This window comes from Acidobacteriota bacterium, from assembly GCA_034211275.1.
In the GTDB taxonomy this organism is placed as follows: Bacteria; Acidobacteriota; Thermoanaerobaculia; order Multivoradales; family JAHZIX01; genus JAGQSE01.
Window position 1 is genome coordinate 1 of the sequence record JAXHTF010000021.1, and the last position, 57,671, is coordinate 57,671.

Consider the following 57,671-nt stretch of genomic DNA (forward strand, 5'->3'; position numbering starts at 1 on the left):
GCCAAAACCTCTTTGCGGCTCAGCACTTCTGGCAGCCGTCTTTGCCGGGGCCGCGGCGGTAAATAAAAATCGGCGTTATGCTTGAGAAAGCCGCGGAGGCCGGTAGTGCGGCGCGGCGCCCCGACGGGTTATGACACCGACACCTGGGAGAACCTCATCGGCGTGACCAAGGCCTGGGGCCAGGTGCAGGTTTCCGCTCTGGGATCCGACGGCTGTCAGGCTTCGTTCTCTGCCGAGTTCACGTCGGGCGCCGCTTTCCCCTTCGTAGTGGAGCCGCCCAATGCGGAACCCACTGTCGTCAAGACCTGCTTCACCAAGGAGGATTGCGAGTGTCGTCAAGGAGACGACACCAAGTCCAACAAGATGGAGTGCGGTCAGGTCTCCCAGTCCTACAGCGTTATCGGTCGAATCGGAACCCAATGGTTCGGGGCCGACATCACGAGCTATGGCGGCGTGGTCAAGGCTTGGGCTTGCGCTGACGGTCAGACCGGCTCGGGCAATTGGTGATTCTCAGCTCACCGATGCCGCCACCGGTCGGCTTGGGAATGCTCTAGGCGTTTCTTCAGCTAGATGATCGGTTATGCGCCCGCCGGGGTCCGAGGGACTTTCCTTTGACTCCGGCGGGCGTTGTTGCGTTGCGCAAGATTCCTCAGACCAGGAAAGGCTCGCCTTCGCTGGCCACCCGCCGCTGGAAGAGCTCCTGGAGCCGGCGGGTTATGGAGCCGGGAGAGCCGTCGCCGATCTCCCGGTCGTCGATTTCCAGCACCGGCGAGAGCTCCCCCATGGTGCCGGTGGTGAAGACCTCGTCGGCGGTGTAGAGCTCGCTGGGGGTGATGTGGCGCTCGAAGGTGGGGATGCCGTCGGCGCGGGCCAGCTCGAGGACCACCCGGCGGGTGATTCCCGGCAGGCAGCTCTCGGCGGCGGGGGTGTGGAGCTCGTCCTGGCGGATGAGGAAGAGGTTGGTGGCGTTGGTTTCGGAGACGAATCCGTGGAGGTCGAGCATCACAGCGTCGTCGACTCCGGCGGCGTTGGCCTCGATCTTCGCCAGGATGTTGTTGAGTAGATTGTTGTGATGGATCTTCGAGTCCAGGCATTGGGGCGAGTTGCGGCGTACCGACGAGGTGATGAGGCGGATGCCTTCGGCGTCGTAGACCGGCGGCTTCCACTCCGCCAGCACGATCAAACAGCACCCCGCCCGGTTGAACCGCGGGCTCATGCCGGAGGTGACCTTGGGGCCGCGGGTGAGGGTCAGGCGCACGTGAGCGCCGTTGTCCATGCCGTTGGCCTTGAGGGTGGTGAAGAGGGCGCGGACGACTTGCTCGCGGCTGGGCACGCCGGCGAAGGCGAGGGCGTGGGCGGAGGCGAAGAGGCGGTCCAGGTGGGCGTCGAGCTGGAAAATGCGTCCCGAGTACACCCGCAGCCCCTCCCACACCGCGTCGCCGCCCTGCACCACGCTGTCGAAGACCGAGACCTTGGCTTCGGACCGGGGTACCAGGCCATCGCCAATGTAGACGAGGATCTCGGCGTTGCGGGGGTCGGGGAGCTCTTGGGGTTCGTATTCGCGCATCGTCGGGTCTGCCTTCATTGATTCAGGAGTGGTGTCTAGTCGTCGCTGGCGGTGAGGGCCCGTTCCCGGAGCCGCCGGTAGAGTGGCCGGCAGGTCTCGAGCAATTCCTCCAGCCCGTTGGGCAGAGGCTCGGTCTTGGCCCGGTAGGGCTGGAAGCCGGTGGAGCGGTGCAGGCTGTGGTACCAGTGACGAGCCCAGACACCGTCTTCCGGCCGCGGTTGCGCAGGCCAGGAGAGCATGGCTGGTTGGAAGTCAATGCCCAGCCGCCGGCACAGCTGAGCCAGTACGCCCGGTGGGTCCAGAAGCAGGAGTCGGGAGTCGAGAACCGGCGGTTCCTGACCGCGCTCCAGCAGGTGGTCCAGGAGCTGGACCTGGAGGTCGAGGCCGGTGTCCCGCAGCTGGGGCCGGGGTAGCTGGTTCACCAGGCTGGTGAGCACCTCCTGGGGTTCGCGCACCAGCAGCACGTGGACGCCGTGGTCGAGGAAGCTCCAATCCAATCCCGCCAGGTGGTGGGCCATCTGTTTGAAGAAGATCACCGGCCGATCCCGGGGAGCCAGGATGTCCCGGCGGACCACGGTCTCGGCGTCGGAGGTCATGGTCGCCAGCACTTCCTTCCGTCCCGGATGGGGGGCGCCGGTGAGCTCCAGGTAGTGGGCGTAGAAGGGCTCGTCCACCACCCGGGTGTCGTCCCGTTGGGCGAAGGAGTACATCAAGGCGGTGGAGATATTTCGCGGGCCGGACCACACATGGATGCGTAGAGGGTGCTCGACCGTAAACCTCTCGACCGAGGACACTGTGCTGACGTTCATGGGCCGGATGAGCATAGCAGCCGCGGGCTGGTGATTCTTGGTGGCTTGGGTCGATCATCGCCGGGGCGCGCCGAAAAAGGCGGTTTTTGCGGTTTAGCGCTTGCAGTTTGGAGAAATTCGGAACAAATCTTCCGTCTCGCGCGTCGTATAGAGATGTGGGCACCTCGAACCGCGGCCGACGGCTCCGTTTTCACCCGATGACCGGCCGGCGACCGCGCCCCCACAGTTTGGCAACGTTGGCACCGGGAACGAAGCAGGGAGTGATGGCTGGGCCTCGGTATCCGCGCATTCAGGTCTGCGTCCGCAGTCCGCATCCACTCGCGTTGATCAGCGCGGTGCGCCTCGCCCTGCGCCGCGCCGGCATCGACCGGCGGGAAATCCGCCGTTTCAGCCAGCAGGCTCTGGGTATGGATGACGCCGAAGGGCAGCGCCGCCTGTGCCGACAATGGGTCGCCGTCGAGGCCCCGTCGGAGGCCCGCGGCTGACTCTTGGCAGCCCGGTCATCCACGATCCTGCCAGGATGAGATAGGCTCCGCTCACTTCTGGAGCCCTACTCTTGCCCCTTTCCACCCCCACCCGACTGCTCGTATTTCCGCCCCTCGTCGGCGAGCGCCTGGATCGATTCCTCGCCGCCGCCACGGCCCTGTCCCGACGCAAGGCGCGGGAGGCCATTTCCGCCGGCGAGGTGCTGCGCAACGGCCGGCCGATTCGCGTCCAATCCCGAGAGCTGGAGCTGGCAGACGTCATCGATGTGCTGCGTCCGCCGGCGGAGCTCGAAGTCCCCCCGCGTCCCGAGCTGCCGGAGATCCCCCTTCTTCATCGTGATCCCTGGCTGCTGGTGGTGGACAAGCCCGCCGGCATGCTCTCCCAGCCGGCGGAGCGCCGCGGCGAGGGGGAGCTGGCTTGCGATGAGGCGGTGCGCCTGCAGTTGGCCGCGGCGGAGGGGCGGCCTCCGTTCCTGCGACTGATTCACCGGTTGGATCGGCTGACCAGCGGTGTCCTGCTCTTCGCCACGGATCGCCGGGCCCTGGAGCCCCTGTCCCGGCTATGGCGAGAGAAGCGGGTGCACCGCCGGTACCGAGCCTTGGTCCACGGAGTCCCTGCGTTGGACGGTGAGACCGGGCGTTTGGTCATCGAAGCCCCTCTGGCCAAGGTCCCGGGAGGCGGGTGGAAGTTCGAGGTAGCCGCCGGCGGCAAGGCATCCCGCACCGATGTGGAGGTGGTGGCCGCCGGAGACGAACGGTCGCTGGTGGAATGTCGACTGCTCACCGGCCGGACCCACCAGGTGCGGGTCCATCTCGCACACTCGGGGCATCCGGTGGTGGGGGATCGCCTCTACGGCGGTGGCGAGGCGCGCCGTCTCATGCTCCATGCTCTGGAGCTCTCCTTGCCCCATCCCAAGACCGGAGAGACGCTGACAGTCACCGCTCCGCCGCCGCCGGAGCTCGAAGCGCTCTGAAGGATGGGTACCCTGACCTCGTCCCGGAACATAGAATCGCACCCATGCTGCTCTATCGCTTAGGACCGGAAGGTTTCTTCGCCGTCGCCGACGAGGACGGCCGGCTGCGCTATCTCCACTCGGATCCGTTGGAGGTCCTGCCCGGAGGCTGGGAGCTGGGTCGGGAGGTGCGGGACGAGGCGCCGGTGCCCATGGTGCCTGTGAAGCCGGGGAAGATCGTCGGCGTCGGGCGCAACTACCGCGCCCATGCCGAGGAGCTGGGCAACCCCATGCCGGCGGAGCCGCTGCTCTTCCTCAAGGCCCCGTCCTCCATCGTCGGTCCCCGGGTGCCGGTGCTTTTGCCGCCGGAGAGTGGGCGAGTGGAGTTCGAAGGGGAGATCGCGGTGGTGATTCGCCACCGGCTACGTCGCTGCAGCGCAGAGGATGCCCGCTTGGGAATCCTCGGGATCACCGCCGCCTGTGACGTCACCGCCCGGGACCTCCAGCGGCGAGATGCCACGTTCGCTCGCGGTAAGAGCTTCGACACTTTCTGTCCCCTGGGGCCGGCCATCGCCGTCGGTGCGGATGTGGAGGATCTCACCGTCACCACCCGCGTCGATGGCGAGCAGCGCCAGCACGGTCATGTGCGGGAGATGGCCTGGGGTCTGGTGGAGCTGGTGCGCTACATCTCCCATTTCATGACCTTGGATCCCGGGGATTTGGTGCTCACCGGCACGCCTGAGGGTGTCGGGCCCCTGGCCACGGGCCAGCAGCTGGAGGTCGAGGTCTCCGGCGGTGACCCGCTGGACAGTCCTATCGTGCTGGAAAATCCTGTCGAGGAGCTGTGCTCATGATCCGAAAACGCGCGATCCTGGCAGCCATCGCCGGGGCTGTGTCCATGCCGGCGCTGATCTTTGCCCGCGGCTATCCGTGGCAGCTGGCGGCGCCGGTGGCCGTTGCCGTGGGAATCTTCGTCTATCTCGCCATCGGAACCGTCGACCGTATGCGCCGCTAGCGAATCCCGCTGGTGGGCTGCCCCGAAGGTGGTTTGCCCGTTGGGGGCACTCCGACGGGAGCCCCCGCGGAGTCTTCTGTCAGCTCTCGGTGTCGTGCCTCGGTTCTTCGTTCTCAATCCCTCCCTTCTCTTCCCGCACTTGCCCTCCTTGCCACCTGCCTAGCGGAGGCCCTCGGCACATTGCTGCCTGCAGATTGTTACAAGATGTCAATTAGGCATACCAGCATCTTCTTGCTATAAAGAGTCCGAAGGTTTTCTTTATAACGGGTCTACGCACTGAGGCCGCCCGGTTGTTCGAGTGGCGCAGTGGGAGCGTGCGGTGCTCAGTCGGGCTGAGCGCCTCCATCGGTGCATCGTTGGTCTGACGCCTCGGACGTTTCTCGCTGGTTTTTCTTTTGTTGCTCTTCTCCGAGAAGGAAGAGGGAGATTTTCATGAGTCCGTTCCAAGACCATTCTGGAACCCGCCGGCACCGCTCTGGTGTCCGACCTCAAACCTGGCTCTGGGGCAGCCTTGTCTGCTCCTTGGCTCTTCTGCTCGTATTTGCTCTGCCGGCGACCGCCCAGGTCACCGATGGTGAATACGGCGACTCGCCGGACGGCATCATCGCCGGCTACGCGGCTCCCTACGATGCCGTGATCGGGAACTTCCCGACCAACTTCAACACTTCCAACAGCCGCTACAGCCTCAACGGCGGCCACGCTCTGAGCGTCACCGACACCTGGTTGGGTCAGGTGGTCAGCCTGGAGCGCGGCGCTGCCGATCCCCTCGATCCGGACCTGGTGGAGAATTTCGTCGACGACGACTTCGATGATGGCCTGGTGGGCGGCGTCTGCCCGTCCTCTTCCGGCTCGATCTTCAGCACGTATCTCACCTTCGATGTGACCTTCGCCGCTTCGGCCACTGGCACCCGCTACATCAACGTGCTGCTGGACGCTGACGTGGACGGCACCTGGGACAGCACCAGCACGACCGAATGGGTGGTTCAGGACTATCCCGTGGCGGTCAACCCGGGCAATACGGTTCAGGTCACCGTTGGTCCCTTCCCCTTCCCGTCTCTGCCCGTGGCTACCTGGATGCGCGTCGCCGTGACCAGCCAGACCATCGGTTCCGTGGTCAGCCTCAATGCCTCCGGCTGGGACGGCAGCGGTCAGTTCACTCTCGGTGAGTTCGAGGATTATCTGGTGGGTAACCAGCTCGAGTTCGTGGTCGAGGCTGCGGCGGCGGCGGAGGTCGCTCAGGCCCATGCCGACGCCATCGCCATCGCTTGGGCGGACGCCCAGGCCCGCGAGACCGCCATCGCCCTCGAGTGCTCGGCGGCCTCCGACTCGGCTTTCGACATCGACGTCGAATGGCAGAGCGCCGACGCCTTCGCCATCGCCGCTGCCGCCGAGTACAGCTCGGCCCTCTCCTTCGAGATCAGTGTCGCCAACGCCTGCGCCAACGCCCAGGCCCAGGCCAATGCGGTGGCCAGCGCGTGTGCATCCTGCGGTTGCGCTACCGCCTGTGCATCCAGCTCCGCTTCGGCTCAGGCCAGCGCCAACGCTTGCGCCCAGGCCGTAGCCGCTGCCGCCGCCTTTGCCCAGGCTTCGGCCCAGGCCGTCGGCGCCGCTCAGGCGAGCGCTGACGCCATCGCCATCGCCTTGGCTTCGGCCAACGCCAACGCCTCGGCCTGCGCCCTGGCCTACGCCGACGCTCAGGCCGCGGCTTCGGCTCTTGGCGTCGCCTGGGCTACCGCCGACGCCGAAGCGAGCGCTGCCGCCAGCGCCGTTTCCGCCGCCATCGCCGCCGCATGCGGTGGCGACGCGGTGGCCGCTGCTGCTGCCGTCGCCGACGCTCAGGCCGCGGCCAACGCTTCGGCCCAGGCCGCCGCCGGTGCCTTCGCGGACGCGGAAGCTTCCGCCAGCGCCTTCGCTTACGCTGACACCTACGCCGACGCCAACGCCGATGCCCTGGCGGTGGCGGTCACTCAGGTGAGCGCTTCCGCTGCGGCCTTCGCTTCAGCGCAGGCGACCACCGCCGTGGCGACGGCGACCAGCGCTTCGGCGCAGGCGACCGCCACCAGCCTGGCACAGGCCTCTGCCAGCGCCTCCGCATACTGCTCGAGCAATTGCAGCTGCTGCGAGACCACCGGTCACGTGCTGACCCGGGCTTCGCTGGCGATCACCGCGTTGAGCGCCAAGCACGGCGCCGCCTACAAGCCGCCGGCGGGCACGGGTGCGTTCAAGGACGTCCCCAAGACCCATTGGGCCGGTGGTTGGATCGAGGCTGCGGTGCGCGAGGGTCTGATGAACGGCTGTGGCAATTCCAGCTTCTGCCCGGACGATCCGGTGCTGCGCTCGGAGCTGCCGGAAGTCGGCCTCAAGGCTCTGAACGGTGCCAACTACAAGCCCATCGGTGCCTTGGGGATGTTCTCCGACCTGCCGCCCTCGGATCCGAGGAGCGATTGGGTGGAAGACGCCTACTCCCAGGGTGCAGTGGAAGGTTGCGGCAGCGGCAAGTACTGCCCCTCGCAGCTGGCCACCCGCGCCGATTCGCTGCGGGCCGTGGATGCGCTGTTCAAGCTGGATCGTGCGTGCCCGGTGGACACTACCCCCACCGAGCCGTGATCGGCTGAAGTGAAGCTCTCGCGGCTCTCAAGCCGCGAGGCTCAACCCATGGCCGCCCGGGCATTCGTGCTCGGGCGGCTCTGCTTTTGGGGCTCAGGAAGGCTGCTGCTTGGGCGTGTAGGGGTGGCGCTTGAGAGCCGTGATGAGGTTGCCCACGACCGCGCTGCTGATCTCTTCGGTTTGGGCGGATTGATAGAAGAGCAGGAGCGACGCGAAGGCCTCGCGGTGGATCTCCAGCTCTTTGAAGGTATTGAACAGGGTTTCCGCCAAGGTCTTGAGTTCGGCATGACGCTGTTCGGCGGCGAAGACCAGCGCGAGATCTAGGGAGACCAGGGCCCAATAGTAGATCTCGCCGCTCTCCTCATACATCTCCCGCGCATGCTCCAGGAGCTTTTCGGCGTGCTCGAGCTCGTCCAGGCCGAGGGCGATGATCCCTTCCAACCAGATGGTGCGCCGTTCGACCCAGGGTGCCCGAAAGCGCTCGTAGAGGTCGGCGCTCTCTTCCAGGATCTTGCGAGCTTCCATGGCTTGCTGATTCTTCGACAGGATGCCGATGAGATTGTGCCGAGCGATGAGCTCGACTATTGGCTCGCGTTCAGTATCGATGGATTGCAGGGCTCGCCTTAGCGCCTGAACGGCTAGGGCTGACCGGTTGTGGACTTCATAGAGATGCGATTGCTTGAGCAAGGTGCGGGCTTCCAGGTGCCTTTCTCCGATATCGCGGTAGATCCTTACGGATTCTTGCAAGAGGCTCTGGGCGGTTTCGAACCGTCGTTGATCGATGAGCAACGACGCCCGCAACGAGAGCACCTCTGCCAGGGCGAGAGGGTCGCCGGTCCCTGCTGTGAGCAGCACCTGAGCGCGCCCGAAAGCCTCTTCCGACGCCCCATGGCGATCCTGCAGACGGTGGGCATTTCCTTTGAAGGCCCAGCTGCGGGCGGCGACATCGGCGATGACATCGCGGCCGTAGAGCTGGGGATCGAGCTGGCCCAAGAGGCGTAGCGCGAGCTCGGTGAGCGCCACCGCCTGGGTGGGAGCATCGAACCATCGCGACCTGGCCTCCTGTAGCAAGGCCTCCACCACCGAGCGAGTGTGGAACCGAGGCTGGGCGGCAGCTTCTTCCAGGTTCTCGGGTAGAGCCCAGGTGAGCAGCTCTTCGACCAGCCCCTTGGCTTCTGCTTCTTCCCGTTGGAAGGTGGCCCGGCGGGCCAAGGCTTCATGGGTGGACCGCTCCAGGACCTCGTCGCGCGCCTGTGCTTCCCGAAAGCGCCGTGCCTCCCGAAAGCGCCGTGCCTCCCGAAAACGCTCTGTTTCCCGAGAATGCTGGGCTTCCTGGTTGAATGGGCTCGCTTCGTCCCACTCCCCGCTCGCTTCGGCATGCTCCAATTGCTGGAGAATCCGGCGGCACTCGTCACACTCTTGGGTGAGGTGCTCCAGTAGCGCGAGAAAGCGTTCCGATCCCACCGTACCCTCGTCCTGGAGGAGTCGGCGGAGGGTCTCGTGATGTTGATCTTTAGCCACTGAGGTTGTTGCCGTTGCGCTTGGGATGACTTCTGTCGGGGTTCCTACTCTACAGAATCATCTTGATGCAATAGGAAGCTTGGTACGGTTTCATGGGTCCGCTGTTGCGGTTTTTCGAACCCTTCTACTCAATAATGTTGCCGCTGCCCCCCGAAAGGGGGACAGCGGACACACATTATGGCTGAAACTGCGACTAGCCGTCAGGATCGATGCCGTTGCCCTTGTCCGCCGGAGGAGCTACGGCGGAGAGGGTGAGTGCTGGCGTGGGCAACGCGGAGGGAGACTCCGAGGTTGGCAGGGGGGTGGCCGACACGACCGAAGTCGCGCAGAGCCAGGTCAGACAGGCCAAGACGCAAAACAGACGGGGGTAGCGGTACATAAGGGGACCTCCTTCAGCCCTTTGCGGGCAATGAGAGGGAGCCCGGGATTGGGCTCCCAGTTCAAAGAGCGAAAGTGGCCACCTTCATGGGTATAGACGCGCTACATTTCAGAGTTCCGTAGTCGGTTGGGAAAAGAATTCGGAAGAATCTGCCCAGCGCCGGGAAGGTGCCGGGGGGCGTGAACAGCGGAGGCCGCCGGGCTACAATCGGCGCTTATGAGCTACCAACTCCGCTTCCCATCCGCCGTCCTCCCGGGCCTCCGAAGAGTTCTGTCGGGCATCGCCTTGACCGCCCTGGGTCTGGCTGGGTTGCCCGCGAGCTCCGTCGCGGCCTGGCCCGCGGCGAGCCTTCAGGACCCTCTCGTTCCACCCACCACCGGCGGACTCGAAGTCATCGACCGGGCTTTGGCCAAGCTCGCCACCCATCGCCGACTGTTGATCCTGGCGGCGCACCCGGACGACGAGGACACCACCCTGCTGACGCGGGTGGCGCTGGGAGAGGGGGGCGAGGCGGCCTACCTGGCCCTCAACCGCGGCGAAGGGGGCCAGAACCTCATCGGGCCGGAGCTGGGAGTGGGGTTGGGCTTGATTCGCAGCCAGGAGCTGCTCTCCGCCCGGCGGGTGGACGGTGCTCGTCAGTTCTTCACCCGGGCCTACGACTTCGGCTACACGCGTTCGCTGGAAGAAACCCTGGAGCGTTGGCCCCAAAAGCTGCTGGAAGAAGACGCCCTACGGGTCATCCGGCGCTTCCGGCCCCAGGTGATGGTCTCTGTCTTTCCTCCCACCGCCGCTGCCGGCCACGGTCAGCACCAGGCCGCGGGGGTGATCGCCGAGCGGGTCTTCGACCTCGCCGGGCGCCCGGAGGCGGCCCCCGAGCTGCTGGCGGAGGGCGCTCTGCCGTGGCGGCCCCAGGCTCTGTACCGTTCCGGGTGGTTTGATCGGGAGGCGGAGGCCAACCGGTTTCCCCTCGGGGTGGTGGAGCCCTTCAGCGGCCGTTCCTATCTCCAGATCGCTCTCGCTAGCCGAGGGCTGCACCGCTCCCAGGACATGGGCCGGCTGCTTCAGCTGGGGGCCCGGGAGGGGCGCCTGCTTCCCGTAGCCGGTGTCGCCACCGCTCAGGGGACGGATCCCTTCGCCGGTATCGACACGCGTCCGGCGGCGATCCTTGGCGGTCTCGAAGACGCCGGTCTGCGCGCGAGCCTGACGCCGGATTTGGACGCGGTGGAGGAGCTAGCCCGGGAGGCTCGGGAGAAGCTCTCGCCCAGCCATCCGGAGGCCGCCGCCGAAAGCCTGGGCCGGATCCTCGCGCTGCTCCGCCAGGTGCGCGGCGAGCTGGGAGAAGAGCATCCGGGGGAGATTCACGCCGGGGCTCTCCTGGACGAGAAGATCCTCATCGCCCAGGAAGGTCTGGCGGCGGCGGCGGGACTGGTCTTCGACGCGGCGACGGATCGGGAGACGTTGGTGCCCGGCGAGACGGTGGAGCTCACCGTCGAGGTGTGGAATAGCTCCGGGGAACCGGTGACGGTGGCGGCGGTGGAGCTGGGACTGCCGGAAGGCTGGAAGGCTGAGTTGCAGGCGGAGGATGGGGAAGAAGACCAGTCCGTTGCGGCACCCCGCCGGTTGGCAGCGGGAGAGTTGGGAAGCTGGACCTATCGCATTGCCGTGGCGGAGCAGGCTCCGGCCACCCTGCCCTACTTTCTCCGCCAGCCCCTGGCCGGTGACGTCTACAGTTGGCAGGGCGTGGCGCCGTCGGTACGGGGTGAGCCTTTCCAGCCACCGGTGCTGACGGCCCGGGTCTCGATGACCACCGGCCATGGGGCCTTGGAGCTGGAGCGCGAGGTGGTGCAGCGCTTCTCGGATCAGGCCCGGGGCGAGGTGCGGCGGCCCCTGCGGGTGGTGCCGCCGGTGGAGGTGAGCGTGGCGCCGGATTCCATCGTCTGGCCGGTGGGCCGGAGCGAAGCCCGGCGTCTGGAAGTGCGGCTGACCAACCATCGCCAGCGGCCGGTGCAGGGTGAGCTCACCCTCGATGCACCGGCGGGCTGGCCGGCCCTCGATTCCCGTTCCTTCGAGCTATCGGCGGGAGGGCAGCAAAGCCTGAGCGTCGATCTCCAGCCGCCGAGTCTCCTGCCCGCCGGCAAACACCGCATCGCCGTCACCGCGGCGGTGGAGGGAGAGGTCTACGGCAGGGCGGTTCCGACGGTGGAGTACGAGCACATTCGTCCCGTGCCCTACCCCCGGGTGGCGGAGGTGAGGATTCACGCCGGGGATCTCCAGCTGCCGGAACTGGGGCGGGTGGGCTACGTGCGAGGGGCCTCGGACCGGGTTCCGGAGGCGCTGCAGCGCATCGGGGTGCCGGTGGAGCTGCTCACCGACGAGATGCTCGAGGTGGGAGATCTCTCCGCCTTCGATGTGTTGGTGGTGGGAAGCCGCGCCTACGAGACCAACCCCACCCTGGGCCGGGTCAACGGGCGGCTGTTGGAGTACGTCCGCGGCGGCGGCCGGCTGGTGGTGCAATACCAGCAGTATCAATTCGTCCGCGGCGATCTGGCGCTCCTGCCGCTGGACATCGCCCGACCCCATGACCGGGTCACCGACGAGACCGCACCGGTGACCGTCTTGGACCCCACCCATCCCGTGTTCCTCACCCCCAACTCCATTACCGCGGAGGATTGGCAGGGGTGGGTGCAGGAACGGGGGCTGTACTTCGCCCACACTTGGGATTCCGCCTTCACGCCGTTGCTGAGCCTGCCCGGGCCCGCAGGGGAGCCTCTGGAGGGTGGATTGTTGATCGCTCCCATCGGCGAGGGCGAGTATCTCTACTCCGGCCTGGCCTTCTTCCGCCAGCTGCCCGCCGGCGTGGTGGGGGCGTATCGCCTTTTTCTCAATCTGCTGGCACCGCCGGCAAGGCCTCCAGGACCCGGCGCAACTCTTCCTCCAGCTCCCGGATGAGAGAGTCGAGGCGCTGCGGGCTGGCGGTCGTCGCTTCGGCCTCCAGGCGCCGGCAAAGATCCGCCATCTGCTGCGCCCCCAGAGTTCCGCTGCTGCCGCGTAGCGAATGGGCGGTGAAAGCCAGGGCCTCCCGGTCCGCCTCCGCAGAGGCCTGGCGCAGGCGTTCCAGGCGATGGGGCGCCTCGCGGTGGAAGATGGCCACCACCTTGCCCAGCACGTCCCGTCCCGAGCGCTCGCCGAGAATGCGAAGTTTCTCCAGGGTGGTCGCGTCCACCGCCTGTTCGCTGGCGCCCACCCCGGCTGTATCCGGTGCCGGCGTCACGGCGGTGAGGTCGGGAGCCAGTTGGGGCAGCGGTCCCAGCCAGCGGCTCAGGGTTTGGGCCAGCACTTCCAGCTGCACCGGTTTGGCGAGGTAGTCGTCCATGCCCGCATCGATGCATCGCTGGCGATCCGCCGGCAGGGCGTGGGCGGTCATGGCTACGATGGGCGTGTGCTGCTCCACCCCCTCTCGCCGGCGGATCTCCGCGGTGGCTCGAAAGCCACCCATGACGGGCATCTGGACGTCCATCAGGATCAAGTCGAAGCGTTTCTCGCTCAGCTGTTGGAGCGCTTCCTCGCCGTGCTGCGCCACCGTCGACGACAGCCCCAGCTGGGCGAGCTGGTGCTGGGCTAGAGTTTGGTTGACCGGGTTGTCCTCTACCACCAGCACGTGGTGTTCTCCCGGTGCGGTGGCGCTCGGTGCCTTCACCCTCGCCGGGCGCTCCGGAACCGCCGGGACCGGGGGCGCCGGCAGCTCGAACCAGAACGTCGAGCCCTGCCTCGGCTGACTCTCCACCCCGAGCTCTCCGCCCAAGCGCTCGATCAGGCTGCGGGTGAGGGCAAGGCCCAGTCCTGTACCTGCATAGGGCCGTGTGTCGGAGTCGTCCCCTTGGGTGAAGGGTTGGAGCACGTGCTCCAGCTGCTCCGGGGCGATGCCCATGCCGGTGTCTTGCACGCTGAATCGCAGCCTCGTCGGAGTTCCTTCGAGCGCTCCGTCCTCGGTGGCATGGACGCGGAGCACCACGCTGCCGGCGGCGGTGAATTTGATCCCGTTGGAGAGCAGATTGAGCAGGATCTGGCGCAGTCGCAGAGGATCGGTGCGTATCCACGCGGGCACCTCCGGAGTCATCTCCAGTCCGAGCCTCAATCCCTTGTGATCCGCCTCCAAGGACAGGAGCTCGACCACGCTCTCCAACACCCGGTGCAGCTCTACCGGTTGCTCTTCCACCCGCAGCTGACCGGCTTCCAGGGCGCTGAAGTCCAGGATGTCGTCGAGAATCACCAACAGGACCTCGGCGCTCTGGCCGGTGATCTCCGCCAGCCGCTGCTGGTCGGCGTCGAGGCCGCTTTCGCGCAGCAGCTGGTTCATGCCGATGATGGCGTTCATGGGCGTCCGGAGCTCGTGGCTCATGGTGGCGAGGAAGCGGGATTTGGCCTGGTTGCCGGCTTCGGCCTTGGCCCGCGCTGCTTCCAGCTCCCGGCCCTTCCGTTGCAGTCGGCCGATGAGATCCCGGGACAGGCGCACGGCCTCGGCGGTGCGCTGCCGCAGCCGTTCGCTGGGCCGGGCGCTGGTGGCGATATAGAGGTTGCCGCCGTAGAGGAAGGAGCACAGGGTCAGCGCCACCGGCCAGGCGATGGAGCGTTGGTCCACCTGCACGATGTAGAGCAACATGAGCAAGTAGGCGACAAGGCTGACGTGGGCAAAGACGAGGGCACGGCGGAAGCTGCTGTGGGTCTGGTCGGCGACCCTCATCAGGAGGATGAAGAAGAGCCAGCTGGTCTCGCCGCCGGTGAAGTACACCGCGAGGGTGAAGAGAAAGATGTCCACGACCAGAAAGAGATCGCCCAGGCCCAGGCGTCCCAATCCAGGGGCCCGCACGCCCCATCGCTCCACCCGACTGTAGCCCACGTGCAGGATCCACCAGGACCCGGCGCTGTAGACGGTCAGGATGGCCAGGAAGACCAGGTAGCTGTGGAGGTCGAAGCTGTCGGTCAGCAGCAGGTTGTGCAGCGCCACCCCCAGGGCCACTAGGGCGAAGCCGAGGCTGCGCAGGATGGGGATCTGGACGGTGTGCAGCCGCCGCCTGCGGCGATGGCGTCGTCGTCGAGAGCTTTCGGGGCTTCCCTGACTCAGTAGGCGGCGCAGGAATTGAGAATCCGACGGGAGGCTCGATGGGGTGTCGGCTGGGCCGCCTGACGGATTGTCGGCTCGACCGCCGGCCTGAGAGTCTGAAGGGGGCGACTCGGTCATCGGGATCTAATCCAGGGCGTCCCAGTCCGCTGTTGGAGTGGGCGCACGAGAGCTTCAGAGTTTGGGGGCTTCGATGGTCCGAGAAGTATAGCGCTGCAGGGCTGCAAACCGCACCGGGGCGCGATACCGTACAGAGGCCGAGTACCCCGTCCCGACAATTTCGGCCCGCACTGACAGCTTCGGCTGAGCTCTGGATTCTCGATCCTCGAAAGGAGGCCCTCCATGTCCCATCGACTCGCGGCGCCCCGCAAGGCTGCTCGTTCCCTTCGCTGGTCCAGCTTGGCATTGCTGGCTTTTCTGGGGACCTTGACCGCCGTCGGCCTCCCGTCTTCGGCGCTCGCGGATGCTTCGCAGGAGGACTCCCCGCAGATGGGGTCGTCTCAGATGGAGGGTGCTTTCGAGGCCGCTTCCGACGTAGCGGCTGCCCGAGCCCTGTTCGAAGCCAACCTCGACGCCATCCGCAATCGCGACCGCGCAGCCTACTTGGCCTGCTACTGGAACTCCGAGAACCTGGTGCGCAGCGGGCCGGGCGGCCCCCAGCTGGGCTTCGATGGCCTCGAGGAGAGCGCCGGTGAGGGCTGGCCGGACTTTTTCGACGCGCAGGATTTGCAGCTGGTGCCGTTGCGGCCGGGGGTGGTCTACGGAACCTATCGCTACCGAGTGCGCTACGGCTCCGAGGAGGTCACAGGGCTTTCCGAACGGCTCTTCCTCGATACCGAAGACGGCTGGCGCATCGCGGTGACCACCGCTTTCGGCGCCCCTCCGGGGACTGCCCCGCCGCCGCTGGCGCTGGTCGGCGGTACGCTGGTGGACGGCACCGGCGCTGCGCCGGTGGAGAACGCGGTGGTGGTAATCGAGGACGGCCGCATCGCTTGTGCCGGCAGCGCGGAGCAGTGCACGGTCCCCCAAGGGATGACGACGGTGGACACCTCCGGCCAGTGGATCACCCCGGGCTTGGTGGACGCCCACATTCACCACGCCCAGACCGCCTGGGCTGACGGCCGGCCGGACAGCGCCGACGTCCGCGGCGAGTTCCCCTACGAAGAGGTGCAGGCCTCCCTCCGCGCCCATCCCGAAGTCTTCTGGCGCGCGCATCTGTGCTCCGGGGTGACGGCGGCCTTCGACGTCGGCGGCTATCCCTGGACCTGGGATCTACGGCGCCGCGCCGAAGGCTCGACCCGGGCGCCGCACCTGGCGGTGGCGGGGCCGCTCCTCTCCACCCTCGACCACTGGCTCAACCTGCCGGCGGAGCGCCAGTTCATCCACCTCAAGGATCGCGAGAGCGCCGAACGGGGAGTGAGCTTCCTCACCGCCCACGACACCGACGCCGTCAAGGTGTGGTTCATTCCGATCCGCGAAGGCGACCCCGAGCCCTTCGACCAGGCGGTGCTCGCCGCCGGCGAAGAGGCGCGGGAGCGCGGCGTGCCCCTCATCGTCCACGCTACCAGCCTGCGGGAAGCCAAGGTCGCCCTGCGTGCCGGCGCTCATCTGCTGGTGCACAGCGTGGAGGATCAGCCGGTGGACGAGGAATTCATCGAGCTGGCGCAGCACCAGGGCACGATCTACTGCCCCACCCTCATCGTGCGCGAGGGCTATCTACGCATGTATGAGGCGGCGGCGAAGGGCGAGGCTCCGCACGTCGATGACCCCAACGGCTGCGTCGACTCCCGCACCCTGGAACGCATCGCCCGTAGCGCCGACCTCGGTGGGATCATCGGCACCGATCGCCTGACCGAGGAGCGCCTCGCCGCTCGCCGCGAGCGACTGGAGAAGAGCGTCGCCACCAACGCCGCCAACCTGCGCAAGGTGCACGAGGCGGGCATCCCCATCGCCATGGGCACCGATGCCGGCAACCCCCTGACGGTCCACGGCCCGTCGGTCTATGCCGAAATGGAGGCCATGCAGGCCGCCGGCCTGACCCCCCTAGAAGTCCTGGTCACCGCCACCCAGGGCGGCGCCCGCGCCATGAAGATGGACGACGAGATCGGCACCATCGAAGCCGGCAAGATCGCCGACCTCCTCCTCCTCACCGCCGACCCCACCCAAGACATCGCCAACCTCCGCCAACTGCACTCCGTGATCCGCGGTGGAGAGCTCCGGCCGTTGGCGGAGCTGCGGGCTTCTCCTCAAGGAGAATCGGAGCGTTGATGCGTGAGGCGTTTCGCGCTACAGTATCGGTGATGATTCGGAGTTTTCGACACAAGGGCCTAAAGCGCCTCTACCAACAAGACGACGCCCGTGGCATCAGCTCCGACATTCTGATGAAGGTCAGGACAGTCCTGGCTTATCTCGATGAAGCACACGCTCCAGAAGACATGGGGCTACCCGGTTTTAGGCTTCATCCTCTCAAAGGGAAGCTACAAGGGTTCTGGTCTGTGAGTGTCAGTGGAAACTGGAGAATCATCTTTCGGTTCGAGGGTGGGGATGCCTCGGATGTGGAACTACTCGACTATCACTAGATGGAAGAAAGGGGTAGCACTCTTATGCCGATGAAGAATCCACCTCATCCCGGTCTTTCCGTCCGTATCAACTGTCTGGAGCCTCTTGGTCTTTCCGTCAGCCAAGGTGCCAAAGTGCTCGGTGTCAGCCGAACAACTCTGTCGCGCCTCATTAACGGTAAGGCCGGCATTTCGCCGGAAATGGCGATTCGGCTCTCGAAGGCCTTCGGGAGCTCTCCGGGTATGTGGATCCGGCTGCAGGCGGCCTATGACATCGCCCAGGCCCAGGCCAAAGCTGATGAGATCCATGTGGAACGCTATTCGTTGGAGCCGGCAGCGGCTACTTGATCTCTGACAGGGCCTCCGGGTGCCGCGGAAAAGGCCTTCAGGTTCGAGAAGGCCAGATCATTCTTGTTCTTGGTCGAGATATCCCTGGACCGTAGCCTTGAGGCGGTCCCGATGGCTGTAGATCTCCCGAATCGACCCGATGGGGATCCGTTCCTCGTCTTTGTCGGCGGTGAACACTCCCAAGTACTTCTGGGAGGTGTTGAAGTGCAGTCGGCAGATGGGCTTACGGTTGTTGTCGTCGAGGAGGATTCCGCAGTACGACTTGACGTCTCTCATGACGACTCGGTCCGGTTCGACGACTTCAGAGCAGATCGCCGTGACGATATGGAAGGCGGCGGATTCTTCTGCGGTGGTCTCGACACCGTCTTCCTCAGCTGGTATTTCAGTCTCTGCTTCTTGAGCGGTGGCTTCCTGCGGCCTGCTTTCGGCGGTGGTTGAAGCCTTCTCCTGGTCGAGAGCGTATTGCAGTCGGTCGCTAATACGGTCCGATAGGTACTGGCTGATGGCTCTTCGTGTGTACTCCCTGAACTGTTCCAGGACCTTCTGAGTTAGCCGGCCGCTGTAGACCTCTCCGGCGAAAAAGCGGGCGAATTCCTCGGACGGATCAGCGACGTTTTGGCTGAAGACCTTGCGAATCTCGCGAGTGTATTTGAGATCGCCAGCAGCGGTTACGATCTCATCGACATCGAGGGAGCCTTTTTGAAGCCGTTGAAGCTCCTTGATCACCGGCTCTCGGAGATTCAGCATGTCAACGACGAGGAAGGGTTTCTCGTCCATCTTGTTTTTCTCCTCGAGATCGGAGAAAAAGCGCCAGGTGATTCCATTGGTGAGCACGCCTACCCGCGCGGAAGTACAGTGAAAATAGCGGTAGAGTTGTGACGCGTGTGCTCGGTCGAGATCGGCTCGGCAGTCCTTGCACTCGATGAGAATCACCGGCTGCCCATCCTGCAGGATGGCATAATCCACCTTCTCACCTTTCTTGATTCCCATGTCGGCGGTGAGCTCAGGGGTGACCTCGGTGGGATCGAAGACGTTGTAGCCAAGGGCTGCAATGAAGGGGAGGACGAACGCCGTCTTGGTGGCCTCTTCAGTCTGAATTCCATCCTTCTGGGCCTGGATTCGGCCGGAGAGTGTTTTGAGGCTTTCGTAGAGAGACATGGGACCTCCGAGGTTGATTTCAGAGAATCAGCGCTTTGAGTTTAGGTTTTATCTATGCTTGCTACTGCACGTATCTTAAGTCAGCTCACGGTCTTCAGGGAAATAGCTAGAGTCGAGAGGTTAAAGCGTAGTTTCTGCGGACTTGGGTTCATTTGGTGCATCGGGGACAAGCTCTTCTGTCATGAGGGCCTGGCGAAGAGCTAAAGGAGGCACAGTGGAAGTCATCAGAGAATCTGAGGCCAAAGTGCGCTTCAGCGAGCTGCTTGCCCGAGCAGCCTGCGGGGAATCATTCGTGATCACCAGGCATGGTCGCCCCATGGCGCGGCTGGCGCCCGAGGCGACGTCAAGCCGTGAGAAGGCTTTGGCTGCTGCCGAGCGTTTGAAGGCTCTTCGGGGCTCCATCAAAGGAGTTACCCTCGAAGAGCTCTGCAAGGACATCCGCGGTGGAGAGCTCCGGCCGTTGGCGGAGCTGCGGGCGGAGCGGGAGAGCTCTACTCAGGAGTAGGTAAAGGAGCCACCCGCACCATATGCACATGCAAAATCCCCACGTCGTCGTAGGGCTCGCCTTGGGGGATGAAGCCGAATCGGCGGTAGAAGGGTTCCAGGTGGGCTTGGGCGCTGAGGAAGATCTCGGTGGGGCCGATGCGGTCGAGGGCTTCGGCCATCAGGTAGGAGCCGAGGCCCTGGCCGCGGGTGCGTTGGGAGGTGACGATGCGGCCGAAGACGACCTGGGGGTCTCGGGGGTACCAGCGGCAGCAGCCTTCCAGCGTCTCGCCGTCATAGGCTAGCAGGTGGACGCTCTCCGGATCGTGACCGTCGATGTCGTCGTAGGCGCAGTTCTGCTCGACGATGAAGACCTGGCAGCGCAGCTCCAGCAGATCGTGGAGCTGGCGGACGGTGAGGCGGTCGAAGGGCTGGCAGATGAGGTCGAGCATGGCGTGCCCCCGGTCGACGAAGCCCTGAGGAGCTCGGGGATACGCCGGACCGGGAGAGGGGCTGGGAGGCTGTTGAGGCTCAGAGCAGGCGGCGGTGGATGCGTTTGCGGCCGCGGATGGTGCTCTTGCGTTCTTTGTAGGGCTCGATGTCCGGCAGCGTGCAGCGCGGAAGCTCCTCGCCGAGGGCGCGCTCGATCTCGCGGATCCGCGGCTTGTCGAGGAACGAGGCGATGGACGAAACCACGCCCTGATTGCTGCCACGGGCGGTGCGGCCGGCGCGGTGGATGTAGTCCTCGGCGTTCTCCGGCATGCCGTAGTTGATGATGTGGGCCAGTACCGGGATGTCGATGCCGCGGGCGGCGATGTCCGTGGCGATGAGGATGCGGTGGTCGCCTTCCCGCAGGCCTTGGAGGGCGGCCACGCGCTGACCCTGGGAGAGGTTGGAGTGGATGCGCTCCACCTGGAAGCCCTCCTGCTCCAGCCGCCGCACGGCCCATTCGGCGTCGATCTTGCGGCGGATGAACATCAGCGTGCTGCCCGGCTCTTCGCGCAGCAGCGAGAGCAGCGCCGGCAGCTGGTCGTCGGGCTTGACCAAGTACAGGCGGTGCTCGATGCCTTCCGCGGCGCCCTTGGGCAGGATGTCGATGCGCACCGGATCGTCCATGAAGCGCTGGGTCAAGCGCTCGATGGGGGCCGGCATGGTGGCGGAGAACATCATGGTGTGGCGCTTCTTGGGCACCGCCTCCAGGATGCGGCTAATCTGCGGCAAAAAGCCCAGGTCCAGCATGTGATCGCCTTCGTCCAGCACCACCATTTCGATCTTGTCCAGGCGCACGTTGCCGCGGCCCATGTGATCGAAGAGGCGCCCGGGAGTGGCGACGATGATGTCGGGCTTCTGGCGCAGCCGCTGGATCTGCGGACCCATCTTGACGCCGCCGATGATGCAGCAGCTGCGCAGCTGGTGATTTTCGCCGAAAACCTCCAGGAAGGCCTTGGTCTGCAGCGCGATCTCTCGGGTGGGGCAGAGGATCAGGCCGCGCACGCCGCGGCCGTGGAAGAGCCTCTCGGCCATGGGCAGGCAGAACGCGGCGGTCTTGCCCGAGCCGGTTTCCGCAAGGCCGATGACGTCGCGGCCGTCGAGGGCCGGCGGGATCGCCTTCGCCTGGATCGGCGTCGGGTGCTCGAAGCCGATTTCGTCCAGGGTGTCGAGGATCGGGTCGCTGAGGCCGAGATCCTCGAAGCTTAGGTCTGTGGTGTCTACGGGGGTTTGAGCAATTGGTCCTGTGAACATCCGCATGAGTATACCGGAGCGGAACGGAGCGCGGCGCTGGATGGACAACTTCGGTACACTCGGCGGCGCTGCTACCGCGGCGAGGAGGTCTCTCAATGACGCACAATCCAGTGAAGCGAAGCTCGACGGAGAGTAGAAAAGCACGGCGCGGAGTGCCCCGGGCGCCGAGGTCGCCCATGGGCCTGTTGATGGGGATGGGTCTGGCGATGCTCGCCGCCGTCGGCTGCGGCGACGGCCGGACTACCGTCACCGTCTACTCCCCCCACGGTCGCGACCTGCTCGAATTGCTCGAACAGGCCTATGAGGAGCAGAACCCGACCATCGACGTTCGCTGGCTGGACATGGGCTCTCAGGAGGTCTACGACCGGGTGCGCTTCGAGCGCAACAACCCGCAGGCGGACGTCTGGTTCGGTGGTCCCGACACCATCTTCTCCCGCGGTGCCGAGGAGGGTCTGCTGGCAGCCTTCCGGCCCACCTGGGCGGACTCCGTGCCGGCAGCCAGCCAGGCCCCAGGGGATCTCTACTTCGGCGTCTACCTCGCCTGCCCGGTGCTGATCTACAATTCTGCGGCTCTCAGCGACGAAGAAGCGCCGCAGGATTGGGATGATCTCTTGGATCCGCGTTGGAAGGATCAGATCATCATCCGCGATCCCCTGGCCAGCGGCACCATGCGCACCGCCTTCGGCATGATCCTGGCGCGCTCCATCGAGGAGACCGGGGATACGGAGCAGGGCTGGCAATGGCTGCGGCGGCTCGACGCCCAAACCAAGGAGTACGCCCTCAATCCGGCCCTGCTCTTCGAGAAGCTCATCCGCCAGGAGGGGCTGGTCTCCATCTGGGAGCTCACCGACATCCTGCTCCTGGAACGCCGCGGTTCCCCTCTGCGTCACCATTTCGCCAGCAGCGGCACGCCGGTGATCGACGATTCCATCGGTCTGGTCGAGGGAGCGCCGAACCCGGAGGCGGCGAAGGCCTTCATCGAATGGGTGGGCGGAGAGCAGGCCTTGGCGCTGGTGGCGGAGAAGGTCTTCCGCCTACCGGCGCGTTCCGACCTGCCGCCGGAGAGCCTGCCCCAGTGGGCGCAGGAGGTGTTGGCGGAGATGCGTCCGGCGGATGTGGATGGCGACCTCATCGCCGAGCGGGGGGCGGAATGGATGGAGACCTGGGACCGCACCGTGCGGGGCCAGGGCTCCGACCAGCCATGAGCCGCGTTTCCATGAGCCGCGTTTCCATGAGCTGGGCCCCCATGGCTCGTGCTGCGGCGACCGGTGTCCCGGTGAACCTCCGAGCCCTTTCGTCCGTACTTTCCTCAGCGCCCGTTCCACGGCTTCGCCGCTACGGCGCCCCCGGCGACATCGCTGCCCACTCAGACATCGTTCCCAACTCGAGGTCCGAACCTTGACCGCATCTTCCTTCCTCGCCCTCGAGGGCATCACCAAGCGCTTCGGCGAGTTGGAGGTGCTGCGGGAGATCTCCCTGCAGGTGGCAGAGGGGGAGATGCTCGCGTTGCTGGGGCCCAGCGGCAGCGGCAAGACCACCGCCCTGCGGCTGCTGGCGGGCTTTGAGACGCCCAATGCCGGCGTCATCCGGGTGGCCGGCGACGACGTCACCGCCCTCTCGCCGGCCCGGCGGGGATTCGGCATGGTCTTTCAGCACTATGCTCTTTTCCCGCATCTGGATATCGCCGCCAACGTTGCCTTTGGTCTCGAGACCCTCGGCTGGGATCGCCGTCGCATCGCCGCGCGGGTGGCGGAGATGCTCGAGCTGGTGGGGCTGGCGGGCTTCGAGACCCGCAGTCCCGGTCAGGTCTCCGGCGGTCAGCAGCAGCGGGTGGCGCTGGCCCGGGCGCTGGCGCCGGAGCCGCGACTGCTGCTGCTGGACGAGCCTCTCTCCAACCTCGATCCCTCCCTGCGGGAGCGCACTCGACGGCAGCTGCGCCGGGTGGTGGATCAGGTGGGCATCACCACGGTGTTGGTGACCCACGAGCAGGAAGAGGCCTTTCATCTCGGCGACCGGGTGGCGGTGCTTCACGACGGCGTGCTGCAACAATGCGGTGCCCCGGAGGAGCTCTACGCCAAGCCGGCGACCCGCTTCGTCGCCACCTTCATCGGCCGCTCGGCGGCGTTGCCGGCGGTCGCTTTGGAAACGGGTGGCGTCCGGCTGGAGCCGCCGGGGGCTGCAACCGGGCACAGCCCCGTGGAGTGGGATCTGCCGACGCCGGGCCTGACCGCCGGAGCCGCGGTAGAGGTGTTGGTGCGGCCCGAGTCCCTCGCTTTCGCCGAGCCGGGAGCCCCCGGTGCCCTCGCTGGGAGAATCATGGGGCGGCGTTTCAACGGTCCGGTGACCTACTACGAGGTGCGCCTGGGCGATCCGCAGGGCGAAGCCGGTGAAGCGGGGCAGGAGCTGGAAGTCTTGGCGGATGCCGGGGCGGCTCAGGAGGGGGACACCGTGGCCGTCGTGCTGCTGCCCGGGGCCCTCACGCCCCAGGTCTTCCTCCGTTCCGAGGATGCCGCTCAGTGAGCTCTTCCTCATCATCGCCGGCGTTTTTCCATCGTCATCGCGCCTCACTGCTTTGGGGTGGTCTGGCTCTCCTGCTGCTGTGGCTCGTGGGCTATCCCCTGCTGATCACCCTGGCGGAAGCCCTGGGAGCTGGGTCCGCCACCGAGGGCTCCTGGACTCTGGCGTACTTTCAAACCTTCGCTGAGCGCGGCGACGAATGGATCGCCTTGTGGCGCAGTCTGTGGATCTCCGCGGCGTCGGTAGCGCTGGCGGCGCTGGTGGGGATTCCCCTGGGCTTCCTCTTTGAGCGCACCGAGTTCCCCGGCCGTCAGGTGGTGGGGGCGCTGGTAGCGTTGCCGGTGGCGCTGCCGCCGCTGGTAGGGGTCATCGCCTTCCTCTTCCTCTACGGCGAGAGCGGCTTCGTGCCGCGGGTTTTGCAGCTGGTGCTGGGCCTCGAGCAAGCTCCCTGGCGCTTGGGTGGGCCGTGGGCCATCCTGCTGGTCCACACCTACTCCATGTACGTCTACTTCTACCTCTTCACCCGCGCCTCCCTGGCGCGCCTCGACGGCAGCTTGTTGGAGGCCGCCGCCAATCTCGGCGCCGGCCGGGGCCGGACCTTGCTCAAGGTCACCCTGCCTATGCTGCGGCCGGCGCTGGCGGGGGCGGCGTTGCTCACCTTCATGACTTCCCTGGCCTCGTTCTCGGCGCCCTACATCTTCGGCGGCTCGTTCCGGGTGATGACCACCCAGATCGTCGCCTCCAAGCTCAACGGCGACCTGCAGATGGCGCGGGTGGAGACGGTGATGCTGGCGGCGCTGGCACTGCTGGCGCTGTGGGCGATGCGGCTGCTGGATCCCGGAGAGGACCTGGTGGGCACGGTGCGCGGCGTGGCGCCGGAACGCCGGAAGCTCGCTTCGCCCTGGGCGCGGCGGCTGACGGCGGCGGCGGCCTACCTGCTGGCCTTGGTGCTGCTGCTGCCCCACCTGACCCTCCTGCTCATCTCGCTGGTGCCGGCGGACACCTGGACCGTGGAGCTGCTACCGCCGGTGCTCAATCTGGGGAATTATCAGGCGCTGCTGGAGCGCCCGGATCGCCTCAAGCCGCTGCTCAACTCCACCTGGATGGCCGCCGTCGCCACCTTCGGCGCTCTCGCTCTGGGCTTCGCTGCCGCCCGCGGTGCGGTGGCCCGTCGCGGCCGTTTGGGCCGGCTGCTGGAATCCTTGGTGGTGCTGCCCTGGGCCATCCCCGGCACCGTCTTCGCCATCGCTCTGGCCACCACCTTCAGCGTCGACGCTCCGCACTTCGGCCGCTTCCTGCTCATCGGCACGCCCTGGCTCTTGCCCATGGCCTACCTGCTGCGCAACTTGCCCATCACCGGCCGCGCCTCCTTCTCGGGGCTGCGTCAGCTCGACCCGGCGCTGGAGGAGGCCGCCGCCTCCCTCGGCGCGGGGAGGGTGCGCACGTTGTGGAAGGTGGTGTTGCCCATGGTGCGCCCGGCGCTGGCGGCGGCGGCGGGCCTGGCCTTCATCACCGCCCTGGGGGATTTCGTCACCTCCATCGTGCTCTACACTCTCGACACCCGCCCCATCTCCATCGAGATCCTATCGAGCCTGCGGCTCCAGGAGACCGGTTTGGCGGCGGCCTACGGGGTTCTTTTGATGGTGGTCAGCGCCGGTGCCTTCGTGCTCTGGGGCCGGGAAGGGGGCCAGGTATGAGGTGCCTACTATGAACGGTGGCGCCCCCAAGCAGCTGTGGGTCTTGATGGCGACGGTGTTCATCGACATGGTGGGCGCCCTCATCGTGCTGCCCCTGCTGCCCTTCTATGCCGACAACTACGACGCCGGCGGCTGGGTCATCGGCCTGCTGACGTCCATCTTCGCCGGCGCCCAGCTGCTCAGCGCGCCCTTCTGGGGCCGTCTGTCGGACCACTACGGCCGCCGCCCGGTGATCCTCGGCGGTCTGGTGGCTTCGGCCTTCGCCTACGTCTGCTTCGGCCTCGCCAGCTCCCTCTCCATGCTCTTCGTCACCCGCCTGCTTCAGGGGCTGGGAGCCGGCACCATCGGCGTCATCCAGGCCTACGTCAGCGACGCGGTGCCGGCCAAGGAGCGGGCCAAGGCCCTGGGCTGGCTCACCGCCGCCGCCAGCGCCGGCGTGACCATCGGGCCGCTCCTGGGCTCGGTGCTGGCGGAGCTCCTGGGGCAGCGCGGCCCCGGTCTCTTCGCCGCCGGCCTCTGCGTGCTCAACGTAGTTTTCGCCTGGCGCCTGCTCAAGGAGCCCACCCGCGACGAGGACGACGGTACCGACCGCCGCTCCGTGCTGCATTCCATCTGGGAGGTGGTGCGCCACCCCTCGGCGCCGGTGAGCTCGCTGATCTGGGTCTATGTCCTGGCGATGATGGCGTTCATGGGTTTCACCGCCATGATGGCCCTCTATCTGAAGGACCGCTTCGGCATCACCGAACGCGACATCGGATGGTTCTATGCCTACGTCGGCGTGGTCTCGGTGCTCATGCGCGGCGTCGCCCTCGGCCCCATCCTCGACCGCCTCGGCGAATCCCGCGCCATGCGCACCGGCGCCGCCGCCATGTCCTTGGGTTTTCTTTTCATCCCCATGGTCGACCGCCTCTCCCTCTTCATCCTCGCCAGCACCCTGATCCCGGTGGGCACCGCCATGCTCTTCCCCACCTCCACCTCCATGCTCACGCAGCGCTCCCGCCGCGGCGAGGTGGGCCAAACCCTCGGGGTCCAACAAGCCTTCCGCGGCATCTCCGGCATCCTCGGCCCCGCCTGGGCCGGCGCCTCCTTCCAATGGATCCACCTCGGCGCCCCCCTCTACATCTCCAGCGCCATCATGGCCCTGGTCCTCTTTGTGACCCTGATCATCACCAACCCCGAAGAAGACCCCCAGGCCGCCGCCGAGGCGACGGCAGCGGAGGGGGTCTCGGTGGATCCGGGGTCGGAGGGGTATTAGGTCGGGGCTGCGCTTCGTCGTTTATTGGACGATGGGGCAGGCTGCGCGGTGCCTGGGTGTTATCACTCCGCCAAAGAGCTGAGGCCACAAGGGAGCGAAGGTCAAGGGCTCGTACGATGTGATCGATGGCGAAAATGTGCACCCGGGCCGCCTTGGCAACGCCGAAGGAAAATTGCTGATGGAGGGGAAGAAGCCGGTTCCTAGGCCGAGGAGAGGAAAATAGTGCTGGAAGTGCTTCGCCAAGGCGGACACCTCAAAGCAACTTGGGTCGCTGGTGTTGACACCGAAGTTAGCAATCTCCAGCACGATGCACCGCTCGCTACCGTTGCACTGGGATGGTGTGATTTCGAACGTGTCGGTTTGAGACCCTTTGGTGACGCTCATCGAGAGGGCGCTCTGCTCTATATTGGTCCGCTTCCACAGAAGAGATTCGACGAGGAAGGCCTCTCTCATGCCCACCGGAGCGGGCGGCACGATCTTCGGATAGTGAAGCCTATAGGTAGGTGTCAGCACCAATGCATCCAGCTTGATGGTATGGATGTCGCACTGAGTCACGGATCCTCCCTCGACGAGCAGTTGAGCTGCCGGAGCATTGGAGGGCATGGGCGACCGGTTGAGGTCCGAGGACAGTGGCCAAAGATCTGGAGCCTGGCTGAAATCGACGAGCTTTTGGCCTGAGGGCAATGGTGGAAGCCCGAGATCGATCATTACTCCCTGCATGGACTCCTGTGTGCAATCGGGTTGGCACTGGCCTTCCTGCACTTTGAGAACGACTCGGTGGGCTTCACAGAAGTCCGCACTCAAGGCATCGGGGAGTAGGACGGTGCGGCTGCCATCGGTGTTTGGGAAGAGTGCGACGAGGCCATGGAAGACGATGTAGAGAGTGAAGCTCATCGGAACACCTCCGAGTCATTGGCGAGTGCCCCGGCCGCGCCGGGGTCGTGCCGAGTCAAGCTGTTGAAACTGGCGGGAACTGCGACGACTCTAGCAAATGGAGGGGCTTGGGTTTGCGAACCCCTCACCCCCTCGATCCCCCTCTCCCAGCCCGCCCGCCCGTCCATCCGGTAGAGGGGGAAGCTCGCGGCTCGACGGTGAATTCTCGGGGGCTGGGTGGTGGCGCCCCTCTCCCGGGTGGGGGAGAGGGAGGATTCGGGAGAGGGGACGGGGGTGAGGGCTCTGGAAAATCCAAGCTCGGCAGGCCGAGCCCGAAGAACGCAGGACCCAATAAGCAATAAAAAAGACCGCGCATAAAGCGCGGCCTTGAACTAGCGATTGGTTGCGGGGACGGGATTTGAACCCGTGACCTTTGGGTTATGAGCCCAACGAGCTACCGGACTGCTCCACCCCGCGCCAGAAGGGAGATGATGCCATGGGCAGAAACGAGTGTCAAGGGGTGTGGCTTGCTTTCGGGGAGACTCTTGGAGAGGCGCTTTGGGGGCGGTCGGGGTGGGGGCTCAGTCGTCTTTGCGGAGGTCCTGGAAGCCTGCGATGGTGCGATGGACGGCGGTCCAGGTGCTGAGGACGGCGAGGATGACGATGGCGGTGGCGAAGAGGGCGTGGTGGCCTTGCCAGGAGGTGGGGAGCCAGGGGTCGACGACGGGGTCGAGAAGGGCGCCGAGGCAGAAGAGGACGATGCGCTCCGGGCGCTGCATCAGGCCGACGGTGAGGGTGCCGCCGAGGGATTCGGCCTTGGCGCGGGTGTAAGAGATGACGCCGCCGGAGCCGAGGGCCAGAAGGCTTGCTACGAGCATGGGAACCGAGTCCCGGAAGAGCACCGCAGCGCCGCTCAAGAAGGCGATGTCGCTGTAGCGGTCGAGGGTGGAGTCGAGAAAGCCGCCGGCTTTGGAGGCGCGGCCGGTGAGGCGGGCCATGCGGCCGTCGAGATAGTCCAGGGACGAGCCCAGCAGGCCGTAGAGGCCGCCCAAGACCAGGTCTCCCCGGGCGATGAGGGCCGCCGCGCCGCAGGAGACGAGGAGGCAGACCAGGGTCAGGGTGTTGGGGTGGATATTCGCCTTGCGCAGGATGCCGAAGATCGGCGCCATGGAAAAGGCGAAGGCCTGGCGCAGGCTTTGGCCCAGGAAGACGGACTCGCCCCGGCGCAGCATCTCCTCGTCCTTGGGCGCCCGGCGCCGGAAGAGCCGCAGCAGATAGTACTGGGCGAAGCGAGCGAAGAAGAGCAGGGCCGGCGGTGCGATGAGCACCAGGGCCAGAATCTCCAGCGCGCCCAGAGCTCTCAAGGTCTTCCCTCCCGCTCTCTTTCCAAAGCCCGGGCCGGCCTAGCCGAGGGCGTGGAAGAGGTAATTGACGTAGGACCGGAACGCCTTCTTGGCGACGATCCAGTAGAGGCGGCTATCGAGCTTGCCGCCGCGGCCTTCGAGGGGCTTCCATTTGTCTTCCTGCCGCATCACCAGCGGCAGCTGGAGGCTTTGAGCCACCGCCGGGGGTGGCTCGCCGAAGACTTTGTCGCACGGGCGATTGTACAAGTAGTCGTGCGAAAGCTGTGTGCCGCCGTGGGATTGGAAGGATAGGGACGGGAAGAAATGCCACACGAAGATGGGGATCTCGTCCCAGCCGTCGTCCCAGGACCACATGGGCTTGGGGCGGGACCAGCCGTTGATGTCGTAGTCGCGGCCGGCGATGAAGCGGCCGATGACCCGCGGGGTGCCGTCGGCGTACTGCCCCAGGGGGATCACCTCTTCGAACATGCCCGGTCCCTTGCCCTCGGAGCCGAAGGGGCCGAGGGCCCAGGGGTACCAGGAATCGAAATTGTCGATCTCGTAGGTGCCGTCCAGCTGCACCTTGCGGTCGGCGCGAATGGGCACCGCCTCGCGGTCGCCGCGGTAGCGCAGGATCTTGACGTTCTTGCCCAGGTGCTCCAGGTCCACCAGCTGGGCCAGCCGCACTCCGTGACCCTGAGGCTGAGCGTAGACGATCACGTGGGTGCCGTCCTCCACGTGGATTTTGCCGTGCACTGGCTCGGTGCCGGTGGAGACACCGGTGTTGTTGAACAGCAGAAAGCGGTTGTGGAACCAGGTCTCCACCTCCGCCACCTCCATGGTGGCCTTGTCCACCCGGATGTGGAAGCCCTCGTTGTCGTTGTCGTGATACGTCCAGCGGCTGATGGCTTCGCGGATGGGGTGGTCGTAGTCCTTGACGTGGTAAAGGGAGTAGGTGAGGTAGTAGGAGTCCTCGGTCTCCGCCGTCATCTCGCCGTAGACGCCGGCCACGTGGGGGCGGAAGCGGGGCTCGTTCTCCACGTTGTCCCGGGGGTCGTCGTTGCCGTCGAAGTCCATCAGCAGCGGGATGTCCCACTCCGGATGGTTCGACATTTTCTGGTAGATCACCGGCGAATAGAGCTCCACCAGATAGCGGTAGTAGTCGTCGTTGATCCCCTTGGGCACCGGCTCGGGAGTGTAGGAGGGAGGGCCTGGCACTTCGAAGGCGGTGACCTGCGACTGGGCGTCGAAATCCGACTGCAGCCGGTAATCCGCCTGCTCCGCCAGCACCGCCTCGTTGAGGGAGATGAGCAGCTCGCCGGTGAGCAGAAGGGTCACCGGCAGGCCGATCACCAGGTAGGTGCCCCATTGCACCGCGTAGGTGCCCAGCCAGGCCAGCCGGCGTTTCTGAATGTAGCGCTGGCGGATCTTGCGCGGCAGCCAGGCGACGAGGGACCAGATACCCCAGGGGTAGAGGAGCAGGCGCAGCAGCCGCTTCCAGGACTTGCGGCTCGGCCATGGGCGGAAACCACCGCCAGTGGGTCCTTCCGGGGCAGTGGGCTCGGCGGTGCTGGTGGGCTCGGCGGTCTCGTCGGGAGCTTCCGTGGAGTCCGCCGGCCGGCTGCGGTCGGTTTCTGGCTCGTTCATGATCAGCCCGGTAACGACGCGTCCAGTGGCTGGTGGCTGGTTGCTGGCAGCTGGCCGTTGGCGACTGGGCGACGCACGCGATGGCGCAGGGGGGACGCCTCGAAGAGCGCAGAGCCTACCACGGGCTACTCCGAGGTGGGCTCCGCGGTCCTGGGGGTGGGCGGGTGCAGCGGGGTCTCGGGGTGCAGGCGGCTCATGCGCTGATCCCGCAGCCGGGTGGCGACCTGGCGCAGATCGGCCACCCGGTCCGACTCGTCGACGATCTCCACCCCCAGCAGGGTCTCGGTGATGTCCTCGAGGGTCACCAGCCCGCTGACCCCGCCGTGCTCGTCCACCACCAGGGCGATGGGTTCCCGGCGTTCGAGGAAGCGGCGCAGAGCCTGAGCGGCGGAGGCGGTTTCCGGCACCACCTCGATCTCGCGCACGAAAGCGGAGAGGGGCGTGTCCAGGCTGCGGCCTTCCGCCAGGGCCTTGAGTACCTGCCGTTGGAGCACGTAGCCGAGGACGTCGTCCTGATCTTCGCCGTAGACCGGGATGCGGCTGAAGGGCTCCGTCACCTTCGAGCGCAGCAGATCGCCGATGGTGTTGTCGGCGGGCACCATGGTGGTGACCGTACGCGGAGTCATGACGTCCTCTACCAGGATCTCGGTGAAGCGCAGCATATTGCCGAAGATGGTCGATTCCTCGCCGGAGAAGGCGCCGGCGCGAGTGGCCAGGGCGAGGACCGCTTCCACGTCGGCCCGGGAGGTGGCGTGGCTCTTGCCCCGCACCAGCAGCCGGGTGAGCATGCGGGAGAGGAAGAGGGCCGGGGTCATGGACAACGCCAGCAGGTGCAGGGACCAGCCGACGAAGGGGATGAGGGGAACCACGTACACCGCACCCAGGGTCTTGGGGATGATCTCCGAGGCGACCAGGATGAGCAGGATGAGGATGCCGGAGAAAACGCCGACCCAGGCATCTCCCAGCACCTTGGCGGCCTGGGCGCCGGCGAGGGTGGCGCCGAGGGTGTGGGCCACGGTGTTGAGGGTGAGGATCGCCGTGATGGCGTCGTCCAGCCGATGCTGCTTGAGGCGCAGGAAGTGGGCCGCGCCGCGGCTACCGGAGTCCCGGGCCTGGGTCAGGCGAGCATGGCTGGCGGAAAGCAGCGCCGCCTCCAACAACGAGCAGTAGAAGGAGACACCGAGGGCGATGCTGACGTAAAAGAGAAGTAACCCCAAGAAAAAACCCTTTCGTGCGTTTCAGGATACGCAGATCACGGCCCGCGGTCTACCTCGGGCTGCAAGACCCGGCTGTGGCGTCACTGGTGGCGTCGCCACTGGGCGCATCACCAATGGGAACCTCGCCGGAGGAGTCATCGTCCGTGGGAGCTGTCAACTCGCCGCGCAGGTCCCGCTGCATGTGGATCTTGACCTCCTCCGGCGACAGCCCCTTGCCGAAGAGGTAGTAGAGCTTGGTCAGAGCGGCTTCGGCGGTCATATCGTAGCCGCTGATCACCCCCGCCTCCGCCAATCCCCGGCCGGTGGCGTAGGTGTCCAGCCGCACTGCTCCCTCGAGGCATTGGGTACAGGCGACGATCACCACGCCGCGGTCGTTGGCCTCGGCCAGCACGCGCAGAAAGTGGGGGTTGGAGGTCGGCCCGTTGCCGGCACCATAGGCTTCCAGCACCAGCCCGCGGAGCGGATCGCGGAGGAAGTTGGCGAGGGTTTCGGCGGTGATGCCGGGGAAGAGCCGCACCGCGCCGATGTGAGGATTGCCGATGTCCTGGACCTGGAACGCCGCCTCCGGTCGCGGCCGCACGGTGCGCCAGTGGATGCGCAGGCGCACGCCGGCGCTGCCCAGCTCCGGGTAGTTGGCGGAACTGAAGGCATCGAGACCGCCGGCGCTGATCTTGCGGGTGCGGTTGCCGCGCAACAGGCGGGTGTCGAAGTAGAGGCAGACCTCGGGGATGGTCGAGGTGCCGGCGAGGATCAGGGAGGTGAGCAGGTTGTCCCGGGCGTCGCTGCGCACCTCCGCCAGCGGGATCTGGGAGCCGGTGAGGATCACCGGTTTGCCCAGATTCTCCAGCAGAAAGGAGAGAGCGGAGGCGGTGTAGGCCATGGTGTCGGTGCCGTGGATGACCACGAAGCCGTCGAATTCGTCGTAGCGAGCCTCGATGTCCTCACCGATGACCGCCCAATTCTGCGGCGCCATATCCGCCGAATCGAGCAGCGGCCGGTACTCGTGGAGCTCGAAATCGGGGATCTCCGGAGCGTGGAACTCGGGCATCTGGGTCAGTAGCTGCCCCAGGTAGCCGGCATCCGGGGCATAGCCCTGGGATCCCTTCTTCATGCCGACAGTGCCGCCGGTGTAGGCGATGTAAACGCGTGGTTTTTGGGTCATACTCGGTTCGCCCGGGATGATTTGAAGGCCTCGACGAGAGTCCGGCCCGGGCGTGGGGAGGATAGCAGGGCGGCGGAGGGCTGAGAAAGAAAGATGGTGGCGGGCGCTCATCCTGCGGTCCGCTGCTGCATCTCCGCGAGTAGGGTGGGCGCCAGCCCACCAGCCCACCTCCTAGAGACTCCACGAGCCTCCTCATGACTCAAGACTTTCCCATCCTCCCCCCGGCCACCCCCCCGAGCCCCCCATGACCGACTGGCAAGGCTTGCTCATCCTCTTCGTCGTCGGCGTGGTCTCCGGCGTCATCAACACGGTGGCCGGTGGGGGCTCGTTCCTCACCCTGCCGGTGCTCATCTTCCTCGGGCTGCCGCCGTCGGTGGCCAACGGCACCAATCGGGTGGGGATTCTGATCCAGAATCTCGGCGCCGTCTGGGGTTTCCACCGTTACCGAACTCTGCCCTGGCGCTTCGCCCTGGCGATGCTGGTGCCGGCGGTGGTGGGGGCGGTGGTGGGGACGTGGTTGGCGTTGGTGATCAGCGACGCGGCGTTTCAGCGGGCGCTGGCGATTCTCATGGTGGTGATCTCCCTCTTCACCCTGTGGGATCCTCGGCGCTTGCGCTCCGAGGGCGCTCCGGAGGGCACGCCTCAATCCCTTCCCGGACGCATCCTCTTCGCCGTCGCCTTCTTCGTCATCGGCGTCTACGGAGGCTTTGTGCAGGCGGGGACGGGCTTTTTGATCCTCGCCGCCACCACCCTGGCGGGTCTCGATCTGGTGCGGGGCAATGCCCTCAAGGCGGTGGTGATTCTCGCCTTCACCCCCCTGGCCCTGGCCCTCTTCGCCGTCAACGGCAAGGTGGTGTGGTCGGTGGGGTTGGCGCTGGCGGCGGGGAATCTGCTGGGGGCGATGCTGGGGGTGCGCTGGACGGTGCTCAAGGGGCACGCCTGGGTCAAGGGTGTGGTGACCGTCGCGGTGATCGTCTTTGCGATCAAGCTGTGGTTTTTCTAGGGGGCACCGCTGATCGCACGCTGAGCGGTGACTGGGATCGGGCTGGGGTGTTCTTAGAGCAGCTCGAGGTTGGCATAGCGGGCGATGAGCTTGCGCTTGCCGGAGCTCTGGAAGAAGACGCTGATCTTCATCTGGTCGCCTTCGCCGTCGATCTCCAGCACCACGCCGGAGCCCAGGGTGGGGTGGCGGACGCGGCTGCCGCGTTGCAGGCCGGAGCCGCCGGAGTCGTCGGCGACGGGCTCCACCGAAGGGTCGGAGCTGGTGCGCGGGGTGGGGCGGCCAAAGAAGTCGTAGACGCCCTGGGCCCGCTGGACGCCGCGGTCGAAGAGGCTGGGGCTGTCGGTGACGTCCAGGTGCTCCTCGGGAATCTCCGCCAGGAATGGTGAGGGTTGCTGGTCCTGGTAGCGGCCGGCGATGCGCCGGCGTCGGCAGGTGGTGAGGAGGAGTCGCTCCCGGGCGCGGGTCATGCCGACATAGAGCAGGCGGCGCTCCTCTTCCAGATCCTCGGCGGTCTTGTTGGCGTTGTAGTGGGGCAGCAGCCCCTCTTCCAATCCCGCCACCGCCACCACCGGAAACTCCAGGCCCTTGGCACTGTGCAGGGTCATGAGGGTCACCCCCTCGCGGCCCTTCCAGGAGTCCGTGTCGCTGACCAGCGCCACCCGGTCGAGGAAGGCGGTGAGGACGTCGTCGTCCTCCCCGCGGTAGGCGTAGGACTCGGTGAAGTCTTGGGCGGCGGAGAGGAACTCGCGGATATTCTCCAGCCGCGCCTGGCCGTCGGAGTCGTTGGAGTTGTAGAGATCCGTGTAGGAGGTGGCCTCCAGCAGCTGGTCGAGGAGCGCCGGCAGGGGTAGCTGCTGGGCTAGCTTCTGGAGCGTGATCATCAGATCCCGGAAGCTCGACAGGGCGCGGGCGCTACGGCTGGGGAAGTTGCCGAATTCCTGCAGCTGGAGCACGTCCCAGAGCGGCTGGCGAAGCTCCTGGGCGCGGCTTTCCAGCAGGTCCCGGGTGCCCTTGCCGATGCCCCGGGGAGGCTGGTTCAGGATGCGCCCCAGGGAGAGCTCGTCCTGGGGATTGCGGATCGCCCGCAGATAGGCCACCAGGTCTTTGATCTCCGCCCGGTCGTAGAAGCGGGTGCCGCCCACCAGCTCGTAGGGCATGCCCCGGCGCAGCAGCTCGTCCTCCAGGGCGCGGGTCTGGGCGTTGGTGCGCACCAGGATGGCCATCCCCGCCAGCGGGTAGTCGTCCTGGAGGCGGCGGAAATTGGTCACCAGCCAGCGGGCCTCGTCGCCCTCGTCGGCGGCGCGGTAGAGCTGGATGTCCTCGCCGGCGCCGTCCTCCGTCCACAGCTGCTTGCCGCGGCGGCTGCGGTTGTGGGCCACCAGGGCGCCGGAGGCGTCGAGAATGGTCTGGGTGGAGCGGTAGTTGCGCTCCAGCTTGCGCACGGTGGCGCCGGGGAATTCCTGCTCGAAGCCGAGGATGTTGTCCAGGTCGGCGCCGCGCCAGCGGTAAATGCCCTGGTCCTCGTCGCCGACGGCGGTGAGGTTGCCGTTCTTCCCGGCCAGCGCTTTGACCAGCCGCAGCTGGGCGTGGTTGGTGTCCTGGAACTCATCCACCAGCAGATAGTCCACCTGGCTTCTCAAGCGCTCCCCCAGCTTGCCCTCGTCTTCCAGCAGGCGCACCGCCAACAGGATCATGTCGTCGAAGTCGACGGTGGAGCCCTGGCGCAGCAGGTGTTGGTAACGGCGGTAGACCGGGACGATTTTGCGTTGGAAGAAGCCTTCCGCTCGCGCCTCGAAGGCTTGGGGGTCGAGGAGGCGGTTCTTGGCGCTGCTGATGGCCGACAGCACCGCCCGCGGCGGGAAAGAACGCTCGGACAGCTCTTCCATCTCCAGAGCCTTCTTCACCAGCTTGAGTTGGTCGCTGGAGTCGGCGATGGCGAAGTCCCGGCGCAGGCCCACCCGCTCCCCGTAGCGGCGCAGCAGGCGCAGGGCGAAGCGGTGGAAGGTGCCGACGAAGGAGCGCAGGGGCGAGCGCTGGACCAGCATCTCCACCCGCTCGCGCATCTCCGACGCTGCCTTGTTGGTGAAGGTGACGGCGACGATGCGCGCCGGGTCCACCTCCTGTTCGCCGATCAGCCAGGCGATGCGGTAGGTGATCACCCGGGTCTTACCGGAGCCGGCGCCGGCGATCACCAGCTGGGGGCCCTCGCCGTGGGTGACGGCGGCCAGCTGCTCCGGGTTGAGCTCGCTCACGAGGTCGGGGGTGGCGGCGGCGCGGCGCATCATTCGACGGTGACGCTCTTGGCGAGGTTGCGGGGCTGGTCGACGTCGGCGCCGCGGCGCACGCCGATGAAGTAGGCCAGCAGCTGCAGCGGCACCACGTTGACCACCGGCTGCAAGAGTCGCGGCACCCGCGGCACCGGGATCACCTCGTCGGCGACACCGGCAAGCTCGTCGGGATCGCGGTCGGTGAGGGCGATGACCACACCGTCCCGGGCCTTGACCTCCTGGATATTGCTCTTCACCTTGTCGTAGACCACCCGGTCACCGGTGGCGATGGCGACCACCGGCAGGTCCTCGTCGATGAGGGCGATGGGGCCGTGCTTCATCTCGCCGGCGGGATAGCCCTCGGCGTGGATGTAGGAGATCTCCTTGAGCTTGAGGGCGCCCTCCAGCGCGATGGGGTAATTGATGCCGCGGCCGAGGTAGAGGAAGTCCTCGGCGCGGGAGAAGTGCCGCGCCAGCTCCTCCAGCTGGGGCTCCAGCGCCAGCACGTCGGAGACCGCCTGGGGCAGGTGGGCCAGCCCCGCCAGGTCCTCGGCGGAGATCTCCTTCCCCTTCGCCTGGCGCAGATAGAGGGCGAGGAGGTAGAGAGCCACCAGCTGGGTGGTGAAGGCCTTGGTGGAGGCGACACCGATCTCCGGGCCGGCGTGGGTGTAGACGACGCCGTCGCTGATGCGGGTGGCTTGGCTGCCCAGGACGTTGCACACCGCTACCAGTCGCGCGCCGCGCTGCCGCGCCGCTTCCATGGCGGAGAGGGTGTCGGCGGTCTCGCCGCTCTGGGAGATGCCCACCGCCAGCACGTCTTCGTCGACGATGGGGGCCCGGTAGCGGTATTCGGAGCCGTAGTCCACCTCCACCGGCAGCTGGGCCAGCTCCTCCACCAGGAATTTGCCCACCAGCCCGGAATGCCAGGAGGTGCCGCAGGCCAGCAGGTGGAGCCGTTTGGCGCCCTGCACCACCTCCGGCGGAATCTCCAGGTCCACCCGCCGCAGCTCGAAGTCCACGCGGCCGGCGAAGGTGTCCTGAAGGGCCTGAGGCTGCTCGTGGATCTCCTTGAGCATGAAGTGCTTGTAGCCGCCCTTCTCGGCCTGGATGGGATCCCAGTTGAGCCGTTGACGGGGGCGGTCCTGTTCTTCCAGTAGCTGCCCTTGGCCGTCCCAGATCTCCAGGCCGTCGGCGCTCAGCCGAGCCACGTCGTCGTTCTCCAGGAAGACCACGTCGCGAGTGTAGGCGAGGAGGGCCGCAGGGTCCGAGGCGAGGAATTGCTCGCCCTCCCCCAGGCCGAGCACCAGCGGCGGTCCGTGGCGTACCGCCAGCACCTCGTCCTCGGCGCTCTCCGTCGACACCACGGCGATGGCGTACATGCCCTCCAGCTCGGCGATGGCCCGGCGGAGCGCCGCCAGCAGGTCCCCGTCCAGGTAGGAGGAGATGAGGTTGGCCACCACCTCCGTGTCGGTGTCCGAGTGGAACTCCCAGCCGTCTTTCTGCAGCCGCTGCTTGATCTCCAGGAAGTTCTCGATGATGCCGTTGTGGATCACCGCCAGCCGGCGCTGGGCGTCGAACATGGGGTGGGCGTTGCGTTCGCTGGGCACGCCGTGGGTGGCCCAGCGGGTGTGCCCCAGGCCGTAGCGGCCGTTGACGGCCTTCGTCTCCAGTTTTTGCACCAGCCGTTCGAGCTTGCCCTCCGCCTTGGCGAAGTCGAAGCCGTCTTCTCCGATGGCCACCACTCCGGCGGAGTCGTAGCCGCGGTATTCCAGGCGGCGCAGGCCGTCGATGAGCAGAGGGACGACCTCCCGAGGTCCGACGTAGCCGACGATTCCACACATGGTCTTAGCTCTCCTCGTTCTTCTTCGGGCCGTTCTTCTTGCTGTTGGTCTTGTGGCGCCGCTCCGCCCAGCCTTCGACGTTGCGCTGGCGCTGGCGGCCGACCCCCAGCGCTCCCGCCGGTACGTCCTGAGTGATCACCGACCCGGCGGCGGTGGTAGCGCCGTCGCCCACCGACACCGGCGCCACCAGCATGGTGTCGCTGCCGACGAAGGCACCGCGGCCGATGTGGGTGACGGATTTCTTCTCGCCATCGTAGTTGCAGGTCACCACGCCGGCGCCGATATTGGCCTCGGGGCCGATCTGGGCGTCGCCCAAATACGCCAGATGACCGGCCTTGACGCCGTCCTCCAGCCGCGACTTCTTGACCTCGACGAAGTTGCCGACGCCAACGCCGCGGCCCAGGTCCGCTCCCGGGCGCAACCGGGCGAAGGGGCCGACCCGGCTGTCGGCGCCTACCCGGGCGCCGTCGAGAACGCTGTAGGGCTTGATCTCGACGCCGTCCGCCACCTCCGCATCCCGCATCCAGGCACCCTGGTGCAGCTCGCAGCCGCTGCCGACGGTGGTCTGGCCGAGGAGGGTAACACCGCCGTGGATCACCGTGTCCTGGCCGACCTTCACCCCCGGCTCCACCGTCGCCGTGGCGGGATCGAGGAAGGTGACGCCGGAGTCCATCAGGCTCTCCACCGTTCGTTCCACCATCCGGCGATGAACCTGGGCCAGCTGGCGCCGGTTGTTGACGCCCCAGGCCTCGGCGGGGTCGTCCAGGGTCACCAGCTCGACCTGTTCACCGCCCTGGGCGGCGGCGGTCACTGCGTCGGTGAGGTAGAGCTCGCCCTGGGCGTTGTCCGTATCCAGGCGGTCCAAATAGTCGAAAATCTCCGGCGCCGGCAGGGCGTAGAGGCCGGCGTTGACGGTTTTCACCGCCAGCTCCTCGGGGTTCGCGTCGGCGGCCTCGACGATGCGCGCCAGACCGCCGCTGGCGTCGGGGATCACCCGTCCCAGGCGTCCCGGCTCGTCAAGGTCCGCCACCGCCAGGGAGCCCCAACCGGGGCTCGCCGCCAGCCGCTGGAGGGTTGCCGCCGAAACCAGGGGCACGTCACCGCTGAGCACTAGCAGCCGGCTCTCGCCGTCGATCTCCGGCGCCGCCTGGGCGAGGGCGTGGCCGGTGCCGTTCTGTTCCTCCTGGAGCACGCAGACCACGTCGTCCGCTGCCACCGCGGCGCGCAACTGGTCGGCACCGTGGCCCACCACCACTACCAGGCGCTGGCAGCCGGCGGCGCGGGCGGCGTCCAGGACCCAGGAGATCATTGGCCGGCCGGCCACCGGGTGCAGGACTTTGGGTAGCGACGAGCGCATGCGGGTGCCCTTGCCGGCGGCCAGGATCACGGCGGTCAGGGGACGGGTTTCAGAGTGCATGATCACCTCACGGATTCTCGGTCTAGGCGCTCGCGGCGCCAAGGCGGCGAGCTTGGAGCGGCGCTCCGGTCAGCGGTTGGCGCGTTCCATCAGCTCGAGCACCGCTCGGCTGAGCTTGTCGGGATCGTGGCGCAACAATGGGCCTTCGGCAAGGAGATCTCGTGGCAAGACTTGGACTCCCCGGGCCTCGATCTCCTCTTCTTCCACACTCACCGGATGAGCCCCGGTCTGGGCGTATTCTCGCAGACGCCGCGGCGGCAGCTCGCCGTCGTGGACCACCACCGCGTCCACCAGCCCTTCGCCGGCATGGCGTTCGATGGCTTGCAGATGGTCGAGGGCGCTCATATCGTCGGTTTCGCCGGGCTGAGTCATGAGATTGAGCAGCAGCACCACCCGCGCCGGACTGTCCCGAATCGCCTCGCGGATGCCCGGGATCAGTAGATTCGGCAGGATCGAGGTGTAGAGGGAGCCGGGGCCCAGGGCGATGAGATCGGCTTCCCGCAGCGCCCGGGCGGCGGGGGTGAAGGCCGCCGGCGCCGACGGGTCGAGCTCCAGGGTCTCCAGCCGTTCGCCGGAGTGTCCCACCGCCACCTCTCCTTCGTAGACCTGACCGGAGCATCCCCAGCCCCGCAGCCGCACGTCGGTGAGGGTGGCGGGGAGGATGCGGCCCCGCACCGACAGAATCGACTCGGCGGTGAGGATGGCCTGGTAAAAGTCGCCGGTGATGCCGGTGAGGGCGGTGAGGAAGAGGTTGCCGAAGGAGTGCCCCGAGAGGCCGTCGCCGGTGGGAAAACGGTATTGGAAGAGCCGCGCGAGCAGATCTTCATCGTCCGCCAGAGCAACGATGCAATTGCGGATGTCCCCCGGCGGCAGAACCCCGAAGTCGCGGCGCAGCCGGCCCGAGGAGCCACCGTCGTCGGTGACCGTCACCACTGCTGTCAGCTGTCTCAGGGAGCCTTCGCCGACCCGATGCTTGAGCCCCCGCAGGACCACCGCCAGGCCGGTGCCGCCGCCCACCGCCACCAGTCTGCCGGTGGCGGGCTCGTCGGTGGCCTGGGGGTCGGTGGCGTGCCCTTCCGTGGCGAGGCCGTCCTCAGGAGGGCTGGAAGAACTCTTCGAGCTGGCTCTCCTTGCGGACCGCCTCGAAGTCGGGGTCGTGGTAGGCATAGACGCGGTTCTTTGGGTTCATTTCCGCCGCCCGGACCAAGCTCGCGAGGGCTTTGTCTGCTTCTTCCTGGAGCGCGTAGATGGAGGCTTCCAGATAGGTGAAGCGCTCGTCCTTCGAGTGCTTCTTGCACAGCTTCAGGGCGTCGTCGTACTGGCCCTGATTCTTCTGGTAGACCGCCAGCAGGAAGGGGTCCTCGGCGGTGTCGTCCGCTCCGTCACCGATCTGGGCAGCGCAGACCTGCAGCATCTGGCGAGCTTTCTCCGCCACGTCCGGAAGATCGGTGTTGGCGGCGGCGGTTTCCAGGGCTTTCTGAGCCTTCTTCCACTGGCCCTTTTGCATCGCTTCCACGCCTTCGGCGTAGGCGTCCACCGCCGGGTCGTCGTAGAAGTCCACCGGTGCCGGCCCGGAGTCTTTGGCCCGCAGGCTCAACTCCTGAAGCTTCTCGGTCACCGAGTCCACGTCGGTGTCGAAGCGCTCCGCCAGCTCCGCCAGCGTCTTGGTTTCAGCGTATCGTTTGAGATAGGAGATCTCTTTTTTCTGCCAGTCCTTGGCCATACTTTCAGTCTTTCCTGTCGATGATCTATCGCTTGCGCAGCTCGATGAGGATCTGCTTGGCGACGGACTTGAGAGTGTCGAAGACCCCCTTGCCGGTAGTCGCGATGCCCTCGAAGGTGGGTTCGCGCTTGTAGTTGAGAATGCGGTACATCTCGTCCACCGAGACGACGTCGGGTAGGTCTCGTTTGTTGAATTGGAGAGCGTAGGGGATGGTCTTGAGGTCGAATCCGTTCTCTTCCAGGTTGACGCCCAGATTGCGAATGGATTCGATGTTGGCCTCCATCCGTGGCTCCTGGCTATCGGCCACGAAGACCACGCCATCGACACCCTTGAGGATCAGCTTGCGGCTGGCGTCGTAGAACACCTGGCCGGGCACCGTGTAGAGGTGAAAACGGGTGGTGAATCCGCGGATGGTGCCCAAATCCAAGGGCAGAAAGTCGAAGAAGAGGGTCCGATCTGCTTCCGTGGCCAGGGAAATCATCTTCCCCCGAGCATCGGGGGAGGTCTTGTTGTAGATGAACTGCAGGTTGGTCGTCTTGCCGCCGAGGCCGGGGCCGTAGTAGACGATCTTGCAGTTGATTTCCTTACTGGCGTAGTTGATAAACGCCATGCTACGAACCTCTGGTGGATCTATCGGTCATGACCATTGTGCGAGGGTTGGCGCTGGTCCCCGACGGCCCGGAGTCACAGCTGGTCGCTGGGATCGGCGCGCCTCGCCCCATCGCTCTACTCGCTGAATAGGGCGTCGATATCCTCGTCCGTAATCTCTGAGAAGGGACTTGCTTCCTGGCTTCCCGCCAGCCCCACGCTACTCTTCTGCGCCATCGATTCGAAGATCCGCTCCAGATCCGCATTGGCTCGCCGTACCCGCAGGCGGGTGAGGCCCAGCGACGAACGATCGTCGAAGATGACTACCAGGATGGCCCGCTTGGCCACGATGGAAATGTGAATGTGATCCTGCTGCCCCTCGTGGAAGAGCACCGAGAATTCTCGCTCACCGATGAGCTTGGCCAGTCCGTCGGTGGCAGCCACGTTGCCGGCGGTGAGGGAGGCCAGCGACGTGGTGTCGAACTGATCGGTCTCGCCGGCGGCGGCGATCTGCTGACCGTTTTTGTCGATCAGGAACACCGCTTTGCTGTTGGACTCTTGACGAAGGCGTTTTAGCGCCTCCTCGAGGCGCTGAAACTCGTCTTCGTAGAGAACGAAGTCTTCGGAGCTCATCTTCTTCCTCTCCGCATCCGATGGGACGATGCTGCGGGCTCTCGGTCTGCGGCTGAACTACTCATAGTACGGCAAATCCGGGGTGGAGCGATAGGGCCGCGGTGAGCGACTCGGTGCTCAGCGGGGCTCGGTGGATCCCAACGGGGTCACCGAGGATCTCGCCAGCAGGCAAGGTATACCACGGGGTGGCCTCTTCGTACACCTCGGATGGTGATGGGTGAATATACACCCATTGGCCTCGAGGCGGCTCAACGGAAGAGCCTCCACCCGGTCAGGATGTCCCCTTCGGTGAGAATCACCTCGCCGGCACGCTCGACAAAAGGCAGAGGAACCGGCTTGCAACCGCCACCGCCGGCGTTGACCTCGGCGAGACGGAAAGACTTGTCGCATTTGTTGCACACCACCCACGCACCCTCGGCGCGATAGCCTCGTTTGGTCTTGGCGCAGATCTCGTTGGCGTCGAAGGCCACCGCCAGCGCTCCCTCCTCGTCACGCCCGATGAAGAAGTCCACTTCCTGGTTGGCGGGATTGAGGAACCGGAAGAACTTCACCTCGGCGGGCTGCAAATCCGCGACGGAGATTCGCACCGTACCGTCTTTGGCCGGGGAAACCCGCTTGTGTCCGTGACTTCCAAAGCCGCCGCCGAGGGCAAACTGGAGGGTCAGGATCGCGATGAAGAAAATCAGGACAAAGGCAAAGCCGTGCAGCGGCGTGATCTTGCGCATCGCTCTATTCTCGGCCATCGTCCGGTCCTTGACAAGCTTGGTATGGCATAGCCTCATGCTGCTTCGGCGTGGAGTTTGTCCCGTTCAGGCTTCCGTGCCGAGGCGCCAGAGGGCCGGTAACTCCCTATAAACAATGAGAACTTGGCTCCTGGCAGGGAATTCTGTTATGGTGCCATAGCTTTAACAGCCTGGAGGCAGCCGAGGAACAACGCCGATTTGAAGCGTGGAATCGGACTGCCGCCGACGCCGATGCGGTCGTCGAGGGCATGTGCGTCGCTCCCGTGGGCGACTCTCGCCGCAGGGTCCAGCCGTCTTGCGGGGAGATCCGCGGCCGGGACAAGATCCGCTAGCGATGCGTAAGAAGGTTGGAAATCGAGAGATTCGGGAATGCGCTGGCCCCAGAGATCGGTTACCATGTGCCCATCGGCGTCAACCCAAAAATTTCCGGGCTCGAGCGCTCGTCGAATCGAGCGTCGTCCCTTCCCCCCGATGGTTGTCCGTTCGCCTGCCGAGCCGTTTCCCCGGCCGGTCTCTACATCGAAGATCAACTCGGAAGAAGCTACGGACAGATTTTCCACAATTAGGTTTCACCTGACCCCGCCACGTAGGGTCAACGTATTTTCCGGAGGTACTCCATGACTTGCTCCCTGAAGCGTGCGGTTCTCGCCGTCGCGATTGTCTTCCTCGGCTTGACCAGCCTCCCCGCCGACGCTGGCACGATCTACGTCCCCCAGGCTGTCGATCAGGTGATCGACGGACGCCTCTATCAGACCGAGGTCTGGGCCACCAATCTAGGCGCCCAGGGGCGTCGCTTCGAGACGTATTTCATCCCGAGTCTCTCCAACGGTGTGAATCGCCCCGAAGAGATCGTCTACGACTTCACCGGCGTTCCGCCGCAGAGCTCCATCTTGGCCATCGGGGCCGCTCCCCAGGGCGAGATCGGCATGTTGGAGATCGCCGGCGCTCCGCAGCTCAACTTCGATGCCCGCCTGCGGGTCTTCGACGAGGGCGGCCAGCTGCTCTCCTCGACCCGCGTGCCGACCATCTCCGATGGCGACGTCCACCCCGGTGGGGACCTGGTGGCTCTGCTGGGCTTGAAGCACAGCTCCAGCGGCAGCAATACCTCGGTGGGCCTGATCAATATGTCTCAGGACCCCAACGAGTGCGCCATCTCCCTGGTCAAGGCCAGCGGTGAGGAGCTGACCAACACGTTCGTCACCACCATGATGCCCCTCTCCCACCGGGAGATTCCCGACGTCTTCGGTCTGCTCGGTCTCGAAGAGTTGGCCGCCGGCCGTGCCGTGGTGACTTGCGCCGAGGACTTTTACGCCTACGCCGTGGTCTGGCAGGACAACCTGGACCAGGTGCTCTTCGTTCAGCCCGGTGACGCCCTGTCCTCGGACCTGGTGCGCCCCGGCGACGAGCCGCCGGTGCCGACCCTGGAGATGAACGGCAACTTCTTCACCGCCACCCCCGGCGACTCCATCCGCGAGCTCGCTCTGCCGCTGGAGCCGGGAGTCAGCTACGACCGCATCGTCATCGACTTCGACCTGCGCCTCGGCCGCTACCAGAACGGCTTGTTCCACGCCATTTGCAGCCTGCGCCGCCTGGGAGGCCCGCCGCTGTACTTCGGGCTCTTCGCTCGCGGTAGCAACGCCCGCACCATCCTCGACCGCGGTGACGGCACCGATCTGAAGGTCGAAGGGCCCTGGACCGCCAACCAGCAGGTGCATGTGCAGATCATCTACGATGCGGCCGCCGGCCGTTTCACCCTCAACGTGTCGCGGGCGGGAACGGTGTTCTACAGCACCTCTACCTTCATCACCTTCCGGGACATCTCCAACAACGGCAACCCGGTGGGCATCCTGCTGGGGCAGGCCCGTCCGGCGGACGGTGGTGCCTACCAGCCGCCTCTGGGCTGGACCTACTCGAACCTGAAGGTGCAGGCCTTCGTCGACGAGTAAGACTCCGCTGCGGTCGCCCCGGGGGCCTCGTGCCGCCGGGACGACATCGTCCCCAAACCGCCCGCCGAGCCCGATGGCTCCGCGGGCGGTTTTTTCTTGGCCGGAGGGCTTCGCTGGTAGGATTCCGGGCCGTGAAGATTCCACCCTTTCCTCCTCTCCTGCGCCGGCTGAACCTCGAAGGCTTCGGCATCGGCCACGCTACGGATCTGGAAGGCAAGACCGGCGTCACCATCATCCGTTGTCCCGAAGGGGCGGTGGCGGCGGCGGATCTGCGGGGCTCCGCCACCGGCACCCGGCAATTCGACTCCCTGATCCACCCCAACCATCTGGCCAACCGTGCTCATGCCCTGGTCTTCGCCGGCGGCAGCGGCTTCGGGCTGGACTGCGGTGGGCCGGTGGCGGAAGCGCTGGCGGGGCAGGGCTACGGATTTCAGACCGGCTATCGCCCGGTGCCGCTGGTACCCACGGCGATCCTCTTCGACCTCGGCTTCGGCGATCCCGCCGCTGCCCCGACGGCGGCCATGGCGGAGCAGGCCCTGGCCGCCGCCGCGGCCTTCGAGACGGGCTCGGTGGTGGAAGTGGGGAGCGTCGGTGCGGGCACCGGGGCGACGGTGGGCAAGGTCCTGGGCCCCGCCCAGGGGATGAAGGGAGGGATCGGCTTTGCCGCCTTGGAGGCGCCGGACGGAGTGACGGTGGCGGCGCTGGCGGCGGTCAATGCCTTCGGCGACGTGCGGGATCCGTCCACCGGTGCGTTGGTAGCGGGATGCCGGGAGGCGCCGGACTCCCACCGGCTGGTGGGAGCTCATCGGGTGCTGGCGGTGCTACCGTCGGATCACGCTAATGTCTGGGAGAGCAACACCACGCTGGTGGCGGTGCTCACCGACGCCGACCTCGACAAGCGGGCCCTGTCCAAGGTCTGTCAGATGGCCTTTGGTGGCTTGTACCGCACCATCAGCCCGGCGCTGTCGCTCTACGACGGCGATCTGGTGGTAGCCCTCTCCACCGCCCGCCGCGCAGCTCACCTCCATCAGGTGGCGGTGTTGGCGGAGCAGGCGGTGGCCCAAGCGGTGCTGGGTGCGGTGCGGGAAGCCGACGGTTTCGGGATGCTGCCGGCGGTGCGGGACCTCTCCTGAGTTACTCCGCGTTCTTTCGTAGAAAGGCCGCGAGGCGTCGCAGGTGGCGGTCGGTGGCTTCGCGGCCCATGGCCTCCACCACGTCGAAGACCGGGGGACCGGCTTTGGAGCCGGTGAGGGCCATGCGGGTGGGGTGGATGAGCACTCCCGCTTTGACTTCCAATTCCTCCGCCAGCGACCGCAGGGCCTGATCCAGGGGGTCGATGCGGAACTCCTCCAGGGCCGCGTAGCGGTTCGCCAGCTGTTCCAGCTGGTCCGGCAGCTCGGGCTGGCGAAGGAATTTGGCGCATAGATCCTTGTCGTACTCCAGGTGCTCTCGGAAATAGGGCACCACGTATTCCGCCAGCTCCATCAGATTGTGAGCCCGGGTGCGGTGCAGATCCACCGCTACCAGCAGGCGCTTGCGCTCATCACCCTGGAGGCCCGAGAGCTCGACCTTGGCGAGGAAGGGCTCCAGATGCGGCATCAGGTCCTCCAGCGGCAGACCGGACATGTACTGGCCGTTGATCCAGGCCAGCTTGTCGCGGTCGAAGACGGCGGCGGCGGCGTTGATGCGGTCGACGGTGAAGCGGCGGATCATCTCGGCGCGATCCATCACCTCCAGGTCCTCTCCCGGCGACCAGCCGAGGAGGGCCAGGGCGTTGTACAGCGCCTGGGGCAGCAGGCCTTGATCCCGGAATTCCTCCACCGAGGTGGCGCCGGTGCGCTTGGAGAGGCGCTTTTTATCCGAGCCCAGGATCAGCGGCAGGTGGCCGAAGGTGGGAACCTCCGCGCCCAGGGCCCGGAACAGCCCCACGTGCTTGGGTGTGTTGGACAGGTGGTCGTCGCCGCGCAGTACGTGAGTCACCTCCGTCTCCACGTCGTCGCACACCACCGACAGGTGGTAGGTGGGAGAGCCGTCGGAGCGCAGGATGATGAAGTCGTCCAGGGACTCGGCGGGGAAGGTTACCTCGCCCTGCACCAGATCGTCGATGCGGATGTCTTCCTGGGGCATGCGGAAGCGCACGGCGCAGGCCTCGCCGGCGGCCCGGCGGCGCTCCGTCTCTTCCGGGGACGGGGGCTCGAAGACCTCCCGGTAGCGGAAGATGCCGCCGTCCTTCTGGGCTTCGTTGCGCGCCGCCTCCAGCTCTTCCGGAGTGCGGAAGCAATAGTAGGCCTGGCCTGCCTCCACCAGCTCCTCGGCGGTCCGGCGGTGGCGTTCGACGCCCTCGCTTTGGAGGAAGGGACCTTCGTCCCAATGCACGCCGATCCAGCGCAGCCCGTTGCAGATCTGGTCGATCATGGCCTGGTCGGAGCGCTGGCGGTCGGTGTCCTCGATGCGCAACAGGAACGCGCCGCCGACGCTGTGGCGCAGCAGATCGTTGTAAATGGCGGTGCGGACGCCGCCGACGTGCAGGAAGCCAGTGGGGGATGGAGCGAAGCGAACCCGGACCGGTCCCTCGACGGACGGCTTGCGGGAGCGGTGGGGAGCGGGGGCGGCGTCGGATTGTGAGCTCATGGCGACACTCCGTGGCAGATCGTCAGACCCTCGGTGGCCGAGGCTCTGTGGGATGCAGCTTCCGTGGAATTTCGGGGGTTGGGGAATGGCGGAGAGGGAGGGATTCGAACCCTCGGTCCAGGTTGCCCCGGACAACTGCTTAGCAGGCAGCCCCGTTCGACCACTCCGGCACCTCTCCGCGGGGGTCGCGAGACCGAAGTTTCTAGCACCTTCTGGCGCTGGAGTCAAAGGCGGAGTCGGTGGGGAAGGAGGTCTCGCCGGCTCCGAAACGCCCTGCTGGCGCCGCTTTGGGGCCGGAGAAAGGATCTTGGAAGGTTTTCCGGGGGTTGGACTTTATGCCGGCCCCGGCTATCCTTTCCCCTGTCGACCGCCGTATCCAGCGGCCTCCTGACCATCGAACCGGAGCTCGGCCAAGCCGGCTCTGCCCCGGCGGCCCTTTGCCGAAGCTGACGAGGGAATCCCGAGCCCCCATGAGCGATCTCAACCGCGACAAGTCCCACCGCACCGCCATCAACACCCTCCGCTTCCTGGCGGTGGACATGGTCGAGCAGGCCAACTCCGGTCACCCCGGTGCCCCCATGGGGTTGGCGCCGCTGGCCTATCTGTTGTGGACTCGCCACCTGCGCCACGACCCTCGACACCCCGACTGGCCCAATCGGGATCGCTTCGTGCTCTCCTGCGGTCATGCGTCGGCGCTGATCTATGGGCTGTTGCACCTGGCCGGTTTCGACCTGCCCATGGAAGAGCTGAAGCGGTTTCGTCAGCTGGGCTCCAAGACCCCGGGGCATCCGGAATACGGTCTGACCCCCGGGGTCGAGACCACCACCGGTCCCCTGGGGCAGGGCTTTGCCACCGCCGTGGGCATGGCCATGGCCCGGGAGCACCTGGGGGCGCGGTTCAATCGTCCGGGGCACGAGCTCTTCGACCATCGGGTCTGGGTGGTGGCCAGCGACGGCGACCTGATGGAGGGCGTCGCCGCCGAGGCGGCTTCGCTGGCGGGACACCAGAAGCTGGGTTGTTTGAAGGTCTTCTACGACGACAACCGCATCACCATCGACGGCGGCACCGATCTCACCTTCACCGAGGACACCGCCCAGCGCTTCGAGGCCTACGGGTGGTTCGTCCAGACCGTCGCCGACGGCCGCGATCTGGATGCTCTGGAGGCCGCCGCCCAGGCTGCCGCTGCGGAGGAGGAGCGGCCATCGCTGGTGGTGGTGCGCACCCACATCGGCTACGGCAGCCCCAACAAGCAGGACACTTCCAAGGCCCACGGCTCGCCTCTCGGGGAGCGCGAGGTGGCCCTCACCAAGGACAACCTGGGCTGGCCCCAGGAGCCCACCTTCCTGGTGCCCGACGGTGTTCGGGAGAGCTTCGAGCCCGCCGCCGCCAGCGGTGCCGAGGCCCGGCAGGGTTGGCTCGAACAGCTGGAGAGCTATCGCCGGGACCACCCCGAAGCCGCCGCGGAGCTCGATCGTCGGCTGGCCGGGGAGCTGCCGGAGGGCTGGCGCGACCTGCTGCCCCGCTTTGCCCCGGAGGATGGCCCCATCGCCACCCGCAGCGCGTCCGGCAAGGCGCTCAGCGCCCTCGTACCCTCGGTCCAGGAGTTGGTGGGCGGCTCCGCCGACCTCGCCGGCTCCAACAACACCACCCAGCCCGACGAGCCGTTCTTCTCCCCCGAGCATCGCGAGGGGCGCAATCATCACTTCGGCGTCCGCGAACACGCCATGGCCGCCGCGGCCAACGGCATGGCCCTCTCGGGGCTGCTGACGCCCTATTACGGCACCTTCCTGATCTTCTCCGACTATCTGCGGCCGGCCCTGCGGCTGGGAGCCCTCATGGGGGTTCACTCCGTTGCGGTGCTGACCCATGACTCCATCTTCTTGGGCGAGGATGGCCCCACCCACCAGCCCATCAGCCAGCTGCTCTCGCTGCGCTCCATCCCGCGGGTGACGGTGCTGCGCCCCGCCGACGCCAACGAGACCGCCGCCGCCTGGGCGGTGGCCCTCACGCGGCGCCAGGGGCCGGTTGTATTGGCCCTCACCCGGCAGAAGCTGCCGGTGCTGGCGCAGACCGCCAGCGCCGCGGCGGAAGGGGTTGCCCGGGGCGGCTACGTGCTTTCGGAGGCCACCGCCGGCGAGCCTCGTCTGCTGCTGCTGGCCACCGGTTCGGAAGTGGAGCTGGCGCTGGGAGCCCAGCGCGCGCTGGAGCAGGACGGAGTGGCGACCCGGGTGGTGAGCATGCCCAGCTGGGAGCTCTTCGAAGCCCAGCCGAAGACCTACCGCCAACAGGTGCTGCCGCCGGACGTGCCGTTGCGGCTGGCGGTGGAGGCGGGCTCGCCCATGGGCTGGGACCGCTACGTCGGCCCCCGCGGGGCGGTACTGGGCCTCGACGGCTTCGGCGAGTCGGCGCCGTACAAGGACCTGGCGGAGCATTTCGGCTTCACCGTCGAGGCGGTCGCCGAGCGCGCCAGGGCGCTCTTGGCGGACGACTGAAGCCGGCTCGGAGCGGGAGAGGGGGCTCTCCCCTCGCCTAAGTCCCCCATCCCAGGGCACGGCATGGTAGTCTTACATGTCGGTTCTGTTGTATCTCCCCCCATTTTTCAGGAGGCTCCCTGTCGTGTGCCTCGACCATTCGTGGTTGAGCGGGATCGCCTTGGGCTCTGTTTGGGGCCGAGGGTGTAGGATTTCTCGTACCTAGGAGCTAGTCAGATGTCTGGTTTTGCCGTGATGGTCCAGCTTGGAGCGATGTCGGCGCCTCGGCGGGTTTTCGCTGAGCTCGTGGACCGACTGCGCCATCGCGGCCCCGACGGCTGCGAGATCCGCTGGCTGCCGCGGGCTGCCCTGGCCCACCAGCATTTCTGGACCACTCCGGAAGAGGTGGGCGAGATCCAGCCCCTGGCAAAGGCCGATGCGGAGCTCTACCTGAGCTTCGACGGCCGCCTCGACAATCGCGACGAGCTTCTGACGCTGCTCGATCTTCGGAGCGCGTCGGGACTCTCCGACGCCGCCCTCGTGTTGGAGAGCTATCGCCGCTGGGGCCGGGAATGCCTCGCCCGCCTCCTGGGTCCCTTCGCGTTGGCTCTCTACGACGCCAAGCGGCGGGCGCTGCTCTGCGGCCGGGACGCCCTGGGGGACCGTAGCCTGTTCTATGCCCGGCCGGCGGGAGCTTTCCTCGCCGCCTCGGAAGAGCAGGCTCTGCTCGCCCATCCGTCGGTGGCGGGGGATCCCGACGAAGAGTCCCTGGCCCGCTTCTTCGCCTGCCGCGAACCGAGGGCCGGCCGCACCTTCTATGCGGCCATTCGTGAGCTGCCGCCGGGGCATGGGCTCTGGCTCGAAGACGGGGCTGTCGAGCTCTTCCAATATTGGGCTCCGGACTGGACGCGGCGCCTGCAATTTCGGCGGGAAGCCGACTACCAGGAGCACTTTCGGGAGCTCCTGGAGCGCAGCGTCCAGCGCCGCCTGCGCACCGCTGCATCGCCGGCGGTGTTGATGAGCGGCGGTCTCGACTCGACGTCCGTCGCCGCTCTCGCCTCCCGCCGGCTCGAAGCCGCTGGCCGGCCACGTCTGACGGCCGTCACCTGGATCTTCGACGAGCTGGTGAGCTGCGATGAGCGGTCCTTTGCGCGGGCCGTGGCCGAGCGCAGCCGTCTCGACTCCATCGAGCTGCCGGCGGACGGTCTGTGGCCCCGGGTCAGCGGCCCCGGAGAGCCGATGGGCTGCAATTCCCCTACCGTCAATCCCTATCGCCGCTTGCTCGACCGGGCCTACCGCGCTGCCGGCGAGGCAGGCTGTCGCTCGGTTCTCACCGGCTGGTCCGGGGACCATCTTTGGATCGGTACGGAGCGTTGGCTTGCCGATTTGCTGCGCGAGGGGCGCTTTGCGGAAGCGGGGCGGGAAGTTCTTTCCGAGCTCGCCCGCGGCGCTTCGCCCCGCCGGGGAGCCGGCCCCGTAGCGGAACTATTGAGGCTGCGCCGCCGCCGCTCGCGGGCCACCGCCGAGGCTTTCCCGTGGTTGACGGCGCAAGCCCGGAGGCATCTGCGGGCCACGGAGGAGGCGGAGGCGGAGGCGGACGAGCGTTCCCAACGGTTTGCCGGCCTCCAGGTGTGGAATCTGGTCGCCGAGCGCGGCCAGGCCGCCCGTAGCGGTGCCGATCCGCGGCACCCCTACCGGGACCGCGAGCTGGTGGAGGCGATGCTCGCCATGCCCGCCCATCAGCTTTATCGGCGCGGTCGCTCCAAGCATTTGCTGCGGGAGGCCCTGGCCGGCGAGCTGCCCACCGAGATCCGGACATCGCGAGGGGACCGCGGGCGTCTCGATGCGCTCTTCCGGCGAGGTCTGTTCGAGCGCGAGCGCGGGCGGCTGACGCGTCTGCTGGATGGGCAGGGCGCTGTTTGGCGGCGCTACGTTGACCCCCACTGGGTCCGACAAGCGATGGGCCGCGATGGCGGGTTCGGTGGTCGAGGCGGCCGTGGCGGAGGTTTGGAGGCGGTGATCCTATGGTCCTGTGCCAGTGCGGAGATTTGGCACCGGCGGAGTGCAGCATGAGGATGCGTAAGTGGAGAACGGGATTCTTAAGAAGAAGTTCTCTCTTGGCAAAATTACCATTTAGAGAGCAATAATCTAGACTCTGGAAGGCGCGAAGCCAGAAGAATCCAGAAGACAGGCAACCTAGAAGAAAGAACCCGGATGAACCCCAAGAAGCAGCATCAACCCAACCAGCAGCGATCGGAAGTGACCGCCCGGCGAAGCGGCCCCGATGGTCAGCAGCGAGCCCACCGGAGCCCCTGGCGCCGGCCCCACCTCGAAGTGTTGGGAGATCTTCGCAGCACGACCCTCGGTGGCTCGGTCATCGACATCGGTGACAGCCAATTCCCCAACACCCGGCCCTAGCCCTGGAACTCTGTGGATCTCCAGCCTCAAGCATCGCCTCCCCTCCCGGCCTCGGCTTCCGTGGCCAGCGTCTCCGGGATGGCCAGCGGACAGCCTCTGTGGATCCGCCCGGCGGAGCATCCGCCTTCGGCGAGCTCTGGTCTCGAGAACGGCGGGCACCACTACCTCGTGGCAGGGACGCTTTTGGTCTCGGCGTCGCCGTTGCCGGAGCTGTCAGCCTTCGCCGCGCCGTCGGCGCTGACGGCACCTCTGGTGCCGGAGCTCGATGCGGAGCCGGCGGGAGGCTCGACGCCGTCACCGCAGGATCCCCTACAGGTCTTCGACGGGAAAGGCCTTCTGGCCCGGGGCTCGCGGCGGGTGCGCTGCACGGTTTCCAGCGGGGAGCATCGGGTCGAGGTTCGGGGCTGCGGAAGCCTGGAGTTGTCGAGCTCGGGACGAGAGCTGCGCTATCGGCTGGAGCCGGGAGCCGGCGACGAGATTCGTGCCGAGTTGCTCCTCGGGCCGGGGTTGATCCTCGCCTTGGCTCTGCGGGATGTCTTCTGTCTGCATGCGTCGGCGGTGGCTAGCGATGGCCGAGGGGCCGTCTTCGCTGGTGATTCGGGACGGGGAAAGTCCACCCTGGCGGCGCGGCTCGGTGGCCTCCCCGGGATCACTCCGGTGGCGGACGACGTGCTGCCGGTCTCGGCCGCCGCCGGTGAGGCTCTGCCGTGGTTCCCGCAGCTCAAGCTCTCGCCCCAGGCTCAGTTTGGGGTCGCTCAACCTCCACGACTGCCCTTGGGGGCTCTCTTCCTCCTCGCCGGCGGCCCCCATTGCCGGACCGTGGAAGTTTGTCGGCTATCCCCCCGCCTCGGTGGAGAGGCTCTTTTGCGGCACACCATCGCGGCCCGTCTCTTCAGCCCCCCCCTCCTCGCCCGCCATTTCGAGTACCTTTTCAGCTTTGCCCAACGGCTTCCCATCTTCACCCTTCGGTATCCCTGGCGCTCGGACGCTTTGGAGGAGGTCGCGGCGGTGGTCCGTCAGAGCCTCGACCCCGCCGCCTCCTCGACCGCATCGGAGGCGCGGCCGGACCTCGCTCGGTTCCGGGAAGATCCGCCCAGGGAGCACCTGGGCCTGCAGTCAAGACAACGGAGCTCATCATGAGATCGATTCTTCTACCTTCCTTCCGCCACGGCCTGATCGCCGCCCTCACTTTGCTGGTCTTCGCGCCGCCCGCCCAGGGCGGCATTTTCGGGGGCTGCATCGATGACGTCACCCAGGGCATTCGGCCCAATCAGGTGCCCAACAACTGCACCGCCAACGACGTCACCTTCACCGTCGTCGGTCTCGGCACCCAGGACGACGGCTGCGTCGGTCCGGGGGATACGCTGAGCATCTTTCTCGGTGCCCAGGTGCGCAACACCACGGCGCAGACGCGCTACGACGTGGGTCTCTACGTGGCCACCGATGGCGACCCCAACCTCGACGGCGCGCGAACCGGCTCCTGCTACCGCGAGATCCTCACTCCCCTCGGCGGTCTCGGTCAGTCCGCCTGCCCGCCCCTCGATCTCGACGGCGGCGCCGGTCCGTTTCTCGACACCGACGGGGACACCTGTGGCGACCTGCTGGACGAGAGCGAGATCGACTGCGACGAGAATATGGACGGGTCTCGCGACGACAGCTTCCTGGTGTTTTCCGACGCCGTCACCCTGCCCTGTGAGGACCAGACCGGCGACGGCTTCGTGGAGATCGCCACCGGATCCACCTGGGGGCAGAACAATGACGATGTGGGCGATCCCACCTGCGATGGCGAGTTCGAGGTGATTCCCGGCACCAAGGCCAAGTGCAAGCTGGAGACCCTCAGCAGCGACGTGCCGGTGGCCGACCTGGGCCTGACCTGCTCCTGCGACCGCACCATGGTGGCGCCCACCGAATCCACTTCCTGCACCATCACCTACACCAACAACAAGACCTGCACGCCGGACCCCGGCACGACGGAGCGCTTTCGCTGCGGCACCGCCAGCTTCCTGCGTTTCGAGGTGGATTATGACGAGGCCAACGGATCCATCTCCGGCCAGTCCGCCACCCGCGGCTCCCTGAGCGACGATTCCAGCATCCTTACCTGGATTCCCGCCAGCGCCGCCACCATGGCCCCGGGCATCATCGGGCCCAACGGCGAGACCGCGACCCTGACCTTCGACTACACCATCGCGTCGGGCACGCCCCAGGGCACCAACATCACCTTGGCCACTAGCACTTACTGGTCCAATACTTCGCCCAGCGATCCGGCGGCGGTGGAGCAGACGATGCTTTCCTGCAGCCTGGGGATCGAAACCACGCCGGTGACCTTGGCGTGGATCAGCGCGCAGCGGGACGGCGATGATCTGGTGGTGGAGTGGTCCACCGCCACCGAGAGCCGCAACCTCGGCTTCCACCTCTACGGCGCCGATCAGGCTCCCGGTCGGGAGTCGGTCCGGCGCCTTGCCGGGGAGACTCAGCTCGGCGAGCGTCTGACCGGGGAGCTGGTTCCCTCCCGGCTCGGTGATTCGACCCAGCCTCAGGAGTACCGCTGGCGGCTGGACGACTTCTCCGGCGACCGCTTCTTCCTCGAAGATGTGGACGCCTCCGGCAAGAGCCGGGTCCACGGTCCCTTCGAGGTCGGGAAAGTCCATGGAGCGCGTCCGCGGCCCCAGGCCGTCGAGTGGAATCGGGTGCAGCAGGCGGCGCGGGCTGCGCAGCGGAATGATCTGCGCTTCGGCGGTGCCGCCGTCCGGGGCGGTCCGGCGCCGGCGGCGGCCCCCATTCACCTGCAGGTGACCGGCGACGGCTTCTTCCGGGTGAGCTACGAGGAGCTGGCGGCGGCGGGCCACGACCTCGCCGGGGTGGCTGCCAAAGACCTCGCCCTGAGCCACGGCGGTGAGCCGGTGGCGCGCCAGGTCGAGGGCGGTCCGCGCTTCGGTCCCGGCTCGGTCATCCGGTTCTTCGGCCAGGGCATCGACTCCCTCTACACCGATACCAACGTCTACCGTCTGACGGCGGAGACCAATGCCGGTCTGGACCTGGCCGTCGACCGCTCGCCGGTGCCCCAGCGGGGCGCGGCGCCGGAGTGGTATTGGGAGAGCCACCGGGGTGGCGACGACCGGCTCTACGCCTTTTCCTCGCCGACCGGGGACCCTTGGTACGACACCCGCATGTTGACCTTCCAGACGCCTCGGAGCTGGAGCTTCGATCTGCCCGTCGAGGACCTGGCTCGAGACGTCACCGGCGCCGCCCCGGCGGCCCGGCTCTCGCTGAGCCTGTGGGGTGTCACCGACTGGCCCGAATCCCCGGACCACCATCTGCGGGTGCTGGTCAACGGCACGGTGGTGGCGGACGAGACCTTCGACGGCTTCGGCGCGCTGCCCCTGGCCGTCGAGGTTCCGGCGGCGCTGCTCACCGAGGGAATCAACTCCCTGGAGATCGAGCTTCCCGGCGACACCGGCGCGTTGGCGGATCTGATCAACCTGGACGGCTTCACCCTCGACTACCCGCGCCGCTTGGTGGCCCGGGCCGACGGGCTGCGCTTTGCGGCGGCGGGGGAACGAATCACCGTCAGCGGGCTTTCGTCCTCCGACTTCGCGGTCTATCGCCTGGGGGCGGATGGGCCGGAGCGGGTCCAGCGAGTGGACTTCGAGGCCGGGACCAGTGGGCCTTCGAGTGGCTTCAGCGCCACCTTCGCCGGCACCGCGGCGGCGAGCGAGTACCGGGTCGTCCCCGCCGGCGGTGAGGCGGTGGCGGGAATTCGCACCGGCAACCTCCCGGCGGGCCTCGACGAGGGGCCGGCGGAGCTGCTCATCGTCTCCCACCCGCTCTTCCTTCAGGCCCTGGAGCCGCTGGCGGACGCCCGCCGGACGGAAGGATTGAGCGTCAAGGCCGTGGACGCCTTCGATCTCTACGAGGAGTGGAGCCACGGTGTGGTGGACCCCCAGGCGATTCGGGACTACATCGCCTTTGCCGCCGATGCCTTGGGAACCCGCTACGTGCTGCTGGTAGGGGCGGACACCTACGACTACCACGACCGCCTGGGCTTCGGCTCCGTGAGCCTGTTGCCGACCCTCTACGAGGCCACCGGCGAGGTGGTTCGTTTTGCTCCGGTGGATCCCCTCTACGGAGACTTGGACGGTGATCGGGTTCCCGATCTCGCCGTCGGTCGTATGCCGGTGCGCACCGTCGCCGAGCTGGAGACCCTGCTCGGCAAGACCTTCGCCTACGAGCAGAAGGACTATTCCCGCTCGTTGGTCGCCGCCGCCGACCGTTTCGACACCGGCGCGCGCATCTCCTTCGCCAGCGACAGCGAAGATTTTCTCGGCGGCCTGCCCGACGATTGGAGCGCTCGGCGCGCCTATGTCGACAATCTCGGGGTCACCGGCGCGCGGCAGCGCCTGGTGGACGGCATCGAGGCGGGGGCCGCCCTGACTTCCTATGTCGGCCACTCGGGACCGTCGGCGTGGACCTTCTCCGGGCTCTTCTCCGGTACCGAGGCGGAGGCTTTGACCAACGCCGATCGGCCCACGGTGGTGCTCCAATGGGGTTGTTGGAACACCTACTACGTCGAGCCCGAGGTGGACACCTTGGGTCACGTGCTCTTGCTCGACGGCGACCACGGTGCGGCGGCGGTGCTCGGTTCTTCGACGCTGATGGACAGCGCCTCGACGCGGGCCTTGGGCCGCTTCCTGGCGCCCCGCATCGCCCAGCCGGGGCAGCGCATCGGCGACGCTCTCACCGCGGCGAAGCAGGATCTCGCCGTCACCGAGCCGGAGCGGCTGGATGTGCTCCTGGGCTGGACTCTGCTTGGGGACCCCACCCTGGTCGTCGATCCTTAACAGGTCGCGAAGCGTCCGCCACATCGGCCCCGCCGTGCTTCCATGAGGGTTTGCGGCGGGGTTTTTCTCGTGGTGTGTCAAGGGTCCAAAAGCTTTCTGGGGGCCCTGCAGAAGAGAGCCGAAGGGGATAAACTCGGCTCCAGTCCTTCATGAGCCTTCCACCCATCGTTTCCAGGAGACTTCCATGATCATCGGCATTCCCCGGGAGCGCCATCGTCTCGAGCACCGGGTCGGGTTGACCCCGGCGGCGGTCGCTCAGCTGGTGCGCCGAGGCCACGATGTGGTGGTCGAGCGCGACGCCGGTACCGCAGCCCACTTTTCCGATCAGGACTACCAGCAGGCCGGTGCATCGGTGGTCTACACCGCCGAAGAGGCCTACCGGCGGGCCGACGTGGTGTGCCGGGTGGCGCCGGTGACGGAGGATGACCTGGAGCTGATCAATCCCGGCTCGACCCTCTGCTCCTTCCACCATTTGGCGGTGACGCCGCTGTCGGTGGTCCAGCGCTTGTTGGAGCTGGAGGTCACATTGCTCGGCTATGAGGTGATCCGGGATGCCGTCGGGGCACTGCCGGTGTTGCGACCGCTGAGCGAGATCGCCGGCCAGCTGGCGGTGCACATCGGCGCCCAATATTTGCAGCGGGAGCACGGTGGCCGGGGTATCCTTCTGGGCGCCGTGCCGGGGGTGCCGCCACCGAC

Annotated in this window: 44 protein-coding genes, 2 tRNA genes and 1 pseudogene (1 of these 47 running past the window's edge); 24 read left to right on the forward strand and 23 right to left on the reverse strand. The window is 66.7% G+C overall.

Annotation, left to right across the window (positions count from 1 at the left end; all coding sequences use genetic code 11):
* Nucleotides 1-105 precede the first annotated feature (105 nt).
* On the forward strand, nt 106-507 hold the full coding sequence (locus SX243_05720) for a hypothetical protein (GenBank protein ID MDY7092459.1): 402 nt from the start codon (nt 106-108) through the stop codon (nt 505-507).
* 142 nt (nt 508-649) lie between these two features.
* On the opposite strand, the gene SX243_05725 is transcribed toward SX243_05720, so the two are convergent.
* Nucleotides 650-1,567: an aminotransferase class IV gene (locus tag SX243_05725; protein ID MDY7092460.1), complete on the reverse strand. Its 918-nt coding sequence runs from the start codon at nt 1,565-1,567 to the stop codon at nt 650-652.
* Nucleotides 1,568-1,602: 35 nt separating this feature from the next.
* Complete coding sequence (locus SX243_05730) at nt 1,603-2,376, reverse strand: sulfotransferase family protein (GenBank protein ID MDY7092461.1); 774 nt, start codon at nt 2,374-2,376, stop codon at nt 1,603-1,605.
* 263 nt (nt 2,377-2,639) lie between these two features.
* Between SX243_05730 and SX243_05735 the strand changes: the two genes are divergently transcribed.
* The 5 genes from SX243_05735 to SX243_05755 all read left to right on the forward strand — a co-directional run bounded on the left by SX243_05735 (nt 2,640) and on the right by SX243_05755 (nt 7,436).
* Nucleotides 2,640-2,861, forward strand: a complete 222-nt coding sequence (locus tag SX243_05735; GenBank protein MDY7092462.1) for a hypothetical protein — start codon at nt 2,640-2,642, stop codon at nt 2,859-2,861.
* Between the two features lie 71 nt (nt 2,862-2,932).
* Complete coding sequence (locus tag SX243_05740; GenBank protein ID MDY7092463.1) at nt 2,933-3,835, forward strand: RluA family pseudouridine synthase; 903 nt, start codon at nt 2,933-2,935, stop codon at nt 3,833-3,835.
* A 44-nt stretch (nt 3,836-3,879) separates the two neighbouring features.
* Nucleotides 3,880-4,668, forward strand: coding sequence for a fumarylacetoacetate hydrolase family protein (locus SX243_05745; GenBank protein ID MDY7092464.1), 789 nt, complete (start codon nt 3,880-3,882; stop codon nt 4,666-4,668).
* Nucleotides 4,665-4,829, forward strand: a complete 165-nt coding sequence (locus tag SX243_05750) for a hypothetical protein (GenBank protein MDY7092465.1) — start codon at nt 4,665-4,667, stop codon at nt 4,827-4,829. Before SX243_05745 ends, SX243_05750 begins: the two co-directional genes overlap by 4 nt.
* A gap of 522 nt (nt 4,830-5,351) precedes the next feature.
* Nucleotides 5,352-7,436 carry an S-layer homology domain-containing protein gene (locus SX243_05755; protein MDY7092466.1) on the forward strand — a complete coding sequence of 695 codons (2,085 nt, stop codon included), beginning with the start codon at nt 5,352-5,354 and terminating at the stop codon, nt 7,434-7,436.
* Nucleotides 7,437-7,529: 93 nt separating this feature from the next.
* Here the strand turns inward: SX243_05755 and SX243_05760 are convergent, their stop codons facing one another.
* Nucleotides 7,530-8,957, reverse strand: a complete 1,428-nt coding sequence (locus tag SX243_05760) for a hypothetical protein (GenBank protein ID MDY7092467.1) — start codon at nt 8,955-8,957, stop codon at nt 7,530-7,532.
* 595 nt (nt 8,958-9,552) lie between these two features.
* Here SX243_05760 and SX243_05765 point away from each other — a divergent pair.
* Nucleotides 9,553-12,285, forward strand: coding sequence for a PIG-L family deacetylase (locus tag SX243_05765; protein MDY7092468.1), 2,733 nt, complete (start codon nt 9,553-9,555; stop codon nt 12,283-12,285).
* Here the strand turns inward: SX243_05765 and SX243_05770 are convergent.
* Nucleotides 12,218-14,575 carry a response regulator gene (locus SX243_05770; protein ID MDY7092469.1) on the reverse strand — a complete coding sequence of 786 codons (2,358 nt, stop codon included), beginning with the start codon at nt 14,573-14,575 and terminating at the stop codon, nt 12,218-12,220. The two genes, SX243_05765 and SX243_05770, sit on opposite strands and share 68 nt — an antisense overlap.
* A gap of 222 nt (nt 14,576-14,797) precedes the next feature.
* Between SX243_05770 and SX243_05775 the strand changes: the two genes are divergently transcribed.
* Genes SX243_05775 through SX243_05785 form a run of 3 tightly spaced genes read left to right on the forward strand, consistent with a single transcriptional unit; the run spans nt 14,798 to nt 17,361 of the window.
* Nucleotides 14,798-16,723, forward strand: coding sequence for an amidohydrolase family protein (locus SX243_05775; GenBank protein ID MDY7092470.1), 1,926 nt, complete (start codon nt 14,798-14,800; stop codon nt 16,721-16,723).
* 32 nt (nt 16,724-16,755) lie between these two features.
* Nucleotides 16,756-17,034 (forward strand): type II toxin-antitoxin system RelE/ParE family toxin, encoded by a 279-nt coding sequence (locus SX243_05780; protein ID MDY7092471.1) that lies wholly within the window; start codon nt 16,756-16,758, stop codon nt 17,032-17,034.
* 24 nt (nt 17,035-17,058) lie between these two features.
* A complete protein-coding gene (locus tag SX243_05785; protein ID MDY7092472.1) occupies nt 17,059-17,361 on the forward strand; it encodes a HigA family addiction module antitoxin in 303 nt (100 codons plus the stop codon).
* A gap of 57 nt (nt 17,362-17,418) precedes the next feature.
* Here the strand turns inward: SX243_05785 and SX243_05790 are convergent, their stop codons facing one another.
* Nucleotides 17,419-18,519: a type I restriction endonuclease gene (locus tag SX243_05790; GenBank protein ID MDY7092473.1), complete on the reverse strand. Its 1,101-nt coding sequence runs from the start codon at nt 18,517-18,519 to the stop codon at nt 17,419-17,421.
* Nucleotides 18,520-18,700: 181 nt separating this feature from the next.
* Here SX243_05790 and SX243_05795 point away from each other — a divergent pair, with 181 nt between their 5' ends.
* Nucleotides 18,701-19,024, forward strand: coding sequence for a type II toxin-antitoxin system prevent-host-death family antitoxin (locus SX243_05795; GenBank protein MDY7092474.1), 324 nt, complete (start codon nt 18,701-18,703; stop codon nt 19,022-19,024).
* On the opposite strand, the gene SX243_05800 is transcribed toward SX243_05795, so the two are convergent.
* Complete coding sequence (locus tag SX243_05800; GenBank protein MDY7092475.1) at nt 19,011-19,454, reverse strand: GNAT family N-acetyltransferase; 444 nt, start codon at nt 19,452-19,454, stop codon at nt 19,011-19,013. The genes SX243_05795 and SX243_05800 overlap by 14 nt on opposite strands.
* 79 nt (nt 19,455-19,533) lie before the next feature.
* Nucleotides 19,534-20,745, reverse strand: a complete 1,212-nt coding sequence (locus tag SX243_05805) for a DEAD/DEAH box helicase (protein ID MDY7092476.1) — start codon at nt 20,743-20,745, stop codon at nt 19,534-19,536.
* 95 nt (nt 20,746-20,840) lie between these two features.
* Here SX243_05805 and SX243_05810 point away from each other — a divergent pair, with 95 nt between their 5' ends.
* The 4 genes from SX243_05810 to SX243_05825 all read left to right on the forward strand — a co-directional run bounded on the left by SX243_05810 (nt 20,841) and on the right by SX243_05825 (nt 26,214).
* Complete coding sequence (locus tag SX243_05810) at nt 20,841-21,950, forward strand: extracellular solute-binding protein (protein MDY7092477.1); 1,110 nt, start codon at nt 20,841-20,843, stop codon at nt 21,948-21,950.
* Nucleotides 21,951-22,143: 193 nt separating this feature from the next.
* Entirely contained in the window at nt 22,144-23,265 is a 1,122-nt protein-coding gene (locus SX243_05815) for an ABC transporter ATP-binding protein (protein MDY7092478.1), read from the forward strand.
* Nucleotides 23,262-24,959 (forward strand): iron ABC transporter permease, encoded by a 1,698-nt coding sequence (locus SX243_05820; protein ID MDY7092479.1) that lies wholly within the window; start codon nt 23,262-23,264, stop codon nt 24,957-24,959. The genes SX243_05815 and SX243_05820 overlap by 4 nt, the downstream gene beginning before the upstream one ends.
* 10 nt (nt 24,960-24,969) lie before the next feature.
* Nucleotides 24,970-26,214 (forward strand): MFS transporter, encoded by a 1,245-nt coding sequence (locus tag SX243_05825; protein ID MDY7092480.1) that lies wholly within the window; start codon nt 24,970-24,972, stop codon nt 26,212-26,214.
* A 21-nt stretch (nt 26,215-26,235) separates the two neighbouring features.
* Here the strand turns inward: SX243_05825 and SX243_05830 are convergent, their stop codons facing one another.
* From SX243_05830 to ansA, 6 genes and pseudogenes are all read right to left on the reverse strand, one after another.
* A complete protein-coding gene (locus SX243_05830) occupies nt 26,236-27,108 on the reverse strand; it encodes a hypothetical protein (GenBank protein MDY7092481.1) in 873 nt (290 codons plus the stop codon).
* Nucleotides 27,109-27,487: 379 nt separating this feature from the next.
* Nucleotides 27,488-27,564 (reverse strand) — tRNA-Met (locus SX243_05835).
* 104 nt (nt 27,565-27,668) lie between these two features.
* Nucleotides 27,669-28,451 carry a CDP-alcohol phosphatidyltransferase family protein gene (locus SX243_05840; protein ID MDY7092482.1) on the reverse strand — a complete coding sequence of 261 codons (783 nt, stop codon included), beginning with the start codon at nt 28,449-28,451 and terminating at the stop codon, nt 27,669-27,671.
* A 39-nt stretch (nt 28,452-28,490) separates the two neighbouring features.
* Nucleotides 28,491-30,077 (reverse strand): hypothetical protein, encoded by a 1,587-nt coding sequence (locus tag SX243_05845; GenBank protein MDY7092483.1) that lies wholly within the window; start codon nt 30,075-30,077, stop codon nt 28,491-28,493.
* A gap of 125 nt (nt 30,078-30,202) precedes the next feature.
* Nucleotides 30,203-31,294 carry a hemolysin family protein gene (locus tag SX243_05850; GenBank protein MDY7092484.1) on the reverse strand — a complete coding sequence of 364 codons (1,092 nt, stop codon included), beginning with the start codon at nt 31,292-31,294 and terminating at the stop codon, nt 30,203-30,205.
* Nucleotides 31,295-31,433: 139 nt separating this feature from the next.
* Nucleotides 31,434-32,456, reverse strand: a pseudogene (ansA, locus tag SX243_05855) (asparaginase).
* Nucleotides 32,457-32,700: 244 nt separating this feature from the next.
* Here ansA and SX243_05860 point away from each other — a divergent pair.
* Nucleotides 32,701-33,459, forward strand: a complete 759-nt coding sequence (locus tag SX243_05860) for a TSUP family transporter (protein MDY7092485.1) — start codon at nt 32,701-32,703, stop codon at nt 33,457-33,459.
* Between the two features lie 53 nt (nt 33,460-33,512).
* Here the strand turns inward: SX243_05860 and SX243_05865 are convergent, their stop codons facing one another.
* The 8 genes from SX243_05865 to SX243_05900 all read right to left on the reverse strand — a co-directional run bounded on the left by SX243_05865 (nt 33,513) and on the right by SX243_05900 (nt 42,671).
* Nucleotides 33,513-35,744: a UvrD-helicase domain-containing protein gene (locus SX243_05865; GenBank protein ID MDY7092486.1), complete on the reverse strand. Its 2,232-nt coding sequence runs from the start codon at nt 35,742-35,744 to the stop codon at nt 33,513-33,515.
* A complete protein-coding gene (glmS, locus tag SX243_05870) occupies nt 35,741-37,567 on the reverse strand; it encodes a glutamine--fructose-6-phosphate transaminase (isomerizing) (GenBank protein MDY7092487.1) in 1,827 nt (608 codons plus the stop codon). The genes SX243_05865 and glmS overlap by 4 nt, the downstream gene beginning before the upstream one ends.
* Before the next feature lie 4 nt (nt 37,568-37,571).
* The gene (glmU, locus tag SX243_05875; GenBank protein MDY7092488.1) at nt 37,572-38,984 is read right to left on the reverse strand and encodes a bifunctional UDP-N-acetylglucosamine diphosphorylase/glucosamine-1-phosphate N-acetyltransferase GlmU; all 1,413 of its coding nucleotides are present in this window, start codon (nt 38,982-38,984) and stop codon (nt 37,572-37,574) included.
* Between the two features lie 69 nt (nt 38,985-39,053).
* Nucleotides 39,054-40,151 carry a gluconeogenesis factor YvcK family protein gene (locus SX243_05880; GenBank protein MDY7092489.1) on the reverse strand — a complete coding sequence of 366 codons (1,098 nt, stop codon included), beginning with the start codon at nt 40,149-40,151 and terminating at the stop codon, nt 39,054-39,056.
* Nucleotides 40,078-40,707, reverse strand: a complete 630-nt coding sequence (locus SX243_05885; GenBank protein MDY7092490.1) for a hypothetical protein — start codon at nt 40,705-40,707, stop codon at nt 40,078-40,080. Before SX243_05885 ends, SX243_05880 begins: the two co-directional genes overlap by 74 nt.
* Nucleotides 40,708-40,732: 25 nt before the next feature.
* A complete protein-coding gene (locus SX243_05890) occupies nt 40,733-41,317 on the reverse strand; it encodes a GTPase domain-containing protein (protein ID MDY7092491.1) in 585 nt (194 codons plus the stop codon).
* A 116-nt stretch (nt 41,318-41,433) separates the two neighbouring features.
* The gene (locus SX243_05895; protein ID MDY7092492.1) at nt 41,434-41,928 is read right to left on the reverse strand and encodes a roadblock/LC7 domain-containing protein; all 495 of its coding nucleotides are present in this window, start codon (nt 41,926-41,928) and stop codon (nt 41,434-41,436) included.
* A gap of 248 nt (nt 41,929-42,176) precedes the next feature.
* Nucleotides 42,177-42,671, reverse strand: a complete 495-nt coding sequence (locus SX243_05900; protein MDY7092493.1) for a Fe-S-containing protein — start codon at nt 42,669-42,671, stop codon at nt 42,177-42,179.
* 617 nt (nt 42,672-43,288) lie between these two features.
* Between SX243_05900 and SX243_05905 the strand changes: the two genes are divergently transcribed.
* Together SX243_05905 and SX243_05910 are read left to right on the forward strand one after the other, a co-directional pair.
* Nucleotides 43,289-44,617 carry a hypothetical protein gene (locus SX243_05905; protein MDY7092494.1) on the forward strand — a complete coding sequence of 443 codons (1,329 nt, stop codon included), beginning with the start codon at nt 43,289-43,291 and terminating at the stop codon, nt 44,615-44,617.
* Between the two features lie 131 nt (nt 44,618-44,748).
* Nucleotides 44,749-45,750, forward strand: a complete 1,002-nt coding sequence (locus tag SX243_05910) for a P1 family peptidase (GenBank protein MDY7092495.1) — start codon at nt 44,749-44,751, stop codon at nt 45,748-45,750.
* A gap of 1 nt (nt 45,751) precedes the next feature.
* Here the strand turns inward: SX243_05910 and gltX are convergent, their stop codons facing one another.
* Together gltX and SX243_05920 are read right to left on the reverse strand one after the other, a co-directional pair.
* Nucleotides 45,752-47,248, reverse strand: a complete 1,497-nt coding sequence (gltX, locus tag SX243_05915; GenBank protein MDY7092496.1) for a glutamate--tRNA ligase — start codon at nt 47,246-47,248, stop codon at nt 45,752-45,754.
* An 86-nt stretch (nt 47,249-47,334) separates the two neighbouring features.
* Nucleotides 47,335-47,426, reverse strand: a tRNA-Ser gene (locus SX243_05920).
* 292 nt (nt 47,427-47,718) lie between these two features.
* On the opposite strand from SX243_05920, the gene tkt reads away from it, so the two are divergent.
* From tkt to SX243_05950, 6 genes are all read left to right on the forward strand, one after another.
* Complete coding sequence (tkt, locus tag SX243_05925; GenBank protein MDY7092497.1) at nt 47,719-49,740, forward strand: transketolase; 2,022 nt, start codon at nt 47,719-47,721, stop codon at nt 49,738-49,740.
* A 216-nt stretch (nt 49,741-49,956) separates the two neighbouring features.
* On the forward strand, nt 49,957-51,792 hold the full coding sequence (locus tag SX243_05930) for an asparagine synthase-related protein (protein MDY7092498.1): 1,836 nt from the start codon (nt 49,957-49,959) through the stop codon (nt 51,790-51,792).
* 141 nt (nt 51,793-51,933) lie between these two features.
* The gene (locus tag SX243_05935) at nt 51,934-52,137 is read left to right on the forward strand and encodes a hypothetical protein (GenBank protein MDY7092499.1); all 204 of its coding nucleotides are present in this window, start codon (nt 51,934-51,936) and stop codon (nt 52,135-52,137) included.
* 60 nt (nt 52,138-52,197) lie between these two features.
* Nucleotides 52,198-53,277, forward strand: a complete 1,080-nt coding sequence (locus SX243_05940; GenBank protein MDY7092500.1) for a hypothetical protein — start codon at nt 52,198-52,200, stop codon at nt 53,275-53,277.
* Complete coding sequence (locus SX243_05945) at nt 53,274-56,975, forward strand: C25 family cysteine peptidase (GenBank protein ID MDY7092501.1); 3,702 nt, start codon at nt 53,274-53,276, stop codon at nt 56,973-56,975. The genes SX243_05940 and SX243_05945 overlap by 4 nt, the downstream gene beginning before the upstream one ends.
* A gap of 184 nt (nt 56,976-57,159) precedes the next feature.
* Nucleotides 57,160-57,671: part of an alanine dehydrogenase coding region (locus tag SX243_05950; protein ID MDY7092502.1), annotated on the forward strand (this coding region is incomplete at its 3' end). Its footprint extends 121 nt past the window's final position; the window shows 512 of its 633 annotated nt.

Coding starts and splice junctions, on each gene's coding strand:
- SX243_05725 (MDY7092460.1), bottom strand. CDS start 1,567: ATGCGCGAATACGAACCCCAAGAGCTCCCCGACCCCCGCAACGCCGAG.
- SX243_05730 (MDY7092461.1), bottom strand. CDS start 2,376: ATGAACGTCAGCACAGTGTCCTCGGTCGAGAGGTTTACGGTCGAGCAC.
- SX243_05735 (MDY7092462.1), top strand. CDS start 2,640: ATGGCTGGGCCTCGGTATCCGCGCATTCAGGTCTGCGTCCGCAGTCCG.
- SX243_05745 (MDY7092464.1), top strand. CDS start 3,880: ATGCTGCTCTATCGCTTAGGACCGGAAGGTTTCTTCGCCGTCGCCGAC.
- SX243_05750 (MDY7092465.1), top strand. CDS start 4,665: ATGATCCGAAAACGCGCGATCCTGGCAGCCATCGCCGGGGCTGTGTCC.
- SX243_05765 (MDY7092468.1), top strand. CDS start 9,553: ATGAGCTACCAACTCCGCTTCCCATCCGCCGTCCTCCCGGGCCTCCGA.
- SX243_05770 (MDY7092469.1), bottom strand. CDS start 14,575: ATGACCGAGTCGCCCCCTTCAGACTCTCAGGCCGGCGGTCGAGCCGAC.
- SX243_05775 (MDY7092470.1), top strand. CDS start 14,798: ATGTCCCATCGACTCGCGGCGCCCCGCAAGGCTGCTCGTTCCCTTCGC.
- SX243_05780 (MDY7092471.1), top strand. CDS start 16,756: ATGATTCGGAGTTTTCGACACAAGGGCCTAAAGCGCCTCTACCAACAA.
- SX243_05785 (MDY7092472.1), top strand. CDS start 17,059: ATGCCGATGAAGAATCCACCTCATCCCGGTCTTTCCGTCCGTATCAAC.
- SX243_05790 (MDY7092473.1), bottom strand. CDS start 18,519: ATGTCTCTCTACGAAAGCCTCAAAACACTCTCCGGCCGAATCCAGGCC.
- SX243_05795 (MDY7092474.1), top strand. CDS start 18,701: ATGAGGGCCTGGCGAAGAGCTAAAGGAGGCACAGTGGAAGTCATCAGA.
- SX243_05800 (MDY7092475.1), bottom strand. CDS start 19,454: ATGCTCGACCTCATCTGCCAGCCCTTCGACCGCCTCACCGTCCGCCAG.
- SX243_05805 (MDY7092476.1), bottom strand. CDS start 20,745: ATGTTCACAGGACCAATTGCTCAAACCCCCGTAGACACCACAGACCTA.
- SX243_05810 (MDY7092477.1), top strand. CDS start 20,841: ATGACGCACAATCCAGTGAAGCGAAGCTCGACGGAGAGTAGAAAAGCA.
- SX243_05825 (MDY7092480.1), top strand. CDS start 24,970: ATGAACGGTGGCGCCCCCAAGCAGCTGTGGGTCTTGATGGCGACGGTG.
- SX243_05830 (MDY7092481.1), bottom strand. CDS start 27,108: ATGAGCTTCACTCTCTACATCGTCTTCCATGGCCTCGTCGCACTCTTC.
- SX243_05845 (MDY7092483.1), bottom strand. CDS start 30,077: ATGAACGAGCCAGAAACCGACCGCAGCCGGCCGGCGGACTCCACGGAA.
- SX243_05860 (MDY7092485.1), top strand. CDS start 32,701: ATGACCGACTGGCAAGGCTTGCTCATCCTCTTCGTCGTCGGCGTGGTC.
- SX243_05865 (MDY7092486.1), bottom strand. CDS start 35,744: ATGATGCGCCGCGCCGCCGCCACCCCCGACCTCGTGAGCGAGCTCAAC.
- glmS (MDY7092487.1), bottom strand. CDS start 37,567: ATGTGTGGAATCGTCGGCTACGTCGGACCTCGGGAGGTCGTCCCTCTG.
- glmU (MDY7092488.1), bottom strand. CDS start 38,984: ATGCACTCTGAAACCCGTCCCCTGACCGCCGTGATCCTGGCCGCCGGC.
- SX243_05880 (MDY7092489.1), bottom strand. CDS start 40,151: ATGCCTACCACGACCCCGACTTCGAGGCGGTCCGCAAGGAGAGCCAGC.
- SX243_05885 (MDY7092490.1), bottom strand. CDS start 40,707: ATGGCCAAGGACTGGCAGAAAAAAGAGATCTCCTATCTCAAACGATAC.
- SX243_05890 (MDY7092491.1), bottom strand. CDS start 41,317: ATGGCGTTTATCAACTACGCCAGTAAGGAAATCAACTGCAAGATCGTC.
- SX243_05895 (MDY7092492.1), bottom strand. CDS start 41,928: ATGAGCTCCGAAGACTTCGTTCTCTACGAAGACGAGTTTCAGCGCCTC.
- SX243_05900 (MDY7092493.1), bottom strand. CDS start 42,671: ATGGCCGAGAATAGAGCGATGCGCAAGATCACGCCGCTGCACGGCTTT.
- SX243_05905 (MDY7092494.1), top strand. CDS start 43,289: ATGACTTGCTCCCTGAAGCGTGCGGTTCTCGCCGTCGCGATTGTCTTC.
- gltX (MDY7092496.1), bottom strand. CDS start 47,248: ATGAGCTCACAATCCGACGCCGCCCCCGCTCCCCACCGCTCCCGCAAG.
- tkt (MDY7092497.1), top strand. CDS start 47,719: ATGAGCGATCTCAACCGCGACAAGTCCCACCGCACCGCCATCAACACC.
- SX243_05930 (MDY7092498.1), top strand. CDS start 49,957: ATGTCTGGTTTTGCCGTGATGGTCCAGCTTGGAGCGATGTCGGCGCCT.
- SX243_05935 (MDY7092499.1), top strand. CDS start 51,934: ATGAACCCCAAGAAGCAGCATCAACCCAACCAGCAGCGATCGGAAGTG.
- SX243_05945 (MDY7092501.1), top strand. CDS start 53,274: ATGAGATCGATTCTTCTACCTTCCTTCCGCCACGGCCTGATCGCCGCC.